This window comes from Coleofasciculus sp. G2-EDA-02 (assembly GCF_040226375.1).
GTDB lineage: Bacteria > Cyanobacteriota > Cyanobacteriia > Cyanobacteriales > Coleofasciculaceae > Coleofasciculus.
The window spans coordinates 1-50,248 of the sequence record NZ_JAVKEW010000141.1 but is presented as its reverse complement, the minus strand read 5'-3'; the positions used below and the strand labels follow the sequence as shown (position 1 = coordinate 50,248).

Genomic DNA, 50,248 nt, shown 5'->3' with positions numbered 1-50,248 from the left:
GTCCATGGGTTTTTTTCTCTAGGTTACTCGCGCCTCACGTACTAGCATCACTTTACGTGATAAGTATCGATTACTCGATTGGCAATACTCACGAATTTTTGCCTGTGCTAGACTACCTTTATACTGTAGCACAATAAATACCACAATGCCAAGGGAAAAGATACTAAGGGTAAGGCTTTCAAATAGAGAGTTTGAGACACTTAAGCAATATGCATTGCAGACGGATAGGATGATTTCAGAGGTGGTTCGAGATTGGATAAAGGACATAAAAAAGCCATCCTGGAAGGACGGGGCTTGAGACCCACTAATTCCGGTCAAAATTTGGGTTTACATTCGGTTGTTATTACAGGTATTGGTCTAATCTCAGCATTAGGTGGTTTAGAACAGAGTTGGCGACGACTGCTTAATGGTGAGTCGGGGATTCGTCCCTATCAACCCTTTCCAGAATTACCCGTTCGACCCTTGGCGCTAATCGATCGCGTACCAAGTTCCTTAACAACGTTGACTCAGTTCATCGTAGCCGATGCTCTCGCCGATGCCGATCTTCAGACACCGATGCCGAATTGTGGTGTGGTGATTGGCTCGAGTCGTGGCTGTCAGGCGTCTTGGGAAGAGTTGGCAAGAGCCGCAGCAGAGCCGGGAAGTGGCGGGGTAGGGAAGCTATTTTCTCGTCCCCATTCCCCTTGGTTCAAGGGAGAGACTTGGTTAGAGACATTGCCACACCAAGCCGCGATCGCAACGGCTCGTCAAATAGGCTCTAGGGCACCTGTAATCGCACCAATGGCAGCTTGTGCAACGGGAATTTGGGCGATCGCACGGGGGTTTGAACTCATCCAAATGGGTCAATGTCAACGGGTTGTTGCGGGTGCGGTGGAAGCCCCGATTACCCGGTTAACGTTGGCAGGATTTGACAAAATGGGGGCTTTGGCAAAAACAGGGGCTTACCCCTTTGACCAACGACGGGACGGTTTAGTTTTGGCAGAAGGCGGGGCGGTTTTGGTTTTGGAGTCAGCAGAATTGGCGTTAAATCGTGGTGTGCCAATTTATGGGCAAATATTAGGTGTTGGATTCAGTTGTGATGCATACCATGTTACTACGCCAAAGTCAAGCAGCAAGAGTGCGATAAGCGCAATCCAGCAATGTTTAGACCGAAGTCATCTTTCCCCAACTGAAATTGACTATATTCACGCTCATGGTACAGGGACTCGGTTAAACGACGAAAATGAAGCCCAGTTAATCGAGTATTTGTTTCCCCATGGAGTGGCAGTAAGTTCAACCAAGGGAGCCACGGGTCATACCTTAGGTGCTTCTGGCGCGATGGGTATCGCGTTTTGTTTGATGGCACTTAAAGATCAGATATTACCGCCTTGTGTGGGATTGGGCAAACCAGAGTTTGATTTAGATTTGGTGACCCAAGCACGTCGGCACAACGTTCGCCAGGTATTGTGTTGGAGTTTCGGTTTTGGGGGTCAAAATGCAATTGTGGCTTTGGGGCAGTCGCGCTTCATGAGCCTCAAACCCTTACCAATGATAAATGATAAATGACGATCCTCACCATTCACATTAACCCCTGCTGAGGGGACTTATTCATTTTGGCGTTGATTTTCTGCGGTCAAGGAAGTTGGATTACTCATTTGCAGCGCCGTTTCCGTATCCGTACCCGTCTTTTCCCAAATTGCCTCTAACACAGAATTTTCATCCAGTCCAGCGCTCATGTAAGCTAGATTTTCGCTGGCAACGGCTGCCTTCGCTTGGGCAGCGATGTCTGGATATTTTTGGAAGACGGCTTGGAGGACTTGATCTCGGCACTGGAAGAGTTCATCATACCCAAAAACGCGATCGCACTCCCAGAATTGAACCGCTAATTGATGTCCGGCTAACGCTGATTTAACAGTAGCTAGAATCTCAGCGTCCCCGTAGGCATTTTCGACAATGGGTGTCAGATCATGTATATCTTCGCCATATTCTTTGGGATGAATATCACCTTCAATTTTGATTTTGATCACACGCAACTCCTCAAGCGCCGTTTCCAGAGGCGGTGGGATGACGGGGGGTGAGGTTTTATTGGCGATTTTTGCCGAACGCTTGGCATTTGTGTTTTCTGAACGCACGGATAGTATGCTCAGTACACAGCCTACGAGTAAGGTAACTGTCATGAAGATCAGCGCTAATTTCTTAAATTGCATCTGTCAAACTATTAAAATAAATGGATTAAAAACCCGCTTGAGTTTATTATTCCCAAGTCCCTAGCCGAAAATCACCAAAGCCATTTTAAGTAAACGAGTTTTAATCTTTAGGCTAAATGCTGAAAGGAGGATGGCACAATTCTAACATCATGTTTGCGCCATGTGGTAACTTTATTTTTGCTCAAATTTATTCTTGAACTTTAAAATTAATGAACTTAATCTAATTTTATTTTTCATAAAACTATTAACTATTTTTTAGTCTTGAAAATATATAGTGGATTTCATGGAGGTTAAAATATTATAGAAAATATATGAGATATTAGAAGAATACTCTTCTATCTTCTGCCTGTTTAAGAGTAATCGCAGCGGGTATTCCTTCCGGAGCATCCCCTTAAAGGAAATGAGCGTCCCTGCCAACAGGCTTATGCATAAGGCATGAGACTTATCAGTGTGTGACGCTAATACCAGCGATTGCCAGCTTCTTTATCACCATTGGTGCTAGCACAATTAACACCTTGAGCCACACAGGGGCAAGAACGAGGCTAACAAACAGGCAAATCATGGCGGTAAACACTGCGGCTAGCTGGACGATTTCTTCTGTCGTGTTAACAACCACACAAATTGCTGCGAAGGTGATTGTTAAGGTTATCAATAAAACCAAAAGCATAATAACTCACCAGGGTAGATACGATTGAGCGATGGTTTTCGTTCCTGTGCCTGATAAGACTTATACCTGTCTCTCCACTCTCCTTTTGACTGGCGACTGGGTTCTGATGCGAGGAACAATCAACCATCCCTTCTCAACGACTACAAATTTTTGGGTGGGAGTGTCAAGAGTTATCTAGGGTTTCACACAAGCTTCATGAAAGCTTCATGAAGACCTCATGAAAGCTTAATAATAAGATTAATGGTAGCCAAGTTGAATCTCAACACTTGGCTAAATCCTATCGAGTTTCATCCCCAAGTTAGTTGCGCGATTACCCAAAGGATAGTTTTGAACTGACAAATGGAAATAAGTCCTAGAGGAGAGGTTAGATCTAGGCTCTTAATCTTACAATCTATGAAGAATCAACCCGCAGAGCTATCCATGATTATCTCTACCGATATCCAGATCCCCTTTTCTCGTTCCATTGTCTTTGCCACCTACCGTGACAGATTAATGGAGTTAATTCCCTATATGACTAATGTTCGGAACATTGAGGTGAGGTCTCGTTATCAAGAAAATGCATGTATTCACACCGTCAATGAGTGGCACGGTGGTGGCGAGATTCCAGCCCCTGTTAGAACACTGCTGAGCAAAGATATGCTGAAGTGGACAGAATATAACACCTGGAATGAGTCAGATTATACTCTGGCATGGAGTATCAAAACTCACGCCTTTACCGAAGCCGTCCACTGCGCTGGCAAGAATCGCTTTTTGAATGATCGTGGTCAGACGTTGATTGAGAGTCGTGGCGAAATAAGGATTGATCCCAAGCGGATTCAAGGAGTCCCACCGTTACTAAAAAACAAGGTTGCATCAGTGGTTGAGGATTTCCTGAGCAAAAAAGTTGAACCCAACTTGCTACAGATGAGCGAGGGAGTACGTCAATACCTAGACCAACAAACGATTAAATATAAACTTGCTTAAAGCGGTTTTAGGGTTATGACGAAGGATATGTTTGGTCAACCCATGTTAGCTGACTTAGCCCTGAATAAAAATTTCCTGCTAGCAACTATTCCGCATCTACGGAGTCATAACTCGCGTTGATACCACTTGAAAATTATAGAACGGTCAACTCCCAAAGTTACGGCTAGTTTGTTCTGACTTAGGTGGAATTTGGGATTAATTTTACCGCCAAAGGCAATGTTTATCTGGTGGAATCTTCGGGAACAGCAACCCTTAAGGTTAAAGTGAGTTAGAAGATGAACAAGTAGAAACGGTTGTCAAGGCTGATGAGTTGGGAACAGGTAAAGCGAGCGACAGTTGCGATCGCGGCGGCTGAGGATGGTATTATCCAGGGGACGGGGTTTTTTGTCTTGTCTGACGGTTATTTGCTTACTTGCGCCCATCTGATGGAAGCCCCTGGGGGATGGGAACAGGTACGAGTGCAAGGGAAATCCGTCACCTTATCTGCACTGAGTGAGTGGGAATTTCGGTCAAATTAGCCAATCTCACATCATTGGTAAACAATCTTGCATTTAAAAATTGTGCAGTTGCAGCAATTATTGCATCAGGAAGCCTCAGTCTGTATTGTTTCCGAAATGTAATTGCTAAATCTTTGATATTACTCTCAAGTTCCACCACTGTAATCTTAGCTAAGAAATCCCGAATCTGTACTTCTTCATCTGAACTGAGACTGGGATAGGATAACAATTCAATTTCAGTAATTACTGACACAAAATATTGTCCTGACGGTAACGGGTTAGTTAAACGCCCCCCTAAGAAGTACAAAACTACATTCGTATCCAGTAAAATTAAATTCTGCGTCAATGCCACTCATCCCTCATTTGCTGCTGATACTCCAAAGGGTCTTGAGTTAATTGAATCACACCTGCATACTGGTTTAAATTAAATTCTTGTTTTTGTTGTAATTGATAAGCCTCTAATAATTGCTCAATTCTCTGCCAATCCTGATAATCAATCAACACCGCAACAGGACGCATCGCTTCATCAGTCACAATTTTTTTCTTAAAACTGAGCATAAAAGTCCACTTCATAACAACATCTAACGTTTCTATCGTAGCTCCAAAGCCAAAACATTGTAGAGACGTTGCATGCAACGTCTCTACAATCTGGACATAACTTCCCTTCAGTCTTCCTGATCACTCTTGAGGAAATCACCCACGTACAATCGGATAAATTCTGCTGCTGCATCAGGATTGAGGCTATGAAGTGCCTCAGCAATCTGCACCACGGTTTCAGCTGAGGGATCTCGATTTTCGTGAAACCAGTGAAATACAACTGAACGATCAACCTTCAAAGTTACGGCTAGCTTGTTTTGACTGATGCCGTATGTCTCCAATGCTTGTCTGAGAGCTTTTCCCGCTTTTCCCATACCTCTAATCGTGTCAGAGGATGATCCGCAAGTAAATGTTGTTGGAACTCACAACATCTGGCAGAATTGATCTAGATGTTGTTGGAACCAACAACATGGTTGGGTATAAATCAGGTGAACTCAAATGCAAACGTACTTTGTTCCGAATGAGAATCAATTGCCCTCTGCTGAGGTTTCTATTCAGACTTCTACTGATCCGGTTTCCAGGAAAGAATATATTAAGGTGATGGTGATTGGTTCCCGTAAAGGGATCAACAGCATTATCAAAACGCTGCATCGCTTACGGTTTGCGGAGGTGAGGGAATGGAGTCCACCGATTCCTTATGGTGCTTCTGGAGAAATGATGAGTCTTTTGAGGCGACAGATCATGGTGGATTGAATCCTAGGTGTGATTCACTGGCGCGATCGCTTGGCTTCACAGGCTGTGGGTAGGGTAGGCGGAAGATGCGATCGCGCCAGCGATTTCATATCGTAGTGAAGCGACGGTTATAATAGGGTATGGCAATGTTCCCTACCACAGCTTAGGGATAATTAATTGGGTAAAGAGCGCTCTCTACCTAACATAGGAAAACTATGGACAACGTATTGGCGTAGCACACCTAATTTGACGGATTAACCTTGCATGAAGGAACCGTAGGGACACCACCCTTGCGCCCGATTCAATGATCAAATCTATTCCACCATTTTAGCTGTGTCAGTCCAGTAGGTTGGGTTGACGCCTCATGCCAAGAAAATCTAGACTAAAGCCCTGACTACGAACCTCCCTTTCAAACCGATTGCCACAGCTTAATTTTGCGATCGCTCCCCGCACTGACGAGAAGATCCCCATGGGGACTAAATCCTAGAGAACGAACGGGTTGGGAATGTCCTGAGAGCTTGGTTAATCGTTGACCTTTTTGAACATCCCATAGTTCAATAAGCAAACCACTTCCACTAGCGAGAACTTGACTATCGGGACTAAATGCCAAAGCCGCTACGCCGGGTAACTCAGGAGCAAACGTCCGTAATAATTTACCCGTTTGTGGATTCCAGAGTGTTATTGCTCGACTGCTACCACTAGCAAGCATCAGACCATCTGGGCTAAATTCTAGGCAGGTAATACTCATAGATTGATTGGTAAACGTGAGTAGCGGTTTACCATTGTGAGGATTCCACAATTCTAGGGTGCCATTCAAACTGCCCACGGCACAACTATGACCATCGGGGTTAAAGGCAATATTTCGGACTGAATTGGAGTTTCCGGCTAAAATACGCAGGAGTTTGCCTGTCCGTACTGCCCAGAGTTTAATTTCACAGTCCCCACTACTAATTAAGATCTGACCGTTGGGACTAAATACAATATCCCGCACTCGGTCAGTACGATTAATAAACGTATTGATCAGTTTTCCGGTGCTGAGTGACCACAGCTTGATGGTTTTATCAGAACTGCCACTGGCTAAAATCTGACCATTTGGACTAATTGCCACACAGGTTACGCGGTGGCTATGTCCAGTTAGGTTATGTAAGGGTTTGCCGAGGCGTAATGCCCACAGTTTAATCGTTTTGTCATAACTGCCACTGGCTAAGGTCTTACCATCTGGACTAATGGCAATGGCACGAATCTCATCTGTATGTCCAGAAAGAGTCCGGCGCAGCTTCACCTTTTCCCAGGGATTGGGTGAAATTGAAAGTGGCAATAACTGAGTAATCAGAGACATCAGTCCTTTGGCTTTGGACTGAATTGGCGATCGCTTCAAGATCGGAATCGATGCCGGTGGCGGTAAGGAAGGGGGGGGAGCAATAATTTCTTCAATACAACGACGAATCATCGCCGATGTTTGCGGTCGCTGACCCGGAAATGTCGCCATGAGATAATCGACTAAATCCGCTAATTCTTTGGTCATCTGCGGCGCACTCTCTCGCCATTGCAATTTGCCAGTACGGGGATGAGACTCGAAATCGTTGGGGGATTTGCCTGTGAATAAGTAGACAAAGGTGCGACCTAGAGCAAAGAAATCGGACTGCGCCACCGCTTTGCCCTCCATTTGCTCCGGTGGTGTATAACCACTAGAGATAATGACTGTGCCTGTGGCATTTTCTTTTTGCCGTTGTAAGTAGGTTTCGGTGATCTCCCGTACCGCTCCAAAGTCGATTAATGCCAGTTGTCCATTGGGTCGCAGGATAATATTAGAGGGCTTGATATCTCGATGGATTAGGTCTTGTTGGTGCAGTTGTTCCAAAATATCCACCAGTTGTTTCAACCATGCGATCGCCTGGTCTTGACTGAGGGTAGGTTTTTTTCGAGCTGATCGCCACTGCTTTAACGTGATCCCCTCAATTTTCTCCATGACTATGCAGTGCAGGGCGGCGTCTGTCCCCTGTGACCAGACAAAATAGCCATCTGACTCAACTCTAGGAATACCCGGATGCTGAAGCCGACTTAAGACCGTGGCTTCCCGTTGGAAGAGGGATACAGCTTTTTCTTGGGCATCATAGCTATAGAACCGATCCAGTTTCAGAACTTTCAGGACTTTGGCAACTCCCTGATCATCGACTTCAAAGGTTTGACTAAACCCGCCTTTACCGAGTGTTCGCAGGACTCGATAACGGTTTTGAAGCAACAGGTTGGGATATATCATGAGAGGGGTTTGAAACAGTAATCTTGGCTACCTAGCAGTATCACCTATCTGCTATTTAAAACTCATACAATTCCTGACATAACCGGACATTTAGGTTTACTTACTGCTTCTACCAGGGCTGTCGGCAGCATCCTGTCCACAGTCGTTGAGTTCCGAGCGACGCGCCCTTGCCAAGTGTTGAAATCGCGACACTTAACTGAACCACACCTTTGAGAGCGAAAGACCCTATCGCTCAAGTTCATTGGTCGAATGTATCCACAGTCTGAACACATCTTCGATGAAGGGAACAGACGCGCCATGGCGCGTCTGTTCCACTGTGCCAAACACTGACTGTTTGTATGTGAGTTGACGACAATCAACAGGCAACCCTTGTACATTTAATATATTTTCTTTAATGTTAATGTATTATGTCATTATTTTTACCCTAAATGTTGGAAGATTTGAGTGAATGTCCGTAGGGTCAGACTCTTTTTTTATAGAGTGTTCTGTGTTTAATCCAACAAATGGCAGATAATCTCAGAAAATGTCGGCAAAATCATTGTCCTAGGTCATCCTCTTTTTGCTTCGCCACTTATGCCAAACCTCTAGGGTTTGCTTACAATCTGCCTTCAATCGCATCCAGCAGGTTGATCACGTTAAGCCGTGCATATCCCACAATTGGGTCAGATGTTCCTTCTAGTATAGAAAGAATCGCTTTGAGTTGATCTTCTAGACTATCTGAACCTTTTAGTAAATACAATCGATCTCTGACGCGGGTAAGAATTAGGCGAATTTGCAGCGTTTTCAGTTCATCCGATACCCGTTCTTTGACTAAAGCATGGCTCCTAAGTAGCCCCAGTTGACTTAAGGATTTTGTTTGGCAAACGGTTAAAATTTGCTGGCAAACCTGCTCGATAAATTGATTGGTGGCATATTTCAACAGAGCCGGCTGAATGGTGAAAATCACTTCATTGGCTTCGGTATTGGGTTCTTTTTCCAAAAGCGATCGGCGTTTGAGTGATTCCAAAGCGGCAAGGAGTTTTGATAAGGATGTTACCGAAAATTTCATTGCCTCTTTTAATTCTGAGATAGAAAGGGGCTGATTTTCCAGCGCTAACCAATAAATAATTTCCTGTTCTAATGGAGATAAACGCTGGAATTGTTGATTAAAAACATTCGGCAGAATATCGCCTATAATTAATGTGCTTTGATCTAAAAATTCAGAGATATTTCCGTCAAATATTTCTTGAATTGTTGTCGCCATAATTTTTAGGGCTAACGGATTGCCGCGATAAAGCTGAATCAGGGCATCGGCGCTTGACTTTAAGGATGAAAATCCTTTGGTTTCTAAGATTCGTTTAGCATCCTCGGCACTTAAGCCTTTGAGTTTCAGTTCTCGAACGGGAAGTTTTTCACCAGCTAATGAGGCTATTTCTATGGGTTTTTCCCGACTAATTAGCAGTAAACAACTTTGATGACGTTCTTCAGCCATGCGCCGAATCAGTTCCCCATAGTCTTGATACCCTTCTCGATAATGTCCGGCTAACTTGCCACTACTCATGATAGTTTCCACATCATCAAGGAGTAACAAACAGCGATGGCGTTGCCCGAAGTCCATCAGTCGCGAAATTTGACCGTTGACTGTCTCCGGTAACTCTCCTTCCTTACCCTCCGATAAAAAGTCGATCACCTCAGCCAGAAGATCACTAAGGGGTGAAGCATGACGTAGCGATCGCCAGATAACATATTCAAAGGAAGACTGAATCTGCTCGGCTAACTTCGCCGCTAGGGATGTTTTACCAATTCCCCCCATTCCTAAGAGTGCCACGATGCGACAGCGTTCTTTCAAAACCCATTGGTCTAGCTGTTCTAGTTCCGCCGTGCGACCGTAAAAGATGGAGATGTCAATCGTTTCTCCCCAATCTTGACGACTATGGGAGGGTGTAGTATTTGCTTGAGCGACAATTTCTTCCCAGTTGAGTCCTAAAACGTGACAGTATGCTTTAAAGGCATGAGCGCTAATGGGTTGTCTTCCGGCTAAAAACCGCTTCCATGTACCTTGGGAGAGTCCATTTGCATAAGGTCCCCCAGAATGCCACGGTTTACCCGGTTCTAGTATTCGACTAGCCTCAAGCAAGCAGGTGTCGTCATCATCAAGACTCCAACTCCACCCCTTTTCATTTCTGGCTTGCTTGATTTGAGCGAGTCCCCATTGAGAGGCTTTAAGAGTCGGCACTTTTTTACCCTACTTTTGCCATTTGTCAAGATCAATTTTAGCTTATTTGGCGATAGGTTCCCTACGCCCTACTCGCAGGTAGACGTGGGATAAATCGCGCCTTGTGAAGAAACTGGTTTCCATTCTACCCTGATCGGGTTATCCTACTATGATTGAACAAAAATCTTGGCATTCCCCACCCGTCTACACGGTGGGGATGGAGAAGAACCCCTAGTCATGCAAGTGAGGGAGTGTCAATAGCAAGGGTAAGGAATTCCATTTTTCCTCGCCTCTCTGGTCTTTCCTCTACCCGAAGCCTCCGCACCCCCGCACCGGGTGTCTATTCTCTAGTAGCAATTTTAGGTCTGGGTCTAAACTGGATAATTGTGCCAGCACTTGAGCGGGTTAGACGGTTGCTCCAGGTTTAATGTGAATTTTTGTAACAAAACCGGATATATGGGCGCGGATGGTTTCTTTGGCACCTTCGCGGGTTGGCAGGTGTAGGCAAAAATACGTTTCATGCTCATATATTTGATCGAAAACACAATCCCATGGTAATGAACAGTTCAGAACAAATTCAAGCCGCCGCAAAAGCACTCCGTCCAATTTTTGAAGACATTGATATAACGGTCAAGCAAAATCTGAAAAAAGTCCTGAATGCCTTTCGCCATTATCGGGTTGGTGTGCATCACTTTACTGGGGTGAGTGGTTATGGTCATGATGACTTAGGTCGCCAAACTTTAGACCAAGTGTTTGCTAAAGTCATGGGTGCTGAGGCGGCGGCGGTGCGAGTCCAATTCGTTTCCGGAACTCATGCGATCGCCTGTTGCTTGTTTGGGGTATTGCGTCCCGGTGACGAGATGGTATCGGTGGTGGGTGCGCCTTACGATACCTTAGAAGAAGTCATTGGTGTCCGGGGTCAAGGTCAGGGATCGTTACAGGAGTTTGGTGTTGATTATCGTCAGTTAGAATTAACCGCCGCAGGAACAATTGATTGGCAAGCTTTAAAAGAATCCATCGGACAACGCACACGCTTAGTCTTAATTCAGCGGTCTTGTGGTTATTCCTGGCGTCCCAGTCTCTCAATAGCGGATATCGAAAAAATTGTCCAGTACGTTAAACAGCAAAATCCGGATACGATTTGTTTTGTCGATAACTGTTACGGCGAGTTTATTGAAGATAAAGAACCCCCAGCCGTTGGTGCAGATTTAGTGGCGGGATCTTTGATTAAAAATCCCGGTGGCACCATTGTCACAGCGGGGGGATATGTTGCCGGAAAAGCAGAATTGGTTGAAGCCGCAACCTGTCGATTAACCGCACCCGGAATTGGCAGTTCTGGTGGGGCGACATTTGACCAGAATCGGTTATTATTTCAAGGACTTTTTCTCGCACCGCAAATGGTGGGAGAGGCGATGAAAGGAAATCATTTAACCGCTTATATCTTTGATCAGTTAGGCTATCCCGTAAATCCTAAACCCATGACACCTCGCCGGGATGTAATTCAGGCAATTGAGTTAGGTTCACCGGAAAAATTAATCGCCTTTTGTCGGGTAATTCAGCAATATTCTCCGATTGGTTCCTATCTCGATCCCGTACCCGCCCAAATGCCGGGATATGAGAGTCAGTTAGTCATGGCTGGAGGAACGTTTATTGATGGGAGTACCTCGGAGTTTTCCGCTGATGGACCGTTGCGAGAACCTTATATCGTATTTTGTCAAGGGGGAACCCATTGGACTCATGTCGCGATCGCACTAGAAGCGGCGATAGAAGCAATATAAGGTGGGGGAATTCGTCAACTTACAGCCCTCACCCCCAGCCCCCTCGTTCCCATCCCCCCTAACCCCCCTTTGAAAGGGGGGTTAGGGGGGAATGTGGGGAGAGGGGAGTAAGAGGGAAGTCGGGAAAGTAATGATTTGGCACACCTTATTTTATGAATTACAATTCCATCCAGAAATTGTAGGGGCGCATGGCGTGCGCCCAATCCGATCGGTCAATTAGACAAAGGTAAACGCCCTGCCAAAAGTGCTTTCGTGGCAGATTCTCCAGCTAGACGCAACTGTCGCCTTAACTGCCAATTTAACCCACCAAAGATAATCACTTGAATTAGAAAGGCTTACAAAACCAGTCCAACTGATGCAAACCCTATATTAGTGATAGCTTCCCTAAAAACATTGTTTTGAAAGCCTTGCCCCACAAAGTTTCCAAGAATAATCAGGTTTGCTTATCACCCTAGGTAAGGGAAAGCCGAATAATGTTTGTAGTTTTAACCCAAAGTGGTTGGTGAGACTTCAGCGCACTTTCGCTGAATTAGGCAAAGCATTATGATTGGCAAATAGCGGTTTTGATGCCGATTCACCGACACGTTTTAACTGACGAGTTAATTGCACAATTAATCCTGCGATTATCGCCCATTGACCCAATACAGTAAACAAGACTGTGAGGGAGGATGTCTGTTCTAAAATGATCCAAGGCGCACCAAATACTGACGCAAGCCATAATCCTGGCAATTGTACTCCTGAAGTGAATTTCGGTTGTATGACGGATAAAATAAATAAAGGTACAAAAATTGCCAGACTCAAGGTACTTCCCGCCCAAATCCACGGTTTTTTGCGTCGGATTATCAACATCAATTGAATGAGAAGGGCGTAGAAACCGATTAAATTAGCACAAAGTAACAATCCCGCGATCGCTTTCACTTTGCCATCAACACCGATGGGAAACAGCAGTAACCAAGGGAACCAGACAATTGCCGTAATCCCTAAATTCACCGCGATCGCGACGGATGAAGGACTCTTTTCACCCCAAAGCCAATCCTGCCATGATACTGGCACATTGTTAACAGTTGCATGTTGACGTTGGGATTGCCCATACCTTGCCCAATCCAGCAAAGCTTGTCGTTGCGGCGAAATCGCAAAAATAACTCCTAACAAGAAAAATAGGCTAAACAGAGAAATCCCAAACAAGTAACCAAATAGCTGTTCTTGGCGGGCTACAGACTGATGGGGAAGTGACCACAATAATCCCAATAGCCAAATCTGAACGCCTCCCACTAACCAGTAACTCTGTTGTTTACTTAACAGCGTGCCGTTGGGATTGCGGAACATACGATTAGTCGCTTGCCAAACCCCGTATACGCTAACGCTAATTGTGATTAGCGTCCACAACGTTAGCGGCAAAGGTTCATGACCCAGATTCCAAATAAACCAAGACCAATCCCCTAAATCTTTATAGACCAAATTTTGCCAATCAAAAGACCAATCTAATAAACCAGTGAACGTACTGCCCAACCAAACTCCAACTAAACTAGCCGCCAACCCTTGATAAGAGGCTTGAGTTAAACAAGAATTCAGCAATCCTAAATTATAGAACAACCGACAAGTGACCATCATTAGAGCATAAAAACTGATCGTCCAGGCTAAGGGTACACCTGCAGCAATTCCTGCACCCCAATGTAGAGGGACAGCCAAACTTAATCCTAAGTAAACTAATATTGGTACACCGAGCATTTTTCCCCATAAAATACTCTGGCTGGATTGGGGTGTGAGGCGAATAAAATTGAGCGTACCCCGCCGCTGTTCTTTCATCCAATCGGAAATCAGCAAGTAGACGCCGATAGAAAATAAAGACAAGGGTAGAATCAAATTTAGTGTTCTGAAAATCATCAGCCAGTCAAATTCCCAGACGAATTCGACACAGCGATTATTAACATTACTCGTACATTTTTGGCTAGAAAATGATAACAAAATTAACGTTTGAACGATTAAAGACGTTGCCACAACTATTAATCCGTTGCGGCGCTGCAAACGTCCTCTGAGTTCTCGCATCAACTGGGGATTCCAGTCCCCCAGTCGGTTGATCGGTGTAGAAAACATGGGAAATATCTCCAAATTAAATGTTCGTAGTTGCGCTGTCTTCGCCCTAAAAACTTGAGTCCTCACAACCAACACTGAAGTCATACTCTCAAGTTTAACGGGTTTTCTATCCGATCCCCGCCTTTTTCCAGAAGTTGGGGATCTAATTTCAAGTGTTATCTAACGACGAATTGAGGGATGTCCCGCTAATAACGCTTTAGTTGCTGACTCACCAGCTTTGCGTAATTGCCGTGTTAGCTGAAACGTTAATAGTCCAAAAATTATGCATTCAGCAAGGATTGCAAAACCGACAGTTGAGATAGCCGCATGTTCAATTCCTGCCCAAGGAAAGGAGGAAAATAGCCATAGAATAGGATTGTCGGAAGGTTCAATTCCCAATACAGCTAGCATAATCAGTGGCAAGCTAAGAACAGCCGCAATAGTACCCGTTGCCCACAGCGCCCGCTTAGGTATTTTCATCATTAACATTAGCTGTGCAAGGGTGGCACAAATTAGAGTAATGCAGATGAAGAAAGCAACGGCTAACAACCCTTGGAGTTTGTTGAATCCTGGCTCGTTACCCAGTGCAATCCAAAGCCCAAAAGGAATTGTCGCGATCACTAAATTAATCGCAATGGCAACAATAGCTGGACTCTTTTCTCCCCGAATTAAATCTTGAATAATTCCCCACTGTTTGCGATTTGTCCCTTGTTGCTGACGATAACGCGCCCAATCCTGTAACACTTGGCGATGAGAGGAAAGTGCTGTAATTAAACCCAGAAATAGCAAGGCATTGAAGCAGGCAATAACAACCAGATTGCCCGCCATTGAATTAAACATATAGGCAGACGGCTTGTCTTGTACGGCAAATCCTAACAGCAATACTTGAACACAAGCAACTAGCCAATAACTTTGTCGTTTACTCAGGATAGTCGCGTTGGGATTTTGAAAGCGTCGCTTCAGAGCTTGCCAAATCCAACCAGTCCATAAAGCGTAATTCACCAGGGCAAACCCGACGAGACTAAATCCGGCTAAACCCACAGGACTATGGAACCATTGCAATGTTTGTATTGGGTTTTCTGAAAAGAGAAAGGATCGATAATGAAGTTCGGTTTGATTATGATTATAAAGATAGGGCAAAACTACAGCCGGAGAAAACAGATTAATCCAGTCAACTGGACTGTTAGAGTTCCAATTGTTTTGTGCTATCAGTAAGAACGTAAAAACTGTGCCACCTCCCAACCATGATTGAAAGCCGTTTAACCAAGAACTCATTAACCCAAACAGCAGTGCTGCACTGTAGAAGCAGGCACAACCTGCTACCAAAACAGCATAGAAGCTGAAAATCTCTCCCAGGGGAATTTGGGCAGATACGCCTAACCCCAGATGCAAGGGAATTATCAGAATGGCGGCGAGATAGAGTAAGATAGGAACGCCTAAGAGTTTTCCTAATAAAATACTCTGGGCAGACTGGGGACTGACTCGAATAAAGTTAAGGGTGCCGCGACGTTCTTCTCCAGCTAAGTCAGCGATTAGCATATAAGTCCCCACAATGAGCAGAATGAATATGACAATTACACTCAAGTATCCAAACATTTGTCCATATTGATAGTGCCACCACAAGGGAATATCGAAGGCATCTTTTGGACATTGGTAACTTCTCTGTATATGGGCGATTTTTGCCTGAACGTCCGCTATACTGCCTTTGAGTTGATTAATTTTTTCCAAATCAAAGGATTCTGCACTGCTATAGCGAAAGAATTGGTCTTGAAGTAGACGATATTGTTTCTGTACTTGAGGCAGTTTGTTCTGATCTGCGAGGTAACTATCTCGTAGTTTACAGAATATTTCATCCCTGCCAAAGTAGGGGTAATTATCAGGAGCACTCAAGCGAGTGAATTGATTCAATCCATAGAGGAACATCCCTAGATAGCCAAGTACCGATGCACCAACCGCGATCGCGACATTCCGCCCCTTCAGCCTTCCTTTCAGTTCCCGCAAGAGTTGCGGGTTCCAGTCACCTAGTCTGTCTATTCCTTTGAGTAGCATGAGAACAGTCTCCTAAATTTGTTATTTGTCCTTAGTCATTTGTTATTCGTGAAAAAACCTTGGTCGGGGCGGGTTTAGTTACATCTGGGTGATGTCAAAAACGATAATAGTAAAACCCGCCCCTACAGTCTTGAAAACGTTTTAAGATACTTGCTGATGTCCTAGCTTTAAGAATATAGTTTCTAAGTCCTCTTGTGTACAGTGGAATTCAGTTAGAGGAATTCCCGCTTCAACTAGCGATCGCAACAACATCGCACTCTCTTCTGGATTCCCGGAAAAATCAACCTGTACCTGGTTTTTTCCCGGAATCCGTTCGATCTCTTGAACTAAGGGATAATTTTTCAGTTCAGCCGCCAATACGTCCATATCTCCTAAACTGGAGAGAATAATCTTTTGACGGCTAAAGCGGCGATAAAGTTCAGCTAAAGGCGCACTTTCCACAAGATAGCCGAGTTCCATAATCCCTACCGAGGTACAGAGTTCGGCTAAGTCACTCAAGACGTGGGATGAAATCAGAATCGTCATCCCCGCTTCTTGCAAGGTTTTGATAATTTCCCGAAACTGCATCCGGGCGATGGGATCTAATCCGGAAACGGGTTCATCAAGTAACAGTAGAATCGGTTCGTGAATAATTGTTCTCGCCAAACTTAGGCGCTGTTTCATCCCCCGCGATAGGGTAGCAATTAAGCTTTTGCGCTTACTGGTAAGCTGTACCAGTTCCAACACCTCCCGCAGGCGTTGGGTACGCCGGGGTTCTCGCAGGCGATAGAGTCGGGAAAAATAGTCAAGATAGTCCCAAACCGTTAAATCCTCGTAGACAGGGAAATCATCGGGGAGATAACCAATACGCTGCTTGAGTTTGGGGTTACTTTGATCCCGCAGCAAGCGATCGCCATTAATATAAATTTCACCCGTCGTCGGTTCCTCTGCGGCGGCTAACATACGGATTAGCGTAGTTTTTCCAGCGCCATTGGGACCTATCAATCCATAGACTTCACCCGCCGCGACTTGTAAATCGATATCGTTTACGGCGATATGTCGGTCAAATTGCTTAGTCAGTCCATGGGTGGAAATAGCTAGGTCTTGGGCTAAGAGTGTCGGGGATGGGAGAAATGTTCCTGCTTCCATAGTTTGTGCTGATGGGATCTAATGTCCGCCAGTTTAACCTCTGTGAAGCAGAGATATCTCTCATCCGGTGACACTTATGCACTTTGGATTGGGGAAGAGGTGATTGGAGAACAGGAAATGTGTTACATTTTGACAAACCTTCTCAGTAAAACCCGCCCCTACAATTGACCCTTCACCAGCTTCGAGGACATGCTTATGACCTTATCAACTGATATCGCGCCCAATATAAATAATATCTTGTTCCTCTTCTAGTTCGCTCTCAATTCTAGAACAGGAAAACGCCACCAGAATCTTTTCTCCTGTCTTAGTCTGACAAACAACCTCACTAGGGATCGTGCTACTTGGACAAGAGCCATTTTTGTATAAAACTAAATTCTTCAACTGCAGCTCGTCAATAATTAGGGATAAGGGTTTACCAATTAATTCCAAATCGCTATAACCAAACAAGCAATTAGCGGCTTTATTCACAATTTTTATGATCGTTGATTCATTGGTGACGAATAGAGCATCTCCCATATATTGAACAATTTTATCAAGGTATTGACTTGATGCTGCCCAAGCATCTAATAGTAAGCTTGTTTCATTCGATCGTTGAACTAATGTTTGTTCTAAAGTCATTCTGTCGGTGGTATTTTCACATAAAATAATCAACTTATTTCCTGCATTACAGTTTTCACTATCATTGATAATATACATATCAAAATAGAGAAGATTGCCTCGTCCAGTAAACCGTCCAATTCCTTTTAAATCAAAGTTTAACTGTTGCCCCTGAAGGATATTGATTAAAATCTCTTCCATCCCAACAATTTCAGGAAAGCTCAGACGGACATCCTTACCTCGACTCACATCCTGAGGACTATCAGCAAACTGAGCGATTTTATCGGATAGTTCTACTATATTGAATGATTCATCCACGGCTAAGTATTCTATATGCCGAGAAAGTAATAATTTTTGAAAAAGAGGATGCATTTAACTTTATACTGCCTCGTTGGACTAATATATTAAGATTTATTTTAGCCTTAAACAATCACTGATATCAAGTATAACTTTTTGTAAAGTATATAATTTAATAATAAAAATCATTGTCAAGTAATCAGGATGTACCGACTTCCCCTACTATAAATGACTTATTTATTCTTATATTTATTTGGCAAGAAGTAAATATCAACTTACCTCATTTAATGTATTTTGTTGTTACACAGCCAGCCATTTTGTAATACACCCGATTGCATCCACCTCATCCAACCATTCGCTGAGCCAGCTTTAAAAAAATATCATCAACATTTACCCCCGTTTTAGCCGATGTGGGATAGACAGCAACTATTCTATTCGGATAATTCAAGTGGCACTTTTCCATGAAGTCTTGCTGTTGTTCTTCAGTAAGAAGATCCGCTTTATTTAAGGCGACGATGCCAAATCCTTTGGGATTTACAGATAAAAATGCCTGTAAGTGATCAGAAACATGATCTATTGTAACTTGGCGACTGACATCAGCCACAATTACCGCACTGCTTGCTCCTTGCAGGTACATCGGCGTTACCGTTTTAAATTTAGTATTTCCCTCCAAATCCCAAATTAGCATTTGTACCTGGAGCGCGTTTTTGGGCATCGCGGCTTGCACGTCAACGGTTTTTCGGGAAATCTTTACACCAACGGTTGACAGATACTTATCGCTAAACTGCCGTTCCACAAAGCGACGAATCAAGCTGGTTTTACCCACACTAAAATCGCCCAGCATACATATTTTTTTAGAGATCAGGGAAGTCATCGTATTTTCTTAACTCCAATCGATAAAGAATCTAGTATATATGACTACCAATATTTGAGCGATATAAAATATTTCTTGAGTCATTAGTTATTTGTGTTTCTTATCACAGACTAGTTTACCAATGACTTATTTGATGTCCATTATTCCCTGTTAAGTGTTTTCTTTCGTCTATTAAATACTGGCATACACAGGAACTGCTGCACCGCGAACATCGTGCGCTGCAACTGAAGCTAAGAAACAGATCACCTGAGCTAGAGATTAGGGTTTCACCCACTGATTGGCGTTCTATTTCCCTATCCCTTGACGATTAGTCGCCTTGTCAATCACCCTAGTGCAGCGCGGCGGAAGTCCTTGAGCAGCTTTGTCTATGCTGTTAAAGCAGGGGGAGCAGGGGGAGCAGGGGGAGCAGGGGGAGCTGTTAACTGTTCAGTTATTTCTGCCTTCTTGCACTAGGAAGTACAATATTGGCGGTGATATTCGTACCTTTGGTTTCATCCGCGATCGCTTGAGTCAGGGCGACAGCTCCAGCTTTGGCAGCACAGTGGGATGCTAATTGTCCCACAGGTTACACAGCACCCCGCGATCCCACTGTGACAATTCGCCCATAATCCTGTTGCAGCATTTTTGCCAAACTATGCTTGCACAGCAAAAAGGTTGTATTGAGGAATATTGACAAACTTTTGGTTATTCCCCTTGTCCATGTCATGAATCTGAACGAGTGGGTATCTTCATTTCCCAAAGTACCGCGATTTTAGCAGCGATTAAACTGCCCAACATTCCATTCAAGCAAGAATTCAGCTTTACGATTCCTAAGATTGTTTTTCCAGTTCTGATTTCATGCGCTCTAAGGTCATTTGCATTTGATCAAACATTTGCTGAGGCGTGATGCCGAACTGACCGAGTTGGGTATTAAGTTGCTCAACTGTCATCTGAGCCATAAAATCCTCAGATAACTCGAAGCGCTTCATGAAAATTCTATAGCGCTCCATCATCGCTTCCATCTGATCAATGAAAATTTTCTTCCCTTCTCGGTCAAATTTGCCGTAGCTGCCTCCCAATTGGACAAGGGATTGATAATCTTCAAACAGTTGTTTAGCTTCTTGTTGGACTATCTCTGAATCAAAAAACCCCATAGCTCTTACCCGATCAACCGAGTGGGTTGTACTGCCGTTTCCAGTCATATTCTAGTGCAGTGTTGCACTTAAAGGAAACTTCGGTTATCCGTATTTAGGTGAGCAGGGGGAGCCGGGGTGTAGGGGCGGGTTTTACAGATAACATTTTACTACAAACCGATCACTTGACTCGCACCCGCCCTTGGGAGAGCATCTCAATATCATAGAAATAGGGTCATCCTCTTGCTGGATTAGTAACGGTGTCCTTTCGTCTGTTGTTAAAACCATTATGTTAAGCAAGCCGAAAAGTCGAAAAGTCGCTTCCTTACTAGCGTTTAGTGGGGTAGTGATACCTATTGCGGGACTCCATAAATTTTATCTGGGGCAACCTTGGTGGGGAATTTTTTATTTGTTGCTATCTTGGACACCAATCCCCAGAGTTGCGAGTGCCATTGAAGGAGTGTGGTATTTGTTGCAAAACTCGGAGCAATTCGACCAAAACTTTAATGGGGAGTTGATCTCAACCGGGGTATCAGCGCCAAGTAAAACCCCAGAGGTTGATCCGGCGCAAGTGGGTGCGATCGCGGATGCGCTGCGACAACTCGACAAGTTGCGTCAGGAGGGGTTGATGTCAGAATATGAGTTTGAGCAAAAGCGTCGCCAATTACTGGATCGTATCGCTTAAAAAGAAGATGGCACTGTTTGACTGGCTTTTATCGACGCAACGATTAAACCCAACCTGGCGCTCAATCCAAGGGCGGATTCAGAGCGATCCTTACTATCGGCTGCAATCGGCGCAAGACATTGAGGTGGCGGCGGCATTGGGAATTAAAATTGATGTCAATCAAGCTACAGTAGATGATTGGCTGAGATTACCGGGGATATCCATCCATCAAGCGCGATCGCTGGTTGAATTGGCAAGGAGTGGTGTACAGTTTTGCTGTTTGGAGGATATTGCGGCGGCGTTAAGTATCCCTGTCGGGCGGTTGCAGCCGTTACAACCGATTCTCAGCTTTTGTTACTATGATGCCGAAAGTCCAGCAACACCTGTGCCGATTCATGCTAATACAGCATCCGTGGAACAACTTAGCCGAATTCCCGGAGTTGATTTGTTTTTAGCAACAGCGATCGTGCAAAATCGGCAAGAGATGGGCAACTATCGGAATTTAGCCGACTTGCAGCGACGCCTTGCCCTTCCCCCGGAACTGATATCTGAGATAATGTACTATCTGCGGTTTTGATCGGAAAAAACAAATGCCCTGGTTCGTCAAGATAGAAGAAGGCATCGTCGATAAACCGACGTTTGACCAACATATTCCGGCGCATAAAGCCTATGTTCAAGACTTGATTGACAAAGGACACAAAGCCAAAACAGGTTACTGGGCTGAGCGAGGGGGCGGAATGCTCCTGTTTGAGGCGAGTTCAACAAAAGAGGCACAGGCGATCGTTGAGCAAGATCCGTTAGTGGCAAATCACTGTGTTAGATACCAGCTTCACGAATGGCGGATTATTGCTGAATGAAAAAATATCTCCGTCAACTGATCAATGGGGTTTAAAGATGTTATGCTAGTAACTGACTCGGATTCATGCAATCCCAACGCTCAAACCTTGTCAGAACCGGAAGGTAGCAGCAATACGAGATGCTTGGGATAGGCGTGAACTCCGGGTCTTCTCATACCTGGCTCTACGGTGACGCATTATTTTTTATCGGTAATCTCCAGTTAACTTAAGTCCCAAGACTGCTCGCAGTGAGTTTTAATTTAATTTTTTCTCGCCATAGTTCCACGCCTTACGTCTCTACCGGCTCCCCCTACTCCCCTATCCCTTGCCCTATTGAGTTGAATCCTGACACCTAGGTGTAAACAAGGCAGAGCGCTAATCTCGCTATACTGCCAAATGATACCCTTATTTATTGGTTTAAGTTTCCTGGAGGCAGATCTATGACATCCTATGCAACCTCTTCTGCCAAAGCCGAGATGAGTGAACTTCGGCGTCTGAAAACCTTACTCCCCCCAGAATTGCAAAGCTGGGTCATGGTGGAAGGAACGACGGAGGTGAATCCTCCTTTGTTACGCACCGAAGAAATCGGTAGCGATGAAGTAGAGGTTCAAATTGATTTAGTGAAATGGGAACAGTTTGCCCTTGACCAGCGCAATCTCCTATTTTGGCACGAAGTTGCCCGAATTCAGAATGATACCATCCCCAAAGAAGGTTGGGAAATGGCAGCCCTAGCCATTGGTTTGGGAGGGGCTGTTGGGGAACTTTGGGTACAAGATGGATTGCTGCTCCTGTTGGCACTAGCCCTCTGTGGTGTTTCTGGGTGGAGACTCTATCAGAAAAACAACGGCGAGAAAACCCTCAAGGCAGAAATTGAGGCAGACGAAAAAGCGATCGCCCTAGCTACTCGCTTTGGTTACACTCTTCCCAACGCCTACAAGAGTCTAGGCAGTGCCTTAAAAACATTAGTTGAAGTTACACCCAGTCGTCGTCAACGTCGCCGCTACGAAACTCGCCTAGCCGCCCTGAAAAAAAGTGCTGCTAAAGCCAAAGCCGAAGCGAAAAGCAAAGGAGAACCCAAACTCTAAAGCTGACCGATCATCTTATGGGTTTGGGGGACAACGCGCACGATCCCGATATGGCGCTTCATCAACGCTTGCCATTCTAAAACCTGAGTAGGCATTGGCGGAATCATTGATCCATGATGGGGTGTAGCTAGGGGCGTTACCGGTTGTAGAAACACAGGGATACTGGGGTTACAGGCTGCAACCAATTCGGCGGCTAACTCCAGTTCGGCTGCGTTCGTGGCTTGAGCAATAATCAGCTTCACAAAAACTTCGACATCTGCATCACCACAAAGCTGTAGAAACTGACGATGGGCTTGCCAACACTCTTCCCCACTTACACTCGGCAGCTTCATATCCATGCCGATACAATCTAAATAGGGTAAGATCTGGGCTAGTTGCTCCGGACGATGTCCACCGGTTTCCAAGTATATGGGTAACCCAGTTCGGTGTCGCACCACTGGCAAGAACTCTCTTAAAAAGGGAGCCTGCAACAAGGGTTCGCCACCTGTTAAGCTAATGCTTTCATGGAGTCCTGGATAATTTTGCCGCTCAACCCATGCCAGTAACTGATCGCCGGTTACAGGGTTAGGATGAGCTTCAAAATCCCGATATCCAGGGGTTTGCTCCACGTAAGACAAACCGGGAGCTGTCCAGGTATTCTGACTATCGCAAAAATGGCAGCGCAAATCACACATTGCCAAACGGATGAATAATTGGCGGGTACCAACATTTAGTCCTTCACCTTGAATGGCAGAGAACAGTTCAATGAGCCGTGCGGTGAGTCCAGTCTTAGCTGACATTTTTTAACATTAATCGGTAAGTTCAAGTGAGTTTTTGGTTAAGTTGGCAATTGTACGACACAATATTGGTCAGAAACACAGGTGAATACCAACAATACAGGTCGTTATGAGTGACTCTATGTCCGAAGCGGATTTTAAAGTAATACTATTGCATGAAACTCCCGTTATGCAACTTCCGGCTCGCCTGAGTGTGCTTGAAGCTGTGGCTTTCAAAGAAACCTGCCAGCGCATTTTGCACAACCACCCCCTCCCGCAAAAAATTATTTTAGACTTTCGTCAAACAACCTTTATCGATAGCTGTGGGATTGGGGCGTTGGTGAACAATTACAAAAATGCGACCAGTAAGGATGTGGAACTGGTACTTACCAATGTTGGCACTCCGGTTATAGCCATTTTGAAAATGGTAGGACTCGATCAAATTCTAACAGTGGAGCTGCTGCCTGAACCAACTAAGTTAACAGCATTACCACCCACTCACCCTTCAACCCACTCTTGGATCAAACGCGGACTCGATATTGTCGGAGCAATCGTTGGTTTAGGAATTACCGCGCTAGCCTTTATTCCCATTGCTATTGCCATCAAACTTGATACGCCAGGTCCCATCCTATTCAGTCAGACCCGTAAGGGGTGGATGGGCAAAGAATTTCGGATCTGGAAGTTCCGCTCTATGTATATCGGTAGTCAAGATATCAGTAAGGGCAAGATTAGAGTTAAACCTTTGGATGAAAATGCCCCTGATCCGAGAGTGACACGAGTGGGTCGGTTTTTACGGAAAACTAGTCTTGACGAACTGCCTCAATTTGTCAATGTCTTGAAAGGGGAAATGAGTTTGGTCGGGACTCGACCCCCTACACCGGATGAAGTAGACTACTATGATGTACCAGAATGGCAGCGTTTAGATGTCAAACCTGGTATGACGGGGGAGTGGCAGGTCAATGGGCGAAATCAAATCCACGATTTTAAGGACATCATTGACTTAGATTTACGCTACCAGCATAACTGGAGCTTGATGTATGATGTCAAATTAATTATCAAAACAATTTTAGTTGTGTTTTCTAAAAATAGTGGCGCGGCTTAGAGGGGCAATCGATTGATGCACAAGGACAAACCCCTTAAACAATCGCATCTCAAGGTAGCCACAGACATCAATGCTGTTGCTGAAATTCTCACCTGGTTTGATCGGTTAGCTTCCCGCCAATTTCCTCACCAATTTTGTGTGGATTGTCAAGTGGTACTAGACGAAGCCTTTGCCAACGCGGTTCACCACGCTCATCGCCACTTACCCCGAACCACCCCGATTGAGCTGGAACTGAAGATATTTACTGACCGCTTGGAGATGCGGATTTGGGATCACGGAGAACCGTTTGATTTGATCTCTAAGCTGGAGGCTTTACACCACAAAGGCTGTAACCTTTTAGAGGAAACAGGCAGAGGATTAATTTTGATGGAGCGATTCACGGATGAACTATCTTACCAACGCCTATCTGACCAGCGCAATTGTTTGTATATGGGAAAAAGACTCGTACCGGTGAGCCAACAGCCGTGATCGGGACTATGGAGCGTGAAAGCACAAAATGTTCAACCTAACCCAAAAGTTGGGTTACTCTTTGAGAAGGCTGACGCTCCTTACGTCGCTATCGCTGCGCGTCACGCCTAGGTACCTCAACCCAACCGACAAAGTTGAGATGCACCCCCGTGATCCGCCTCCATGAATCTGTGAAATCTGTGAATTTCTCCAGTCTACAGGCTGATTGCACTTATTTGTACCATGCTGCATTCTGATAAAGGCAACTACAATAGGTAGATTCTACAATGATGGTGTTTCTGATGCTGTTAAGCCGTGGAACCTGCCCTGAACACCAGGTTGAATATTCCCACTGATAGGCACTCGGCTAGTTTGGCGAAAAAATTAGTCCCAACTGGGTTCTTTCCCACTTGCTTTCCTAAAATTTATGAGAATTCTGATTTATTCCTACAACTATTTTCCTGAACCTATTGGCATTGCCCCACTGATGACCGAACTTGCTGAGGGGTTAGTGAAACGAGGACATCAGGTTCGGGTAGTTACAGGTATGCCTTGGTATCCTCAAAAAGAAGTCTATGAAGAATACCGAGGAAAATTATACTGCACAGAGGTGATCAAAGGCGTAGCTATTCAACGCAGTTATGTCTGGATTCGCCCCGAACCCAGTTTAATTGACCGATTGTTATTGGAAGTTAGCTTTGTGGCGACGAGTTTTGTCCATGCTCTAAAGGGACGGCGACCCGATATAATTTTCCTGACGGCACCACCCCTACCGGTTGCTGTACCAGCAGCACTTTTAGGATGGCTACACCGTGTTCCAGTGGTTCTCAATCTTCAGGATATTTTACCAGATGCTGCTGTACACTTGGAAATTCTTACCAATCCCAAGTTGATTCGCATCTTTTCTATTTTGGAAAAATTTGCCTACCGGACAGCGACAAAAATCAGTGTTATTGCTGATGGGTTTATTAAAAATTTGCGACATAAGGGAGTCAATGAAAGCAAAATTGAGCTGATTCCGAATTGGGTGAATGTTGATTTCATCAAACCTTTACCTAAAGAACCGAATGCATTTCGTCAAGAGCATGGACTCAATGGGAAGTTTGTGGTCATGTATTCCGGCAATATAGCGCTCAGTCAAGGCATAGAAACTGTTATTCAGGCTTCTGTTCGCCTGCGTCATATTCCCGATATTGCCATTGTAATTGTGGGAGAAGAGAAAGCTCTAGAGAGATTGCAGCAAGAAGAAGCGAGGGCGCTGGTAGAATGGCAAGTTGAGATCCAGGAGAAAGCGCGATCGCAGGGGAAAGCACAAGCCAAAGCCTTGCAACAACTACAGCTTTACAAACAAACCTGTAAAGCAACCAATGTACTATTGCTACCGTTTCAACCTCGCGAACAACTCCCGGAAATGCTAGCCGCAGCCGATGTGGGTTTGGTACTGCAAAAGCAAAACGTTATTGACTTTAATATGCCTTCAAAAATTCCTGTATTGATGGCAAGCGGTCGCGCCATCTTAGCTTCGGTTCCAGCCGGGGGAACAGCCGCCAGTGCCATCCACAGGAGTGGCGGTGGCATTATCGTCGAACCCGAAAATCCCAAAACTTTAGCCGCCCAAATTTTGGATCTGTATCTCCATCCGGAAAAAGTCAAAGCTTTGGGTGACAAAGGCAGAAAGTATGCCGAAGAAACTTATGCCTTTGACCGAGCGCTTGAGCGCTATGAACAACTATTTGCTTCCCTTCAGAAGCCTTAAGTTGACATTCCTACATTATAAAATAGGGTCAATGCCTATGGATAGAGTCAATCTTAACCTTAAGGAGTTTTGTGAGCAAATGCGGGATCAGGTTTTAACCTGGCTAGAGGATAATGTTCCCACAACCCGGATGCAGCATATTCTGAGGGTTGAGCAGATGTCTGTGGAATTAGCTCGGCATTATCATTTAAATGTGGAGCAAGCCGCTCAAGCCGGATTGATGCATGACCTGGCTAAATACTTCAAGCCAGAGCGACTCTTGCTAATGGCGAGGGAGGGAGGTATCGATATAGATCCTATCTGTGCCGCGACTCCTCATCTGTTACATGCTGATGTCAGTGCTATCGTGGCTAAAGAGCACTTCGGTGTACAAGAAGACGCTGTACTCGAAGCGATCGCGCTGCACACTTTAGGAAACCCAAGGATGAGTGACATTAGCTGCGTTGTGTTTTTAGCCGATAGTCTCGAACCCGGTCGTGGTCATACACCGGAGTTGGAGAATTTGCGAAAAATTGCTCGAGTCGATCTGCACAAAGCTGTTTGGCTAACATCTGACTACTGTGTTAAACACCTGCTCAATACCAGTCGCCTGATTCATCCCCGCATGATCTTAACTCGGAACTGGGCGGTGCAACGCTTTAGCCAAAAACCACAATTGACTCAGTAGGTCGATGGCAATAAACCGGATAATGTTACGTTTTATAAAAAATCCTCAAATTCTAACAAATGACAAAGGACAAATGACAAAAGACAATTTTCAACGATCATCTACTTTATTTGTCAATGAAAATCAAGACCAAAAAACTAACCCGGATCTGGCATTAACCATTGCTCAAGCGGCAGACGATCGCAAAGGCGATAACATTGTCATCCTCCGCGTGGCAGATATTTCCTATATTGCTGATTATTTTGTGATTGTAACTGGCTTTTCGCGAGTCCAGGTGAGGGCAATTTCTCAGTGGATTGAAGATCAAGTGGAAACGACTTGGCAACGGCGTCCTCTACGAACCGAAGGACAAGCCGATGGCAGCTGGCTGCTTCAGGATTACGGTGAGGTGATCGTTCACATTATGCTGCCTCAGGAACGGGAGTTCTATAATCTAGAAGCATTTTGGGGTCACGCTGAACATGTTGAATTTAACTCGCAACAATCGTAACCTGAACAAAAACTATGAGGGAATCGTCCGTTTCTTTCTGTCCAGTACCGACAGAACAACAACCGATTCATGAGTATCAACAGTTAAAAGATTCTTGGTTTTTCCGTTGGGCGAAGCTAGAACTGGGGGATTATGCACTCAAGCTGGCTTGGGTTTGGGGCTGGAGCTGGTTGATCGCAGGTCCAGTTGCTGCTGCTAGCTTTGCGCCGCACCAGCATCTGGTACAGTTTATTTTGGCAGGTGGCGCAGGTGCTGGCTTGTTTGTGATATTGGTGTTACTGCGACTGTACTTAGGTTGGTCTTACGTGCGCGATCGCTTATCTGAAGAAACCATCGGTTATGAAGAGTCTGGCTGGTATGATGGTCAAACCTGGACGAAGCCGCCAGAAATCTTAAGTCGCGATCGCCTGATCGTCTCCTATCAAGTTCAGCCCATTTTGCAACGCCTGCAACGAACATTGGGTATTATCGCTATCCTTGTCGTCAGTGGCAGCTTGCTATGGAATCTTTCTTGATATTTATGATTATTCTATTTTCCGCCCATGATATAGTCTCTAAGCATGACAAGGGTAAAACGTAATCAAGCACCAGCGATCGAAGTCCGTTTACTACGGGAAGGCATAGCCGAATCCACCCACCACGCTCAAGCGGTTCTCTGTGATGAGCGCGGGCGTGTGCTATCTGTAGCGGGCAATTCAGAAACATCAACCTTTATTCGTTCGGCACTCAAACCGTTTCAGGCTCTGGCAGTTACCACAACGGGAACCCTGGAACGATATAATCTCAACGACCGAGACTTGGCAATTATCTGTAGTTCCCACCAAGGTAATTTGGAACAGATACGTCAAGTTTTTAAGATTCTTTGGCGCTGCGATGTTGACCCGTCAGCGTTGCAATGTCCGATTCCACCAGGTAAGCAAAGTGCCTTAGAATACAACTGCTCTGGTAAACATGCCGGTCTGCTTGCCGTCTGTCGCCAACGCAATTGGTCTGTTGATAGTTATTTACAATACAATCACCCAGTTCAACGACTCGTTTTGAGCAAAGTTGCGGAATTGATGCGGATGCCACCGGAAGAGTTGATTTTGGCACACGATGACTGTGGGGCACCGACTTATTTTTTGCAACTCGGTCAAATCGCTACCCTCTATGCTCAACTCGCTTCCGGTGACAATTTGGCGATGGAGCGCATTGTTCGGGCGATGACCCATCATCCTAACTTAGTGGCAGGAGAAGGGGCATTTGATACAGAATTAATGCGATTGACTCAAGGGGAAGTGGTGAGTAAAGCCGGATCAGAAGGAGTTCAATGTATAGGTCGTGTGGGTGAAGGACTGGGTATGGCGATTAAAGTCATTGATGGAGCCAAACGCGCCAAATATGCGGTAGCGATTCAACTGTTGAAGCAAATGGGTTGGATTAGCCCCTCCGTAGCGGAAAGTTTGGCAGAAACTTTTATGCATTTCGGTCAGTTTAAGCGTCTAGAGGTGATTGGTGAACTCTCGATGAGTCTTTGAAATGGGTCATTGGTCATTGGTTATTTGTCATTTGTCCTTGGTTTGCTCTTTTGCACCTCCGCTTTTTTGCTCGGAGTTGCCACATTTAGGAAATAGGTGTTATGCTAGGTAAAGCGACGCGGGATAGAGCAGTCTGGTAGCTCGTCGGGCTCATAACCCGAAGGTCGGTGGTTCAAATCCGCCTCCCGCCACCAAATCAAAAGGTAAGCCCTGTAAACTCAACAGTCTACAGGGCTTGTATATATTGATGGTGGTTTCTAGCTCCTAAGTTCACCCTTAGATCAGGGCGCACGTCGATGCTATCCTACAGTTTTTCAGGCGATCGCACAACGAATTCTGCCCCAAATTCAGCATGAACCCTCCCAACCCCAACCCATCGCCCAAGTCGAAATTGTCGTCGATAACCGCGATGGCAAACTCTATCCTGGGGCGACAGGTTATGCCAAAATCTACTCAGAACGGATTCCCCTGTACCAACGTTTAGGGCGAGAATTAATGGGGTTAGTTCCCCTAGAGCGATTCCTTTGGGGAGCGTCAAAACCCTGAAGCTAATGGCGAAATCATATTATATTGAATGAGCAATCACCTGCCTATCACTCACAATCCCTTGAACCGTTGCATGATAGGCAGGCATGAGATCAAGTACCAGGTTATAAAAGGAGCGAATCGGGGGGATTTGCAGTCGATCTTGTGTCGTTACTAACACCACTTGTCGGCTCAACGTTTGTTTCGGGGGTGATCCATTTTCAGCAGGAGTAGCCGCAATCGGGCGCACCGCTAGGGTGGGATCGCCTTGGGCTTCTACCAGGGCAGATCGGGGGAGCAGTGAAATTAATCTGCCCTGACGCACAACTCCCCGAAAAGCATCCAGGGAATTTAATTCTAAGCTAGCGTTGAGGGTGCCGCCTTGCCGGGAAAACAGATCTTGTACCAATCGCTGCATCCCATAGCCATCTTTAAATACCACATGGGGATAGCAAGTCAGAGCATCCCAAGGTACTAGGGCATATTTGGTTAACGGATGATCGGCTGCCATTAAGACTTCGATAGGTTCATCATATAATTGCTCCGTCACCATTTCGGCGCTGGTGGTTAAATAGCGGTTATTCATCACAATCGCTAAATCGACTAAGCCATCTTTGAGAACTTTCAGGGCGCGATCGCTCCCTAATGCCGTCACCCGAAGTTGCACGTTGGGATAATCCTGACAAAAACGTTGTAACACGGGCGGTAAGTAATGGGCGCAGACGGAGTGAATCGCGGCGACACAGAGTTCGGGTTGTTTTCCGTCTAACAAGTCAGTTAATTCTTGGGTGGCGGTTTTCCATTCATTGCAGATTTTACGGGCGCGAAGCAAAAAGCGATCGCCTCCTAGGGTTAATGTCGCCCGAGCAGTTCGATGGAGCAAGGGCAGCCCGAGTTCTGCTTCCAACGATTGAATTTGGCGGCTGATCGTCGATTGGGTAACGCCGCATTCACGAGCGGCTTGTTGAAAGCTGCCTGTCTCAGCAACGGCTAAAAAAGCTTGTAACTGCTCTAGACGCATGATGGCGTAGCGGAGATATATTAACGTGAGATTAGCTTAATGGATATTTAATCTCAACTTAGTAATTCTTGATACGGCATTGACATTCTCTCGCCAGAGACGAGGGATTCTTTTTTCAGCCAGAAGCCTTAGAGTATTCAAATGTACTCGTATGAGTTTAGGTAAGTGTTGAAATCCCGCCAGGGAAAAACCAGGAAATCCAAGTTGTGAAGCTTGGAAGCCCACACCAAATCAAAAATTCTGGTGTGGGAGGATGTCACCAGAACAGTAGGATGGGCATTGCCTACCCTACTGTTTAAACACTGTCCGTCACACTACTAAAATTAAACGCCTTAACCCGTACCCCTGGCGTCAACCGACCACCAAAACGCTGTACTGTACTCAGAGCATCAACATCCCTTAACATGTCCGGCAGACTTTGGTTAAATCGCAGATTTTTAATCGGATAAGCAATTTTCCCCTCTTCAATCCAGAATGTACCATCACGGGTCATGCCTGTAACCTCTAAGGTACGCGGATTAACATAGCGCACATACCAAGCGCGATTAACTAGAATTCCCCGTTCAGTTTGAGCAATCAAATCGCTCAGGCTTTGCTCAGATCCAGACATAACGATGGGAAACAATGATCCTGTAGGTTCTTTCCCCTGCTGTTGCGCCCAATAGCGACTATAGGATAACGTTTGAGGCACTCCATCCTGAATAATCTCCAGGTAGTGATTGCTCAACCCATCACCAAAAAAGGTTCCTTTCTGCAACAATGGATGAGCGGGATGGCGTTGCACTTGTACCAAGGGATTAAATAGGGGTTCACCAATGCGGTTACCCCCAGGTTGACCCCTGTCATCGGTGCGAGACATAAATGATCGCCCTTCATCGGCGGATCGCGCATCTAAATTGAAGATTACCCAGGGGAGTAAATCCGCAAAAGCCGCATTGTCAAAGATGACAGGGTAAACACCCGGTGGAATTTCATGGGGACTACGTGCGGCAAAAGCACGCTCAATCAAGGGTTCTATCAGGGTATCCAGGGGTAAGTGATCGATCGCAAACGCTGTGCGCTGACTCCAACTCGATCCATCCTCAATTCGAGCCGTAAAGCTCAACTCTGCCTCTGTTGTGCGATCGCATGCGCGTAATCCCAGGGAGTTCCCCACGGCTTGAGCAAAGGCTTGAGTACTCAGCCTTCCAGAGCCTTCCACTCCCGCTTTCGCACTTTTAGCACAGATTTGTTGTACCATTTCTCCCCGTACTAAGGGGGATAAGGTGGCTGTGGCTTCATCAAAAGCAGGAACACGCGACTCATAGACTTGGGGTTCGAGTAAGGGCACCCACTCTGGATCTTCTGGCGCAATTCGAGCTAATTCTTCTGAGCGATGGATCGTATCTTTAATCGCATCGGGTAAAAATTCTGTGGTGGAAGCCGAGGCGCTGCGTTTACCGAAGTAACTGGTAACGGTGAGGGTAAAATTATGGCGGCTGATATTCTGGCTAATTTGATTTTCCGAGAAGCGGCTGAGAGCAGATTCACTGGAACTAACGCTGACGAATACCCCTTCGGCTTGGGATTGCTGAATCACCGAATCCACTAGGGATAAAGCTTGGTCTTCACTGACTAATGTGGGGGCTGTAGCTAGGCTCACGGCGGTTTACTCTAGGGGTAGGGTGGGCATAGAGACATAATTTTTGATCAAATCTTTAAATTATCATAATTTGCCCAGAGGCGTAGGGTGGGTAAAACGTAACGTTCTGTTCCCGGTTCCCTACTCTCAACCGTTTACTTTAATTTGTCTGACGACTTCGCCAACTATGACTAACCCGCCCGATCCGTCTCCGTCTAATCCAGCAATCGAGTCAACCAACGGTAATCCTGAGTTAATCCCATCCCAGGATACTGATGATGTGTCTGCTGTGTCTCAGACTCAAATCCCTGATCGACAAAATACTAACACTAAGGCATTGGCTGATCCATCCATTGTCACCCTCAGCGCGATCGCGGTTTTGATTGTTGGCTTAGTTTTGGATAACAACTGGGTGATTCTCGCCGGTGTCATTGTCACGTTACTCCTCTCTGTGTCGGTGATTTGGTCACCTTTACAGCAATGGTTCCAGAAGTCTCTCTCTCAAGGGCAGCGATCGCAACTGACTGCTGTTTGTGGTGTGATCGCCGCAATGGTTGGGATTGCGGCTCTAACCGGCTTTACCAAGGCGTTTGATTCGGTGGGTTCTTTAGCGGAATGGATTGGTGCTTTAGGGCAAATTATGATTGCTATTCTCGCCGTATATATTGCTTGGCGACAGTATGTTATTTCTAAAGATCTCACCATTCAGCAAAATACAATTACCCAACAGCAAACCATTGATGCCTACTTTCAGGGTATTTGTGACCTCGCTTTAGACGATGAAGGATTGCTAGAAGATTGGCCCCAAGAACGGGCGTTTTGTGAGGGACGAACCGCCGCCATTCTCAATAGTATAGACGCTGGCGGCAAAGCGAAAGTCTTGCGGTTTTTGTCTCAATCCAAATTACTGACACCTTTAAAACGCGATCGCCACTTGGGACGTCCTATCCTAGATGGTTATGGAGGGTATCAAGAAGAGCGGGCTTATGGCGTGCGGGTTATTGCTCTAAATGTTATGTTAGCCGGGGCTGATTTGGCAGGTACGGATCTGCGTTGGACAGAATTAAGTGAAGCCAATATGGTTCAAGCCAATCTCAGCCATTGTGACCTAGCCGGAGCGAATTTGTCTCGCACGATTCTCTATAAAGCGAATTTATCCGGTTCTGATCTCCAGGGAGTGCGCCTGTTCTATGGATCACTAGAAACCGCCAGTCCCCGCAGTCGTACTGAACCGCCTGATTATCGCACTGGCGTGCATACGGGTGCTGTGGTTGAGGGAGCGAATTTTACTGGGGTGCAACGGTTAGGGGAACAACAACGCCACTACTGCTGTTCCTGGTGTGGTGAACAGTCTCGCCGGACGATTCCAGGGGGGTGTGATGGGATTGCGAATAAATTAGGGCGTTGAGATTCTCCCTGGAGTTTAGACGACAACCATTAATCCAGCATTGCTTTAAAAAACATGGAGCAATGAGAAACAATCGAGTAAAATATATCATGAAATTTAGATTAATCGCCTTGGCAATGCTCGGCGCTTTACCGCTGTTTTTATCAATGGATAATTAATAATTGATAATTGATAATTGATAATTGATTAATTGGGTCTAATACCTCTTCGTTTACGAAGAAATTAAAAAATATTTTCCTTAAATTCAATCCTCTTCTTTTAAGGAGAGGTCATTATCCATTGTTCATTATCCATTGTCAATTTGTGAACTCTATCGTTTTCCGCAGAAGCCAACGAACCGAACCAACCGTGTCAAGCTTATTTAGATACCAGCCATGGAATTGACGCCGAGGAAAATAACTGTCCGATAACCGTGGGGGACTTTTCAATTCGGGGAACCTTTTCTAACTCAAATTGGCGGGTTTCTTTTTGGGCATGGGAACCCGCTTATTATATTCTCTACGTTGAAAAACAGCAGGATGGTACTACGATTAACCTAACAGGTTTCGAGGTTACGGGTACGACAAGCCGCCCCCAATACCGATTCACCAATCCCGATCGGGATGTTACCTATCTTGTAACTTTCCGATATTCAGATCCTGACACGATACGATTGGAAATTTATCAAAACAATCGGTTAATCGCCAATGAATTGCTCCCACGCGAATCGGGGGAACTCATCGGAGGACCTTGATGGAAATTGAGCGATCGCGATTGTTGTTTCACTTTACGAGATCCGCTGATCTCCACTTGCACAAGTTCTGACTTGAATTCCTGCGGAATTTTCCTACAAAAAGTTTGCGGTGGTTACATTTTCATCCATCGCCTGCTGCTAGAACATTTTGCCAGGGATGAAACGTGAGAGTTGAATCCAGTTAAAACGATTCCTGAGTCAGGTTTGACGTTTTCTATGGTACATCAGAACTAGATTAAGTTTGGTTGAGAAAAGTATTCTATTGTCAGGAATTGGGGGTGCTTCTGTTGAGTGTAGGTTAAGGTAAAAAAATTGATTGGCGATCGCTTGTATGAAGGGCTTCCTTAGATTACTCTGGACTAGCTTCTGTTTCACCCCTCTCTGGATTCCTGCTGCTATAGCACAAAAGCAGATTCCATTACTCCCAAAACCCGATGCTGTTCCTGAATATCACCCCTCCGTGGGAAGTTCTCTTCAAGCGCAGACGCCAGACTCTCCCCCGTCTACCACTCCAGATTTAACGACGCCAGAAATTAAACCTCGCTGGGGAATTGGTTACAGTACTTCCGGTGCGGGATACGATGGTTTTACCCGCTTGGACAGTTTTCTCCCACTGCTACAAAATCCCGGTAGTACGCTGACGTTTTTAGAGGGACAATTGCAGTTAGATAATAGTGCAAATCTCGGTGGTAATCTGTTATTGGGACACCGCTTTTATCATCAGTCCCTGAATCGGATTTTTGGCGGTTATTTAGGTTTTGACAGTCGGAATACAGGAAATAATACATTCCATCAGTTAGGCGTGGGGTTAGAAACCTTGGGAGAGGTTTGGGATGTGCGCCTCAATGGTTATTTTCCTCTGGGTGATAGTCGTGATTTAGTGGATGAAACTGTATTTGATACTGGATTTCAACTGACAGATCGTTTCTTTGAGGATCATTTTTTAGTAGTTCAGGGACAACGACAACGGGGACAAGTGCGCCAATTTGAAGCAGCAATGACAGGGTTTGATCTGGAGGTGGGTGCAAGATTGGCGAAATGGGGTCAAGGGGGAGGATTACGAGGGTATGGTGGACTTTATTATTATGACGCAACTGGAAGTGATTCGAGTCTGGGTTGGCGAATGCGATTGGAAGTTCAACCCACGGATACTCTAAATTTTGGTGTGGCGGTGCAAGATGATCAGATATTTGGGACAAATGTAATTGTTAGTGTGGGGGCGATTTTCGGGAAAACTCGTTCCCAAGCAGATACTGGTATTTTATCCCGTTTGGGGGATGGCGTAGGGCGTAATTCGAGTATCACGGTTGATAGTCAAACGGAATCAGATTTTTCCAGCGAAGAAATTATTACCACCGCAACGAATCCCCAAACCGGTGAACCTTATGTGTTTCAGCATGTTAATTTAGGCGCGAATGGGGGAAATGGTACGGTTGAAACGCCTTTTGATACCCTAGATTCAGCGCTGGCGGCGACGCGATCGCAGGGGAATGATATTGTTTATGTACAACAGGGGACGAATCCGGGTATTCCTGCATTTACTATTCCTGATCAGGTACAAGTTCTATCCACAGGACCTATTCAGCAACTGGATACGGTGGAATTTGGTAGCGTACAACTTCCATTATCCGGTGCTGGTGTTCTTCCTCTGGTAACGGATACGGTAATGTTGGGAAATAATACGGTGTTATCGGGATTTGCAATAACTGGGGTAACTAATCCAGGAATTGTGGCGAGGAATATTTCAAATGGGGAAGTTCGAGACAGTATAATTAATAGTTCTAGTCAAGCTGGGGTTTTACTGGAAAATACTGGAGGTTCTATTTCATTTACCAATAGTACGATCGCGGGAAATGGGGTTCCTAGCTTAATTGTCACATCGGTGAATGATGTAGCGATCGCGAATACCACTCTCACCAGTACCAATTCGGCTACTCAAGGGATTTCTCTGGACACAGTTAGGGGAAGTTTCGATATCAGTGATAGCATAATTACGATTACGAATCCTACCAGTAATGGTATCCTCGCCACGAATATCCAAGGAAGCGCTACGATTTTAGCCAATCAAGGAAGTCAGATTACCACAGAGGGGAATCAAGCCGGAATTTACCTAACTGAAAGTACAGGTGAGATTAATTTATCCGGTGTAACCGTTTCAAGTACAGAGGGTGCGGTTGTGGAAGTGAGTAATATTAATAATGGCGCGATCGCGAATACCACTCTCACCAGTACCAATTCGGCTACTCAAGGGATTTCTCTGGACACAGTTAGGGGAAGTTTCGATATCAGTGATAGCATAATTACGATTACGAATCCCAGCAGTAATGGTATCCTCGCCACGAATATTCAAGGAAGCGCTAGGATTTCAGCAAATACAGGAAGTCAGATTACCACAACAACAGCTAACGCGGGAATCTTACTCGCTGAAAGTCCAGGAACAATCAATTTAATAGGATTAGAGGTAAATAGTACTAATGGTGCTGCTTTAGTCGGAACTACTATTAATAATGCCACAATTTCAGATAGCACCCTTACCAGTATCAATTCATCAACAAATGGTATCTCTATTAACGGGATTAGTGGTACAGTTGATATTAGCAATAGTACGATCACGATTACTGATCCAGTCGATAACATTAACGGCATATCCGTTGGTAATATCACAGGAACAGTGAATATAGCCGCCAATGAGGGAAGCCAGATTACTCAGGCAAATCGGGGGATTGAACTCTTAGAGTCTACAGGCGCGATCGCGATTTCTGGATTTGAAATTCGGGATACCCAGAATAGTGGCATTTCCGGAACCAATCTCGGTAATGTTACCCTGGCAAATAACCGCATTGAAGCGGCAACCAATCGAGGAATTGTTCTACAAAACGTGAATGGCGAAGTCAGCATTACCGGAAATATTATCTTAAACACAATTGGGAATAATATTCAGATGCCTACGGGTCAAGGTATTCTTCTCAACAATGTCACCGGAAATGTTGAAGTTAGTATGAATACAATCTCTGGCACAATGGGTTTTTCTCGTGTACTTCCAATTCCATCAAGTGGACAAGGTATTGTGATCAATAGTGATGCAGGTTCTGTGAATATAAGTATTTTAAATAATCAACTTTTTAATAATTATGAAGATGCTATTCTGTTTGGTTTCGGGCTGTCACCCCTCAGTAATCCTATCATAAATTTGACAATTGTGGAAAATACAATAGAAAATAATGGTGGCACTAGTCCCATCCGAGGTGACGGCATTGGCATTGGTATTGAAGGTAGTGCAATCTTAGAAAATCTGACAATTTCCGGAAATACAATTAGGAATAATGGTGATGAAGGAATCGACATTCGCCTTGGCTCATTGAATCTTCCATTGTTTGTAAATTCCACGGCACAAATCCAAGAAGCAATTATTGAAAACAATACCATTGAAAATAATGCCCAACAAGGTATTAACTTAGAATTATCTGATAACACAAAAGTTTTTACCAATATCTTATCAAATATTCTCATGAATTTTTCTACTGATGTCATAGTCACAAGAAATAACAATAGTGAGATTTGCTTGTATCTCAGCGAAAATAGTAATAATTACACCTTTACTTTAAATGGAATAACACCGAATAATTCTCCTTGTTTTTAAGTTATTTTTATTAAGGGTGTTTGACGGGACAGGATATCACACGCCTCCACGACTTCTGGACAGTCACTCTCGACAATAAGTACTGAATTCTGTTCTAAGTGCTAGGGCGATGCATCCCAATCCTGCACAGAAGTGTAATAAATTCGGGTTAGCCACCCCCTTTATAATGCTAGTCCGCGCAGGCGGACGAATGACAAGTAGAGACGTTGCATGCAACGTCTCTACAACCTGTAGGAAAAGAGAGTTATCCTATCAATAGGAAAAGGTTAATAACCAATTAATAGCGACTCATCCATCTGGTTAAACCGTGGCTAATTCCGGTTCGGGACACTTGCTATTGCGAATTCCGGTAATCGCCTTGGCATAATCATCCTGTCCAAACACACCAGAACCAGAAACGATCGCGTTAGCGCCAGCTTCCAAAACTTGCCAGGTATTGTCAGCTTTAAGTCCGCCATCGACTTCAATCCAGGGATCGAGTCCGCGTTCATCGCAGATCTGACGCAACTTACGAATTTTGGGAAGTACACCCGGAATGAAGCTTTGACCGCCAAAACCAGGGTTGACACTCATAATCAACACCAAGTCGCAGACATCTAACACATAGTCAATCAACTCTAACGGGGTGGAGGGATTGAGAACCACACCCGCTTGCTTACCCAATTCTTTAATCTGAGTCAGGGTGCGGTGCAAATGGGGGGAAGCGTTATGTTCCGCATGAACCGAAATAATATCAGCCCCAGCTTTAGCAAAATCCTCGACATACTTTTCCGGTTCCACAATCATCAAGTGGACATCCAGAGGCTTTTTGGTAACTGGGCGAAGCGCTTTAACAATCAGAGGACCGATGGTAATATTGGGGACAAACCGACCGTCCATCACATCAACGTGAATCCAGTCAGCACCAGCAGCATCCACTGCCTGCACTTGTTCCCCCAGTCGGCTAAAATCGGCTGATAAAATGGAGGGGGCAACGACGATGGGTTTTTGGGATTGCGTTTGGGTCATAACTGGTGATACTCTCCTAAGTCCTCTATTCTGTTAAGTTTTATCTTAACAAAGTCTTTAACAATCCCCTAACAAAACGTGACCTAATTTTCCCCCTACAACTTGAGAGGTCATAAAATTCGCCACCTTAACAATCAGAGGACGGATGGTGATGTTGGGGACAAACCGACCATCCATCACATCAACGTGAATCCAGTCAGCAGCAGCATCCACTGCCTGTACTGGTTCCCGCCAATCTGCTAAAATCGGCGGATAAAAACGACTCTCACGCCCCAACTCAAAACTCGGCAAGGAAGGTTGTGTAGAAACGTTATCATTAGTAGCAATACAAAGTGGTTAAATCCACCCCGATACCCTCAAAACGATTTTCAAGTTAGGAGAACCTGCCTTGGCTATGCGGTCGCTGATCAAAAAACTGGGATGGATGATTGGAGGTGTGGGACTCTCTACCCTGACCACCCCAATCTTAGCGTCACCGATTTCGATTGGAGAAGCCGGAATTGATGCGTTGCGACTCCATGCTCCCCCCTACAACTTGAGAGGTCATAAAATAGCCATTGGTCAGGTGGAAATCGGTAGACCGGGCTTATTTGGAGTTGATAAAGCTGTATCTTGGAATCCCGCGATCGCACTTGAGCGGGTTTTTTATCGCGATCTACCCGCGAAAGCAGATACGGATGTGGATACCCATGCGGCGATGGTGGCGGGTGTCATGGTCAGTAATGATAAAACCTTACCCGGAGTCGCGCCGGGCGCGAGACTCTACGCCTCGGCTGTCGGTTCCCCAATCCGCAGTGGACAGCCAGAAGAATGCCTTTCAGCCCAGCACGTTGCTCAGCAAAATAGTGGTGATGTTCGGGCAATTAACTTCAGTTTTGGTGAATCGCTGCAACGAGATGCCAGAGGATCACAAGCGGCGCTTGATGGCAATGCCCTCTTAACAAAATGTATCGATTGGTCAGCTCGGACTCATGATGTTCTCTACGTCATTGCAGGCAACCAAGGCAAAGGTGGCATTCCCATTCCCACCGATCACTATAACGGGATTACCACAGCCTACACCACCCAACGACAAGGACAATTTACCAAGGTAGACTTTGCCAACTTGAGTGATCAGCCAGAGGGCATTGGTCGGCGTTTAATTCAACGGGAAATTAATCAGGGAACTCGCCGTGCCATTAATTTAGTCGCGCCAGGAAGTAATATATCAGTCTACGACCTGGATGGCAAAATTGTCGAGGTGAGTGGGACAAGTTTCGCCGCGCCTCATATTACCGCCTCAGTCGCCCTAATTCAAGAATTCGGCGATCGCCAAATCCACGCCAATCAAACCCAATGGACGACCGATTCTAGACGCCATGAAGTAATGAAAGCGGTGCTACTCAACTCCGCCGATAAAATCCAAGACAAGGGGGATGGGTTGCATCTAGGAATGAACCGCACCCTGTTGAGCAAAGAGAATGACACTTGGTTAGAATCGGATGCTTATCTTGATGCCAAAATTCCCCTAGATATACAAATGGGAACCGGACACCTGAATGTTTTCCGGGCTTATCAACAATTTAGTCCGGGTCAGTGGAGTTCAACGGGGGCTGTACCGCCTGTGGGTTGGGATTATAGTTCAGTTAAGACTAAATCCTTTCAAGATTATGTCTTAGAAAAACCCTTAAAGGCAGAGAGTTATGTGGCATTGACGCTAACGTGGGATCGGTTAGTTGAGCTAAAAGATGAGAATGAAAATGAGGTGTATGATGTCGGTGAAAGTTTTCGCGATCGCGGATTGAATAATCTTGACCTTTACCTGATACCTCTTGATGAAAATGATACCCGTAAAAGTGCCTGTGCTTCTGTAAGTGAAGTGGATAGTGTCGAACATATATTCTGCCCTGTTCCGGTTTCAGGTCGCTATAAAATCCGGGTTCAATATCGTCAACAGGAGAATGAAGACTCTCAACCTTACGCCTTAGCCTGGTGGACAGTACCGGAACGATAGAGTTTTGACGCATAGCGCATCTGTAGGGGCGGGTTTCACAACTATCTTTTCTTCCCTCACCCAGATGTGAATAAACCCGCCCCGACCAAAGTGGTTGATGCCGTAAATAATGCAGAAGTTAGGGAACATCTAGAACCTACACTGGAAGAATGGACACAAGCTGGCTGGGGTCGTCTTGTCGCTGCTATCCGTGAGATATTAAAGGGTGAACGAGATGAGGATTTGCTGTGTGAGTCGTTGGATTTAGCAGGATCTATGATTATTTATGCTATCTTGCGCGGTATTGCTGACCCAGAAACGCTGAAGCTGTTGTTATAGTGGTCACGCGATCGCACTCTCCTGCTCGACTCTGTTTTTGCTACGATTTAAGACTATTCGCCTTATTTTTTGCCGGAAATACAGATGGAATCAGTAATATCAGAACATATAGAAATAACTCCCGGTGTATGTGGCGGTAAACCACGCATTGCTGGACATCGGATTAAAGTGCAGGATGTGGTGATCTGGCATGAACAAATGGGACTTTCACCGGATGAGATCATCTCACACTATCCAACCATCACCTTAGCTGATGTGTACGCTGCCTTGGCATATTATCACGATCATCGAGAAGAAATTAGACAGCAAATTCGAGAGGATAAAGCTTTTGCCCAACAATTACAGGCAAAAACATCTTCTTTAGTTCAGCAGAAATTGAGGAATCGAAATGGCGGGCGGACATGATTCAGTTCCACATGGATGAAAATATCAGTAGTGTGATCGCTAAGGGTTTACGCAGTCGTGGCATTAATGTAACGACTACACCCGAAGCAGGACTGATTGCCGCACCGGATGAAGTACAATTAGAGTTTTCCCGTTCTCAAGGTCGGGTCATTTTTACTCAAGATACAGACTTCCTGCGGTTGCATGAAGCGGGAATTCCTCACGTTGGTATTGCTTACTGTCATCAAGGCAGTCGGTCAATCGGTGAAATTATACGGGGATTGGTTCTAATTTGGGAGTTGCTTGAACCAGAAGAAATGATAGGAAAGGTTGAATTCCTTTGATGAGGAGTAACACAAATTTTAAGTAGTGGAAATCAGTTGATGGCTTCTTATTGTGACATTAGGGTCAAGAATATAGAGCAACCTAAGCAAATTGAGCGGATTCCCATTGTTAATTTTGGTAAGCAATTCGCCCCTACACATACTGATCACCTGCTGATTCGTTACCAAAACAGTAACCTGTGGAACACCTCTAACCCAAATCAGTCATCCTTAAACAAAACACAGATCATGGAGGTAGACGAATGAATCAAAAGATACTCCGTCGCACAGGGATTATCGCTGCAGGTATCATTTTAGCCGGATTACTAGCCGGGTTAATCAGCCAAAATATCAATGCCCAAAACTCCCCAAACCATCAAAAGCCAGAGTTAACCGCACAGCAACCTAACCCATCTGTGGATACTAAAATCGTTGAAGCTAATACCAAATTTGGATTCAAGTTATTTTCTGAGATTCTTCAGCAAGATAGGAATAAGAACGTTTTTATCTCCCCAACCAGCGTCGCGATCGCGCTAGCCATGACGTACAATGGTGCCAGGGGTGAAACCCAAGCAGCTATGGCAAACGCGCTAGAACTCCAAGGAATGAGTCTGTCAGACGTAAACCAGGCAAATGAAGCATTAAAAACTACCTTAGAAAACGCCGACTCTGATATTCAGCTATCTATCGCCAACTCGCTTTGGGCAAGACAAGGTATCTCATTTAAACCCGACTTCCTGCAACGCAATCAGGAATTCTATGATGCTCAAGTAACCGATCTAGACTTTGCTAAACCTCAAGCTAAACGTATCATCAATAACTGGGTCAAGGAAAATACTAACGGCAAAATACCGCAAATTATTAGTGAAATCAAACCAGATGATATTTTATTTTTGATCAATGCCATCTATTTTAAAGGCAATTGGACGGAGCAATTTGATAAAGAAAAAACGGTAGAGCGTCCCTTTTCTTTAGCCGATGGAACTCAGAAACAACACCCGATGATGTCTCAATCGGGAGAATATCAATATTATGAAGATGACAGCGTACAAGCCATCAGTTTACCTTACGGTGAAGGACGGCTGAGTTTCTATGTTTTCCTTCCCCGTGAAACTGTGAGTCTAGATACCTTTGAGCAGCAACTCACTCCAGAAAATTGGCAACAATGGATAAATCAGTTCGGTAAACGGGATGGCTCAATCGTACTACCTCGCTTTAAATTGGAGTACGAAATTCAACTCAACGAAGCCTTAAAAGCTCTAGGGATGGACGTTGCTTTTGATGAGGGGGCTGATTTTTCTAATATGACGGAAGAAGATGTCTTAATTAATCAAGTCAAACATAAAACCTTTGTCGAAGTGAATGAAGAAGGCACAGAAGCGGCAGCAGCGACTTCTGTTGGCATGGTTCTTACCTCTGCGACTATTCCCCAAACCCCCTTCCAGATGGTGGTTGACCGTCCCTTTTTCTGTGCGATTCGCGATAATCAAACGGGAACGATTTTATTTATGGGTTCCATTCGAGAACCCAAGTAGAAACATAGGGTGCATATCAACTTTGTAGGTGGAGACTTCTCGTACTCCGGAGGAGAACTTGAAGGGTAGAGTAACCCGCTCTCGTTGGGTTAGCTTGTTGGGTAACGCTTACGCTCTACCCAACCTACTGGCTTGGCACACCTAAAATGGTGGATTAGTATTGTAGGGGCGCACGGTGTGCGCCCAATTTCACCGTCAAATCTATTCCACAATTTTAGCTGTGTCAGTCCACTACAATAAGTTACAAATGACAAATGACGTAGCTTGCTTCTTTTCGGGAGCGAGTATGAAGAATGACAAATGACGGGTTGTTGTTGTCGGATAAATTAGTAGAAAATAGGGAAATAATTGAAAATGTAATCAGGAAGGGGAAATAACAATGGGAACAGCAACTCTTATCCCAGACAAGTTCTCACTGGACGACTTTATGGTCAATCCGCCTGAGAAAATGGAGTGGGTAAATGGTCAACTGGTGGAAAAAAACGGTATGACACTCAGACATGGTGAAATTCAACTGAAGCTAGGTCGTTACTGGGACGATTACAAAAACTCCAGTGGACAAGGTGGAAAAGTTTATACTGATGTGCCTTGTCGCACCAAGAAGCAGGGACGTTCTCCGGATGTGGCATATCTGACCCCGGAACTGGTGGCGCAGTTTGGTAATGTGGCTACGTTGCCTCAGAGTTTTCCCTTGTGTGCTGAGATTGTTTCGCCAACGGATATAGCCGAGACGGTGTTGCTAAAAGCACAGGAGTATTTAGAGTCGGGGGGTGAAGAAGTTTGGCTGGTGTTTCCGGAGAGCCGGTGGGTGATGGTGATGACGGAAAATCAGGGGTTAATGTTTACTTCGGGTCAAGTTGTGAGTACCCAGAAAGTCTTACAGGGTTTTACCCTGTCCGTGGATGAATTGTTAGCTTGACATCCTTTTCCATCCCCTCATGTTTCTCTATACACTATAGAAGTAGGCATTTTGCCAGCGTCACTCGTATCCTAGAAAAGGGTTCTTGCGTACTTGAAGGAGCATCAGTTATTATGCCTGACTTCGGAAATCTGGTTCAAAAAGCGTTTTATCTGGGCGTTGGTTTAGCCTCGTATGCTAGTGAGAGAGCCGGGGGAACAATCGGGGAACTGCGAACTCAAGCTCAACAACTGGCAGATGAACTGGTTGCTCGTGGTGAAATGACCACTGAAGAAGCTCGCAAGATGGTTGATGATATGGTGCAACAAGCTCAACAGCAGCAATCGGTTCAACCTCCGCAACCCCAAAAGACGGCGACTGAACCCCGTCGGATTGAAATTATTTCTGACGACGAGGAGCAAAGGGCTAGCGAAGAGCAGGATATTGACGCCATGCGCCAACAGGTACAGGCGATGCAAGAGGAACTGCGTCGGCTCAAGCGTGAATAATAGAACCCTGTAGAGACGTGCCATGGTACGTCTGGAAACAGGGAGAGAATCAGTCCCTACGTCTAAATAAGTGAAAACGTGTAAATTTAATACACGACAGCTTAATCTAACTTGTTTGGATGGTAGTGTCGGCAAAAACGATTCGACTCAACCCCTGACGATTGGCTATTGTTGTACTATCCTAAACAAACACCCCCTCTTAGCCATGACCGACCTCTAGCTAAGCGAGGATTTGCCCAACTAGGAGAAGTTTTTACTATCCGTTCCCCTATGGATGAGTGGTCTAAAAGTTTTTTGGAATCCCTGGAATCATTGGTAGATATAGTCGATGAGGTTATCGTGGAAGTTGCGGATATCATCGAAGACTTTGCTGAAGAATGGCAAAATACCATTGGTGCAGAAATAGATAAATGCTTAGAGGATATCTTTGAACCAATTCTTGAGATCTATTTGGAGTATGACGAGATAGATATTACGAATGAGCCTGACATGGGCTTTACCTATCCCGTAGATCCCACACCCGAACGACATCCTGCTTGTATCGGTTGTAGTCATTACCACGGTCAAGTCTACGGGGGAAATTTATTAGTCTGTGGAATGCATCCCTATGGTTGGGATGATGAAAATTGCCCAGACTGGGAATCGAATCCTTCAATCTATGATGACTTTAACCCGTTTTAGGATTCTAAGCTGCACTTTTGTCATGGGTAAATAACAAATAATCCTCTTCGCTGCTTATGACTTATCCCCCAACTCAGAACTCTGCTGTCTCAGATGCACCGACGATGAAATATGGCGAACGTGCCATTGCTGAGGGACAGCTAATCACGTTCCCTAATCCTCGGATTGGGCGTCGTTACAACATTGATATCACGTTGCCAGAATTTACCTGTAAATGCCCCTTTTCAGGTTATCCCGACTTTGCCACCATCCATATCCGCTACGTTCCCAATGAGCGGGTGGTAGAACTCAAAGCGATTAAACTGTATATCAATAGTTTCCGCGATCGCTATATTTCTCACGAAGAATCCGTTAATCAGATTTTGGATGATTTTGTAGAAGCCTGTGATCCTTTAGAGGTAACGATCAAAGGCGATTTTGCCCCACGGGGGAATGTACACACCGTCATCGAAGTCCAACACCAGAAAGAGGAGAAGCAGAAAAAGTAGAAAAAGCAAAAAAAGCAGGAGAAGAATTAGATCCTTGACTTGTTGAAGAAGATGAAAGCATCAATTACGATTTTCCGGATTTGTTGGTTCTCCTGATAACTCTGGTGAGGCTGAAGGGGGTGGAACCAACTCTGGAGTCAGTGGCGAAGCAGGTGGAGAGGGTGAGGCGGGTGAGACATTGGATGGAGATACAGAAGATTCAGAGGGCGTGCGGAATGCCCACCAAATAGCTAGGGCTAGGATAGCCGCGATCGCACTCAAGGCGGCTCCTATCTTGATCCAGGTGTATCGAGTATGTTTAGTCCGATCATTAGGAGTCATGAGTTTAGTCTTTGAGTCTCTTACTACCCAAACTAAACCTACCGACTCAACCGATGAAACTATCTACAGATCCATTTAACGAGATATAGGAATTCCGACGCCGTTTTTCAATTCCAGGGTTTGTGCTGGCAATGCTGGCGACTCAAAATGCAAGGGATTTACCCTCTCAGGTATCAGAGTTGACGCTAAAAATTGGGCGGTAACTTGAGCAACATCCTGTTGAACACAATAGATGAGTCGTTCGCGTAGATCAGGCATAACCGCTAATGCTCTTGTCCAATCTGGAATCTGAGCGCCTACTGGATCATTAAAATACTGCTCACCTGCGTGCAAAATAACCTGTTCAAAACATTCGAGCGCGATTTCCTCTTGGTGGCGATCATAGAGTAAATCGTTGAAGCGAGCATCGAGAAAATACTTACGGGTGAAGCTTTGAGCTTCCCGGCGGAATTTGACGCGCAGCGCATGGATGTGATCCATGGTAATCACCACTTGTTCAGTTTCGGTTAAGGTTCGCAGGATGGAACAGAAAATATCGCGACACATTTTTTGCAACCCCGAATTCACATCTTGACCCAAGGGTTGATGTTTGTGGTCAAAAATACCTAAATCGATTTGGGCAATCTGTTTGGGTGCCGTAGTGCGATAAACTTCGGCGAGGAAGCCAATTTCTAAGCCCCAATTTGCCGGAATGCGCGTTTGTAGGGCTAAATCCCTAGTCAGGGCAAATTCACCGGCTAGAGGGTAACGATAAGCACTCAGGTAGCGTAAGTAGTTCTTTTCGCCGAACACCTCCCTTAAAACATTGAGTAACGGCGCAACGAACAAACGCACCACTCGTCCATTAAAACTTTGGGGATAATTGCCTAAACGGGTATAGTAGGCTTTATTAAAGGCAATGCCGAATTCCTTATCCAGCAAGGGATAAAGCAGCTTGAGTGGATAGGAGCGGTCATAGGTAATAATATCAGCATCATGGAGTGCGATCGCATCAGCACTCAGAGACGCTACGCCTAACCCTAACCAAACCGCTAACCCCTTTCCCTTAAACTTCAGTAAATCCAGCCCCCTATCCCGCACATCCGCTAGAAGCTGAGTGACTCGTGGACTATTTTCCCAAAGAATTAGGGTAGTTTGCGGTAGGGTTTGAAAAAATTGTAAGGTTTTGGCATAATCAGTCACTGTTGGCGCATTCACACAAACGATAACCGTCTTGACGAAAGCGCAAGCAGCGAGATGATCACGAATTTTAGCTAACGCGGGTCGTTTGAGTTCCTCGTAGAGCGCTGGAATTAAAACCGCCGTGGGAGATTCTTCACTTAAGCGGGTTAATCTGGTTAAGAGAGCATCCAGATTACAGCCAAAGTCGTGAATCGTTGTGATCAATTCTTGCTTATAGTCCATCAGACTAGCGACACCTCTGCACAACCGTCTGATTATTCAATTAATTTAAGAATTATGCTGTGATAATCTATACAAACTGGAAACAGGCTCGTACTAGGCACGAAGCGTGCCATCAACCCTCGCTGGGTTATTTCCCGATGATCTGTGTTGGAACCTTATGTCACCGTCTACCCAACTGGTCAACTATTTTCAGTTAGGCATCAAGCAGCTACTGAAACTCATCTATCCAGAGGCAGATATTGAGCCACTAGCAGATCGCTTATTGCAGTTGCTCCGCCCCTACTGTTGCGATTCAGGAGAGGAAAATCCCGATAAGTGGAATGAACAGCATATATTACTGATTACCTATGGTGACAGCATCTATCGTCAGAGGGATGAAAAACCCTTGGTGACGCTGAAACAGTTTCTTGAACACTATCTTCAGGATACAATAAGCGGCGTTCATATTTTACCTTTTTTTCCCTACAGTTCAGATGACGGATTTGCTATCATTGATTATCTCAAGGTTAATCCCGAATTAGGTTCCTGGGAGGATATTCAATCCATTGCCCAAAAGTTTGATTTAATGCTGGATTTAGTGCTTAACCATGTTTCCAGCCAGAGTGCATGGTTTGAACAGTTTAAACAGGGGATTAAACCGGGATGTGATTACTTTATTGAAGTTGACCCAACCACTGATTTATCCCAAGTGGTTCGCCCCCGTAGTAGCCCTTTATTGGTCAAAGTTGATACCGTCAACGGCGAAAAGCATGTCTGGGCGACGTTTAGCGCTGACCAAATTGATGTCAATTTTGCCAATCAGGATGTGTTGGTGGAGTATGTCAAAATTCTGTTATTTTATGTGGTAAATGTTGGGGCTAGATATATCCGACTCGATGCAGTGGGATATTTGTGCAAACGAATGGGTACATCCTGCATCCATTTACCCGAAACCCACGCCCTGATCCGCCTACTGCGGGAACTGTTAAAACAGGTTGATCCGGCGGTGGTAATTATTACAGAAACCAATGTGCCAAACCGAGAAAATTTGAGTTATTTTGGCAACGGAAATGAAGCGCATATTATTTACAATTTTAGTTTGCCGCCGCTGGTGCTTAATGCTTTACTTCAGGGAGAATCAGAACATCTAAAAACCTGGATGATGAGTATGCCGCCTGCACCGATGGGCTGTGCCTATTTGAATTTTACCGCATCTCATGATGGCATTGGTCTGCGTCCGGCGGAGGGATTGTTGTCGGATGAAGAATATGAGACGTTACTCCAATGTGTTACTCAATTTGGCGGAGAAATTAGCTATCGTCGCCAACCCGATGGGACAGAAACTCCTTACGAAATAAATATTTCTTTATTTGATGCTCTTAAGGGAACCGTAAATGGGGAAGATCAATGGCAAATTCAGCGTTTTATCTGCTCACAAACGATTATGATGTCATTAGAAGGAATTCCCGCATTTTATATTCATAGTTTGCTGGGAACGGGTAGCGATCGCGCCTGGATGCTGCAGACGGGCAGAAAACGCTCAATTAACCGCCACCGTTGGGATCTAGCGGAACTGGAGGGGGAATTAGAACAGGTAACCTCACCCCACGCGATCGTGTTTCGGGAACTGTCTCGATTGATTCAAATTCGTCGCCGTCAGCAGGCGTTTCATCCCAATGCGACGCAGTACACACTACATCCTTTAAATCAGGCGCTATTAGTGTTTTGGCGGCAAAGTATGAAGCGAGATCAGAGTATTTTTTCGATCCATAATTTGAGCGATAATTCCCAAACCTTAGAGTTATTAGAATTGAATTTAATTGCCACGGATGAGTGGTGTGACTTGATTAGTAGGCAGATTATTACCGATATTCATGATAAATTCAAACTACAGCCTTACCAATCAGCGTGGATTACAAATAAGTTTGGTAGTGACCGTTAATTGGGCAATGGGAGCAGGGGTGTAGGGGCGGGTTCTCCAGATAACTTATGGCAACAAACTAATAACTTGACTAGACTAGCCCAGTTGTAGGGGCGGGTTTTCCAGATAACTTATGGTGACAAACCGATAACTTGACTAAACCCGCCCAGTTGTAGGGGCGGGTTTTCCAGATAACTTATGGTGACAAACCGATAACTTGACTAAACCCGCCCAGTTGTAGGGGCGGGTTTTCCAGATAACTTATGGTGACAAAC

The 50,248-nt window shown here is 45.1% G+C and carries 51 protein-coding genes, 1 tRNA gene, 1 other RNA gene and 3 pseudogenes; 32 read left to right on the top strand and 24 right to left on the bottom strand.

Annotated features, from left to right (window positions below; all coding sequences use genetic code 11):
* Nucleotides 1–321 precede the first annotated feature (321 nt).
* A complete protein-coding gene (locus RLO19_RS16880) occupies nucleotides 322–1,545 on the top strand; it encodes a beta-ketoacyl-ACP synthase (RefSeq protein ID WP_446358206.1) in 1,224 nt (407 codons plus the stop codon).
* Between the two features lie 38 nt (nucleotides 1,546–1,583).
* Here RLO19_RS16880 and RLO19_RS16875 read toward each other — a convergent pair whose 3' ends face one another.
* Both RLO19_RS16875 and RLO19_RS16870 read right to left on the bottom strand, forming a co-directional pair.
* Nucleotides 1,584–2,186 carry a hypothetical protein gene (locus RLO19_RS16875; RefSeq protein ID WP_446358199.1) on the bottom strand — a complete coding sequence of 201 codons (603 nt, stop codon included), beginning with the start codon at nucleotides 2,184–2,186 and terminating at the stop codon, nucleotides 1,584–1,586.
* A 445-nt stretch (nucleotides 2,187–2,631) separates the two neighbouring features.
* Complete coding sequence (locus RLO19_RS16870; protein ID WP_446335908.1) at nucleotides 2,632–2,853, bottom strand: hypothetical protein; 222 nt, start codon at nucleotides 2,851–2,853, stop codon at nucleotides 2,632–2,634.
* 420 nt (nucleotides 2,854–3,273) lie between these two features.
* Here RLO19_RS16870 and RLO19_RS16865 point away from each other — a divergent pair, with 420 nt between their 5' ends.
* The 3 genes from RLO19_RS16865 (at nucleotide 3,274) to RLO19_RS16855 (ending at nucleotide 4,334) form a co-directional block, all read left to right on the top strand.
* Complete coding sequence (locus RLO19_RS16865; protein ID WP_446335915.1) at nucleotides 3,274–3,816, top strand: hypothetical protein; 543 nt, start codon at nucleotides 3,274–3,276, stop codon at nucleotides 3,814–3,816.
* Nucleotides 3,817–3,998: 182 nt separating this feature from the next.
* Entirely contained in the window at nucleotides 3,999–4,088 is a 90-nt protein-coding gene (locus RLO19_RS16860) for a CU044_2847 family protein (protein WP_446358197.1), read from the top strand.
* Nucleotides 4,089–4,121: 33 nt separating this feature from the next.
* Entirely contained in the window at nucleotides 4,122–4,334 is a 213-nt protein-coding gene (locus tag RLO19_RS16855; protein WP_446358195.1) for a hypothetical protein, read from the top strand.
* Here RLO19_RS16855 and RLO19_RS16850 read toward each other — a convergent pair.
* The 3 genes from RLO19_RS16850 to RLO19_RS16840 form a co-directional block, all read right to left on the bottom strand.
* Nucleotides 4,291–4,665: a type II toxin-antitoxin system VapC family toxin gene (locus tag RLO19_RS16850; RefSeq protein ID WP_446358193.1), complete on the bottom strand. Its 375-nt coding sequence runs from the start codon at nucleotides 4,663–4,665 to the stop codon at nucleotides 4,291–4,293. The genes RLO19_RS16855 and RLO19_RS16850 overlap by 44 nt on opposite strands.
* On the bottom strand, nucleotides 4,656–4,871 hold the full coding sequence (locus RLO19_RS16845) for a hypothetical protein (RefSeq protein ID WP_446358204.1): 216 nt from the start codon (nucleotides 4,869–4,871) through the stop codon (nucleotides 4,656–4,658). Before RLO19_RS16845 ends, RLO19_RS16850 begins: the two co-directional genes overlap by 10 nt.
* A gap of 107 nt (nucleotides 4,872–4,978) precedes the next feature.
* A complete protein-coding gene (locus RLO19_RS16840) occupies nucleotides 4,979–5,224 on the bottom strand; it encodes a helix-turn-helix domain-containing protein (protein WP_446350323.1) in 246 nt (81 codons plus the stop codon).
* Nucleotides 5,225–5,348: 124 nt separating this feature from the next.
* Between RLO19_RS16840 and RLO19_RS16835 the strand changes: the two genes are divergently transcribed.
* Complete coding sequence (locus RLO19_RS16835) at nucleotides 5,349–5,603, top strand: hypothetical protein (protein WP_446358191.1); 255 nt, start codon at nucleotides 5,349–5,351, stop codon at nucleotides 5,601–5,603.
* Nucleotides 5,604–5,991: 388 nt separating this feature from the next.
* Here RLO19_RS16835 and RLO19_RS16830 read toward each other — a convergent pair whose 3' ends face one another.
* The 3 genes from RLO19_RS16830 to RLO19_RS16820 all read right to left on the bottom strand — a co-directional run bounded on the left by RLO19_RS16830 (nucleotide 5,992) and on the right by RLO19_RS16820 (nucleotide 10,057).
* Nucleotides 5,992–7,842, bottom strand: a complete 1,851-nt coding sequence (locus RLO19_RS16830; protein WP_446358189.1) for a protein kinase domain-containing protein — start codon at nucleotides 7,840–7,842, stop codon at nucleotides 5,992–5,994.
* Nucleotides 7,843–7,904: 62 nt separating this feature from the next.
* Nucleotides 7,905–8,141 carry a zinc ribbon domain-containing protein gene (locus RLO19_RS16825; RefSeq protein ID WP_446358187.1) on the bottom strand — a complete coding sequence of 79 codons (237 nt, stop codon included), beginning with the start codon at nucleotides 8,139–8,141 and terminating at the stop codon, nucleotides 7,905–7,907.
* A gap of 296 nt (nucleotides 8,142–8,437) precedes the next feature.
* On the bottom strand, nucleotides 8,438–10,057 hold the full coding sequence (locus RLO19_RS16820; RefSeq protein WP_446358185.1) for an NB-ARC domain-containing protein: 1,620 nt from the start codon (nucleotides 10,055–10,057) through the stop codon (nucleotides 8,438–8,440).
* A 530-nt stretch (nucleotides 10,058–10,587) separates the two neighbouring features.
* Here RLO19_RS16820 and RLO19_RS16815 point away from each other — a divergent pair.
* Entirely contained in the window at nucleotides 10,588–11,814 is a 1,227-nt protein-coding gene (locus tag RLO19_RS16815) for a methionine gamma-lyase family protein (RefSeq protein ID WP_446358183.1), read from the top strand.
* A gap of 510 nt (nucleotides 11,815–12,324) precedes the next feature.
* Here the strand turns inward: RLO19_RS16815 and RLO19_RS16810 are convergent.
* From RLO19_RS16810 to RLO19_RS16775, 8 genes and pseudogenes are all read right to left on the bottom strand, one after another.
* Nucleotides 12,325–13,908, bottom strand: a complete 1,584-nt coding sequence (locus RLO19_RS16810; protein ID WP_446358181.1) for a hypothetical protein — start codon at nucleotides 13,906–13,908, stop codon at nucleotides 12,325–12,327.
* Nucleotides 13,909–14,067: 159 nt separating this feature from the next.
* Nucleotides 14,068–15,936 (bottom strand): ABC transporter permease, encoded by a 1,869-nt coding sequence (locus tag RLO19_RS16805; RefSeq protein ID WP_446358179.1) that lies wholly within the window; start codon nucleotides 15,934–15,936, stop codon nucleotides 14,068–14,070.
* A gap of 141 nt (nucleotides 15,937–16,077) precedes the next feature.
* The gene (locus RLO19_RS16800; protein ID WP_446358177.1) at nucleotides 16,078–17,064 is read right to left on the bottom strand and encodes an ABC transporter ATP-binding protein; all 987 of its coding nucleotides are present in this window, start codon (nucleotides 17,062–17,064) and stop codon (nucleotides 16,078–16,080) included.
* A 204-nt stretch (nucleotides 17,065–17,268) separates the two neighbouring features.
* A complete protein-coding gene (locus RLO19_RS16795; protein ID WP_446358175.1) occupies nucleotides 17,269–18,033 on the bottom strand; it encodes a PAS domain-containing protein in 765 nt (254 codons plus the stop codon).
* 268 nt (nucleotides 18,034–18,301) lie between these two features.
* Entirely contained in the window at nucleotides 18,302–18,832 is a 531-nt protein-coding gene (locus RLO19_RS16790; protein ID WP_446358173.1) for a Rab family GTPase, read from the bottom strand.
* 171 nt (nucleotides 18,833–19,003) lie between these two features.
* Nucleotides 19,004–19,159: pseudogene (locus tag RLO19_RS16785) on the bottom strand (3-oxoacyl-[acyl-carrier-protein] reductase); the annotation flags it as partial.
* A gap of 121 nt (nucleotides 19,160–19,280) precedes the next feature.
* Nucleotides 19,281–19,499: pseudogene (locus RLO19_RS16780) on the bottom strand (SDR family NAD(P)-dependent oxidoreductase); the annotation flags it as partial.
* Between the two features lie 142 nt (nucleotides 19,500–19,641).
* Nucleotides 19,642–19,965 carry a DUF1825 family protein gene (locus RLO19_RS16775; RefSeq protein WP_446336326.1) on the bottom strand — a complete coding sequence of 108 codons (324 nt, stop codon included), beginning with the start codon at nucleotides 19,963–19,965 and terminating at the stop codon, nucleotides 19,642–19,644.
* A gap of 268 nt (nucleotides 19,966–20,233) precedes the next feature.
* On the opposite strand from RLO19_RS16775, the gene RLO19_RS16770 reads away from it, so the two are divergent.
* The 5 genes from RLO19_RS16770 to RLO19_RS16750 all read left to right on the top strand — a co-directional run bounded on the left by RLO19_RS16770 (nucleotide 20,234) and on the right by RLO19_RS16750 (nucleotide 22,529).
* Nucleotides 20,234–20,629 carry an NINE protein gene (locus RLO19_RS16770; RefSeq protein WP_446358171.1) on the top strand — a complete coding sequence of 132 codons (396 nt, stop codon included), beginning with the start codon at nucleotides 20,234–20,236 and terminating at the stop codon, nucleotides 20,627–20,629.
* A 7-nt stretch (nucleotides 20,630–20,636) separates the two neighbouring features.
* Nucleotides 20,637–21,185: a helix-hairpin-helix domain-containing protein gene (locus RLO19_RS16765; protein ID WP_446358169.1), complete on the top strand. Its 549-nt coding sequence runs from the start codon at nucleotides 20,637–20,639 to the stop codon at nucleotides 21,183–21,185.
* Between the two features lie 13 nt (nucleotides 21,186–21,198).
* The gene (locus RLO19_RS16760; protein WP_446358167.1) at nucleotides 21,199–21,465 is read left to right on the top strand and encodes a YciI family protein; all 267 of its coding nucleotides are present in this window, start codon (nucleotides 21,199–21,201) and stop codon (nucleotides 21,463–21,465) included.
* 54 nt (nucleotides 21,466–21,519) lie between these two features.
* An RNA gene (gene ffs, locus RLO19_RS16755) (signal recognition particle sRNA small type) lies at nucleotides 21,520–21,616 on the top strand.
* A gap of 268 nt (nucleotides 21,617–21,884) precedes the next feature.
* On the top strand, nucleotides 21,885–22,529 hold the full coding sequence (locus RLO19_RS16750) for a DUF3318 domain-containing protein (RefSeq protein WP_446358165.1): 645 nt from the start codon (nucleotides 21,885–21,887) through the stop codon (nucleotides 22,527–22,529).
* On the opposite strand, the gene RLO19_RS16745 is transcribed toward RLO19_RS16750, so the two are convergent.
* Nucleotides 22,526–23,308, bottom strand: a complete 783-nt coding sequence (locus tag RLO19_RS16745) for a 7-carboxy-7-deazaguanine synthase QueE (RefSeq protein WP_446358163.1) — start codon at nucleotides 23,306–23,308, stop codon at nucleotides 22,526–22,528. The genes RLO19_RS16750 and RLO19_RS16745 overlap by 4 nt on opposite strands.
* Before the next feature lie 106 nt (nucleotides 23,309–23,414).
* Between RLO19_RS16745 and RLO19_RS16740 the strand changes: the two genes are divergently transcribed.
* The 8 genes from RLO19_RS16740 (at nucleotide 23,415) to RLO19_RS16705 (ending at nucleotide 29,457) form a co-directional block, all read left to right on the top strand.
* On the top strand, nucleotides 23,415–24,386 hold the full coding sequence (locus RLO19_RS16740) for a sugar transferase (RefSeq protein ID WP_446358161.1): 972 nt from the start codon (nucleotides 23,415–23,417) through the stop codon (nucleotides 24,384–24,386).
* Nucleotides 24,387–24,401: 15 nt separating this feature from the next.
* A complete protein-coding gene (locus RLO19_RS16735) occupies nucleotides 24,402–24,854 on the top strand; it encodes an ATP-binding protein (RefSeq protein WP_446358160.1) in 453 nt (150 codons plus the stop codon).
* A 406-nt stretch (nucleotides 24,855–25,260) separates the two neighbouring features.
* Nucleotides 25,261–26,589: a glycosyltransferase family 4 protein gene (locus tag RLO19_RS16730; protein ID WP_446358158.1), complete on the top strand. Its 1,329-nt coding sequence runs from the start codon at nucleotides 25,261–25,263 to the stop codon at nucleotides 26,587–26,589.
* 79 nt (nucleotides 26,590–26,668) lie between these two features.
* The gene (yqeK, locus tag RLO19_RS16725; protein WP_446358202.1) at nucleotides 26,669–27,256 is read left to right on the top strand and encodes a bis(5'-nucleosyl)-tetraphosphatase (symmetrical) YqeK; all 588 of its coding nucleotides are present in this window, start codon (nucleotides 26,669–26,671) and stop codon (nucleotides 27,254–27,256) included.
* Nucleotides 27,257–27,329: 73 nt separating this feature from the next.
* Nucleotides 27,330–27,746: a ribosome silencing factor gene (rsfS, locus tag RLO19_RS16720; protein ID WP_446336303.1), complete on the top strand. Its 417-nt coding sequence runs from the start codon at nucleotides 27,330–27,332 to the stop codon at nucleotides 27,744–27,746.
* Nucleotides 27,747–27,760: 14 nt separating this feature from the next.
* Entirely contained in the window at nucleotides 27,761–28,261 is a 501-nt protein-coding gene (locus RLO19_RS16715; protein WP_446358156.1) for a CGLD27 family protein, read from the top strand.
* 45 nt (nucleotides 28,262–28,306) lie between these two features.
* Nucleotides 28,307–29,263, top strand: a complete 957-nt coding sequence (locus RLO19_RS16710) for an asparaginase (protein ID WP_446358154.1) — start codon at nucleotides 28,307–28,309, stop codon at nucleotides 29,261–29,263.
* A gap of 117 nt (nucleotides 29,264–29,380) precedes the next feature.
* Nucleotides 29,381–29,457: transfer RNA gene (locus tag RLO19_RS16705), tRNA-Met, on the top strand.
* Between the two features lie 110 nt (nucleotides 29,458–29,567).
* Here RLO19_RS16705 and RLO19_RS16700 read toward each other — a convergent pair.
* From RLO19_RS16700 to RLO19_RS16690, 3 genes are all read right to left on the bottom strand, one after another.
* Nucleotides 29,568–29,801 carry a hypothetical protein gene (locus tag RLO19_RS16700; protein WP_446336306.1) on the bottom strand — a complete coding sequence of 78 codons (234 nt, stop codon included), beginning with the start codon at nucleotides 29,799–29,801 and terminating at the stop codon, nucleotides 29,568–29,570.
* A 27-nt stretch (nucleotides 29,802–29,828) separates the two neighbouring features.
* Nucleotides 29,829–30,809: a LysR family transcriptional regulator gene (locus RLO19_RS16695; protein ID WP_446358152.1), complete on the bottom strand. Its 981-nt coding sequence runs from the start codon at nucleotides 30,807–30,809 to the stop codon at nucleotides 29,829–29,831.
* Nucleotides 30,810–31,104: 295 nt separating this feature from the next.
* The gene (locus tag RLO19_RS16690; RefSeq protein ID WP_446358150.1) at nucleotides 31,105–32,451 is read right to left on the bottom strand and encodes a TldD/PmbA family protein; all 1,347 of its coding nucleotides are present in this window, start codon (nucleotides 32,449–32,451) and stop codon (nucleotides 31,105–31,107) included.
* A 166-nt stretch (nucleotides 32,452–32,617) separates the two neighbouring features.
* On the opposite strand from RLO19_RS16690, the gene RLO19_RS16685 reads away from it, so the two are divergent.
* The 3 genes from RLO19_RS16685 (at nucleotide 32,618) to RLO19_RS16675 (ending at nucleotide 38,211) form a co-directional block, all read left to right on the top strand.
* Entirely contained in the window at nucleotides 32,618–33,838 is a 1,221-nt protein-coding gene (locus RLO19_RS16685) for a pentapeptide repeat-containing protein (protein WP_446358148.1), read from the top strand.
* Nucleotides 33,839–34,250: 412 nt separating this feature from the next.
* Complete coding sequence (locus tag RLO19_RS16680; protein WP_446358146.1) at nucleotides 34,251–34,571, top strand: hypothetical protein; 321 nt, start codon at nucleotides 34,251–34,253, stop codon at nucleotides 34,569–34,571.
* Between the two features lie 331 nt (nucleotides 34,572–34,902).
* Nucleotides 34,903–38,211, top strand: coding sequence for a right-handed parallel beta-helix repeat-containing protein (locus RLO19_RS16675; RefSeq protein WP_446358144.1), 3,309 nt, complete (start codon nucleotides 34,903–34,905; stop codon nucleotides 38,209–38,211).
* Nucleotides 38,212–38,511: 300 nt separating this feature from the next.
* Here the strand turns inward: RLO19_RS16675 and rpe are convergent, their stop codons facing one another.
* Nucleotides 38,512–39,219 (bottom strand): ribulose-phosphate 3-epimerase, encoded by a 708-nt coding sequence (gene rpe / locus RLO19_RS16670; protein ID WP_446358142.1) that lies wholly within the window; start codon nucleotides 39,217–39,219, stop codon nucleotides 38,512–38,514.
* A gap of 102 nt (nucleotides 39,220–39,321) precedes the next feature.
* Nucleotides 39,322–39,454: pseudogene (locus RLO19_RS16665) on the bottom strand (ribulose-phosphate 3-epimerase); the annotation flags it as partial.
* Nucleotides 39,455–39,643: 189 nt separating this feature from the next.
* Here RLO19_RS16665 and RLO19_RS16660 point away from each other — a divergent pair.
* From RLO19_RS16660 to queF, 9 genes are all read left to right on the top strand, one after another.
* Nucleotides 39,644–41,212 (top strand): S8 family serine peptidase, encoded by a 1,569-nt coding sequence (locus tag RLO19_RS16660; RefSeq protein WP_446358200.1) that lies wholly within the window; start codon nucleotides 39,644–39,646, stop codon nucleotides 41,210–41,212.
* Nucleotides 41,213–41,278: 66 nt separating this feature from the next.
* Nucleotides 41,279–41,530, top strand: a complete 252-nt coding sequence (locus RLO19_RS16655) for a hypothetical protein (protein ID WP_446358140.1) — start codon at nucleotides 41,279–41,281, stop codon at nucleotides 41,528–41,530.
* Between the two features lie 84 nt (nucleotides 41,531–41,614).
* Nucleotides 41,615–41,935 (top strand): DUF433 domain-containing protein, encoded by a 321-nt coding sequence (locus RLO19_RS16650; protein WP_446358138.1) that lies wholly within the window; start codon nucleotides 41,615–41,617, stop codon nucleotides 41,933–41,935.
* Complete coding sequence (locus RLO19_RS16645; protein WP_446358136.1) at nucleotides 41,932–42,258, top strand: DUF5615 family PIN-like protein; 327 nt, start codon at nucleotides 41,932–41,934, stop codon at nucleotides 42,256–42,258. The genes RLO19_RS16650 and RLO19_RS16645 overlap by 4 nt, the downstream gene beginning before the upstream one ends.
* Nucleotides 42,259–42,500: 242 nt before the next feature.
* Nucleotides 42,501–43,772, top strand: a complete 1,272-nt coding sequence (locus RLO19_RS16640) for a serpin family protein (RefSeq protein WP_446358135.1) — start codon at nucleotides 42,501–42,503, stop codon at nucleotides 43,770–43,772.
* Between the two features lie 379 nt (nucleotides 43,773–44,151).
* Nucleotides 44,152–44,691 carry a Uma2 family endonuclease gene (locus RLO19_RS16635; protein ID WP_446358133.1) on the top strand — a complete coding sequence of 180 codons (540 nt, stop codon included), beginning with the start codon at nucleotides 44,152–44,154 and terminating at the stop codon, nucleotides 44,689–44,691.
* Nucleotides 44,692–44,804: 113 nt separating this feature from the next.
* Nucleotides 44,805–45,179, top strand: coding sequence for a phasin family protein (locus tag RLO19_RS16630; protein WP_446358131.1), 375 nt, complete (start codon nucleotides 44,805–44,807; stop codon nucleotides 45,177–45,179).
* A 168-nt stretch (nucleotides 45,180–45,347) separates the two neighbouring features.
* Nucleotides 45,348–45,860 (top strand): hypothetical protein, encoded by a 513-nt coding sequence (locus RLO19_RS16625; protein WP_446358129.1) that lies wholly within the window; start codon nucleotides 45,348–45,350, stop codon nucleotides 45,858–45,860.
* Nucleotides 45,861–45,916: 56 nt separating this feature from the next.
* The gene (gene queF, locus RLO19_RS16620; protein ID WP_446358127.1) at nucleotides 45,917–46,348 is read left to right on the top strand and encodes a preQ(1) synthase; all 432 of its coding nucleotides are present in this window, start codon (nucleotides 45,917–45,919) and stop codon (nucleotides 46,346–46,348) included.
* A 60-nt stretch (nucleotides 46,349–46,408) separates the two neighbouring features.
* Here queF and RLO19_RS16615 read toward each other — a convergent pair whose 3' ends face one another.
* Nucleotides 46,409–46,669 carry a hypothetical protein gene (locus tag RLO19_RS16615; protein WP_446358125.1) on the bottom strand — a complete coding sequence of 87 codons (261 nt, stop codon included), beginning with the start codon at nucleotides 46,667–46,669 and terminating at the stop codon, nucleotides 46,409–46,411.
* A 75-nt stretch (nucleotides 46,670–46,744) separates the two neighbouring features.
* Complete coding sequence (locus RLO19_RS16610; RefSeq protein ID WP_446358123.1) at nucleotides 46,745–48,073, bottom strand: glucosyl-3-phosphoglycerate synthase; 1,329 nt, start codon at nucleotides 48,071–48,073, stop codon at nucleotides 46,745–46,747.
* A 157-nt stretch (nucleotides 48,074–48,230) separates the two neighbouring features.
* Here RLO19_RS16610 and RLO19_RS16605 point away from each other — a divergent pair, with 157 nt between their 5' ends.
* Complete coding sequence (locus RLO19_RS16605) at nucleotides 48,231–49,994, top strand: alpha-amylase family glycosyl hydrolase (RefSeq protein ID WP_446358121.1); 1,764 nt, start codon at nucleotides 48,231–48,233, stop codon at nucleotides 49,992–49,994.
* Nucleotides 49,995–50,248: the final 254 nt, after the last annotated feature.

Coding starts and splice junctions, on each gene's coding strand:
- RLO19_RS16835 (WP_446358191.1), top strand. CDS start 5,349: ATGCAAACGTACTTTGTTCCGAATGAGAATCAATTGCCCTCTGCTGAG.
- RLO19_RS16730 (WP_446358158.1), top strand. CDS start 25,261: ATGAGAATTCTGATTTATTCCTACAACTATTTTCCTGAACCTATTGGC.
- RLO19_RS16875 (WP_446358199.1), bottom strand. CDS start 2,186: ATGCAATTTAAGAAATTAGCGCTGATCTTCATGACAGTTACCTTACTC.
- RLO19_RS16650 (WP_446358138.1), top strand. CDS start 41,615: ATGGAATCAGTAATATCAGAACATATAGAAATAACTCCCGGTGTATGT.
- RLO19_RS16660 (WP_446358200.1), top strand. CDS start 39,644: ATGATTGGAGGTGTGGGACTCTCTACCCTGACCACCCCAATCTTAGCG.
- RLO19_RS16630 (WP_446358131.1), top strand. CDS start 44,805: ATGCCTGACTTCGGAAATCTGGTTCAAAAAGCGTTTTATCTGGGCGTT.
- RLO19_RS16810 (WP_446358181.1), bottom strand. CDS start 13,908: ATGTTTTCTACACCGATCAACCGACTGGGGGACTGGAATCCCCAGTTG.
- RLO19_RS16695 (WP_446358152.1), bottom strand. CDS start 30,809: ATGCGTCTAGAGCAGTTACAAGCTTTTTTAGCCGTTGCTGAGACAGGC.
- RLO19_RS16770 (WP_446358171.1), top strand. CDS start 20,234: ATGTTAAGCAAGCCGAAAAGTCGAAAAGTCGCTTCCTTACTAGCGTTT.
- RLO19_RS16635 (WP_446358133.1), top strand. CDS start 44,152: ATGGGAACAGCAACTCTTATCCCAGACAAGTTCTCACTGGACGACTTT.
- RLO19_RS16815 (WP_446358183.1), top strand. CDS start 10,588: ATGGTAATGAACAGTTCAGAACAAATTCAAGCCGCCGCAAAAGCACTC.
- RLO19_RS16830 (WP_446358189.1), bottom strand. CDS start 7,842: ATGATATATCCCAACCTGTTGCTTCAAAACCGTTATCGAGTCCTGCGA.
- RLO19_RS16645 (WP_446358136.1), top strand. CDS start 41,932: ATGATTCAGTTCCACATGGATGAAAATATCAGTAGTGTGATCGCTAAG.
- rpe (WP_446358142.1), bottom strand. CDS start 39,219: ATGACCCAAACGCAATCCCAAAAACCCATCGTCGTTGCCCCCTCCATT.
- RLO19_RS16790 (WP_446358173.1), bottom strand. CDS start 18,832: ATGACTTCCCTGATCTCTAAAAAAATATGTATGCTGGGCGATTTTAGT.
- RLO19_RS16605 (WP_446358121.1), top strand. CDS start 48,231: ATGTCACCGTCTACCCAACTGGTCAACTATTTTCAGTTAGGCATCAAG.
- RLO19_RS16855 (WP_446358195.1), top strand. CDS start 4,122: ATGAGTTGGGAACAGGTAAAGCGAGCGACAGTTGCGATCGCGGCGGCT.
- RLO19_RS16765 (WP_446358169.1), top strand. CDS start 20,637: ATGGCACTGTTTGACTGGCTTTTATCGACGCAACGATTAAACCCAACC.
- RLO19_RS16750 (WP_446358165.1), top strand. CDS start 21,885: ATGACATCCTATGCAACCTCTTCTGCCAAAGCCGAGATGAGTGAACTT.
- RLO19_RS16735 (WP_446358160.1), top strand. CDS start 24,402: ATGCACAAGGACAAACCCCTTAAACAATCGCATCTCAAGGTAGCCACA.
- queF (WP_446358127.1), top strand. CDS start 45,917: ATGACTTATCCCCCAACTCAGAACTCTGCTGTCTCAGATGCACCGACG.
- RLO19_RS16745 (WP_446358163.1), bottom strand. CDS start 23,308: ATGTCAGCTAAGACTGGACTCACCGCACGGCTCATTGAACTGTTCTCT.
- RLO19_RS16685 (WP_446358148.1), top strand. CDS start 32,618: ATGACTAACCCGCCCGATCCGTCTCCGTCTAATCCAGCAATCGAGTCA.
- RLO19_RS16800 (WP_446358177.1), bottom strand. CDS start 17,064: ATGGAAGCAGGAACATTTCTCCCATCCCCGACACTCTTAGCCCAAGAC.
- RLO19_RS16610 (WP_446358123.1), bottom strand. CDS start 48,073: ATGGACTATAAGCAAGAATTGATCACAACGATTCACGACTTTGGCTGT.
- RLO19_RS16840 (WP_446350323.1), bottom strand. CDS start 5,224: ATGGGAAAAGCGGGAAAAGCTCTCAGACAAGCATTGGAGACATACGGC.
- RLO19_RS16805 (WP_446358179.1), bottom strand. CDS start 15,936: ATGCTACTCAAAGGAATAGACAGACTAGGTGACTGGAACCCGCAACTC.
- RLO19_RS16640 (WP_446358135.1), top strand. CDS start 42,501: ATGAATCAAAAGATACTCCGTCGCACAGGGATTATCGCTGCAGGTATC.
- RLO19_RS16675 (WP_446358144.1), top strand. CDS start 34,903: ATGAAGGGCTTCCTTAGATTACTCTGGACTAGCTTCTGTTTCACCCCT.
- RLO19_RS16760 (WP_446358167.1), top strand. CDS start 21,199: ATGCCCTGGTTCGTCAAGATAGAAGAAGGCATCGTCGATAAACCGACG.
- RLO19_RS16870 (WP_446335908.1), bottom strand. CDS start 2,853: ATGCTTTTGGTTTTATTGATAACCTTAACAATCACCTTCGCAGCAATT.
- yqeK (WP_446358202.1), top strand. CDS start 26,669: ATGCGGGATCAGGTTTTAACCTGGCTAGAGGATAATGTTCCCACAACC.
- RLO19_RS16710 (WP_446358154.1), top strand. CDS start 28,307: ATGACAAGGGTAAAACGTAATCAAGCACCAGCGATCGAAGTCCGTTTA.
- rsfS (WP_446336303.1), top strand. CDS start 27,330: ATGACAAAAGACAATTTTCAACGATCATCTACTTTATTTGTCAATGAA.
- RLO19_RS16740 (WP_446358161.1), top strand. CDS start 23,415: ATGAGTGACTCTATGTCCGAAGCGGATTTTAAAGTAATACTATTGCAT.
- RLO19_RS16865 (WP_446335915.1), top strand. CDS start 3,274: ATGATTATCTCTACCGATATCCAGATCCCCTTTTCTCGTTCCATTGTC.
- RLO19_RS16715 (WP_446358156.1), top strand. CDS start 27,761: ATGAGGGAATCGTCCGTTTCTTTCTGTCCAGTACCGACAGAACAACAA.
- RLO19_RS16795 (WP_446358175.1), bottom strand. CDS start 18,033: ATGCATCCTCTTTTTCAAAAATTATTACTTTCTCGGCATATAGAATAC.
- RLO19_RS16615 (WP_446358125.1), bottom strand. CDS start 46,669: ATGACTCCTAATGATCGGACTAAACATACTCGATACACCTGGATCAAG.
- RLO19_RS16775 (WP_446336326.1), bottom strand. CDS start 19,965: ATGGGGTTTTTTGATTCAGAGATAGTCCAACAAGAAGCTAAACAACTG.
- RLO19_RS16825 (WP_446358187.1), bottom strand. CDS start 8,141: ATGGCGCGTCTGTTCCCTTCATCGAAGATGTGTTCAGACTGTGGATAC.
- RLO19_RS16845 (WP_446358204.1), bottom strand. CDS start 4,871: ATGCTCAGTTTTAAGAAAAAAATTGTGACTGATGAAGCGATGCGTCCT.